We start from the raw sequence: 56,408 nt of genomic DNA on the forward strand, positions 1-56,408 counted from the left end.
CGCGCCGAGGCCATACATGGCGTCGCTGAAGCCAAGGTCCTGCTTCATCTGCAACTGGGCGAAGCCGATGTTGATGCGGTCCAGGAAGGACACCACATAGCAGATGAAAAGAAAGGGAATGATGCGCAGCCAGACCTTGCGATAGATCGCGTCTTCGGCCGCCACGCTCAGCTTGATTGCGGAAGGGGCGGCCAGCGTGCCGGCACCCGGGGATGGGGTCATCATGAAAGTCTCCGTTGAACAGGCACCTGTGGCGGTGCTCTTGTGGATGTCGATGAAAGAGGTGGGTCGCTCAGGCTGCTTCGGCCAGCGCAGCCGATGCTGCCGGGTCCACCCCGGCACGCGCGCGCTGCATGGCTTCGATCAGCACCTCGTGGCCGCCGATGTGATTGGCCAGCAGCAGGATCAGGCGGGCATTGACGTCCTGGCTGGTGGCGTCGTCCAGGCCGCGATGCATCTCGATCAGGGCTTCATAGAAGTCGTCCGGACGCGTCAGGTTGGGGGCGGTATTGAGGCTCATGCTCGTCTCCTTGTTGAAAGTGTTGTCAGGTCATGCAAAGGGATCAGGCCGCGTCCAGCACCGTGGCCGGCTGCGCAGCGGGCACGCGGCCGGTGGCGCGCTGCAGGGCCTGCGCCAGCGCCGCCGCATCGACCGTGCGCCAGCGTGCGCAGACGTGCTGGTCGGGGCGGATCAGGTAGCAGGTATGCGGCTGGCCGTCGTAGCGTTGCGCCACCAGGCCCTCGATGTCCTGTACCTGCACGGCACCGTCTCCCAGTGCCGAGAGCACGGTGTGGTCTTCCGCACTCGCTTGCGCGCCGCTGACGAACAGCAGGCGCAGCGGCAGGCTGCCTTCGGTCAGCCGCACCAGCGCCGGCAGCAGCGCGGCAGAGAGGGAGGCCGGCGGGGCAAAGATCATCGCCACGAACTGGTCGCCCAGATGCGGCAGCAGCCAGCCGGGTATGGTGTCGGTCAGCACCGGCGCATCGGTGCAAGGGGCGCCGGCTTGCATCGCGCCGTGGAAAGGCGCGCTGTCGGCGCTGCTCAGGGGCGAACCGTGCAGCGTGGCCGGCAACGAGAGACGTCCGCTGTTGACCAGCCTGCGCGCGAAGGCATGCTCGCGCGCCAGCGCCAGTACGGCATCGCGGAAGCAGCGGCTGACCGCACTCTTGGGCGTGATGAAGTCAGTGGAGCGGGTGGAGTTGAGCAGGTTTTCGTCGGCGGCGAATTCACGCTCGCTGGCATAGCTGTCCAGCAGGCTGTCGGGGGCCTTGCCCTGCAGGACGAAGGCCAGCTTCCAGGCCAGGTTCTCGGCATCCTGTATGCCGCTGTTGGCACCGCGCGCGCCGAACGGCGAGACGCAATGCGCGGCATCGCCCACGAACAGCACCCGGCCATGGCGGAAGCGGTCCATGCGCACGCAGGAGAAAGTGTAGACGCTCACCCATTCCAGGGTGAACTGAGCGTCCTTGCCCAGCAGCGCCTGCACGCGCGGGATCACGCGTTCGGGCGTTCTCTCCAGCACCGGATCGGCATCCCATCCGAGCTGGAAATCGATGCGCCAGACATCATCGGGCTGGCGATGCAGCAGTACCGACTGGTTGGGATGGAAGGGCGGATCGAACCAGAACCAGCGCTCGGCCGGGAAGGGGGCCGCCATCCTGACGTCGGCGATGAGGAAGCGGTCGCGGAAGGTATGGCCCACGCTCTCCAGCCCCATCATCTTGCGCAGCGGACTGCGCGAGCCATCGGCGGCCACCACGTAGCGCGCCTTGAGCAGATAGCTGCCTTCGGGAGTCTCCACCGTCAGCGCCTCGTGATCGGCATGTTGGGCAATGGCGCTGACCCGGCTCTTCCAGCGCAGCTCGATCAGGCTGTGCTGTCGCGCCTGCTCCAGCAGATAGCCTTCCACGTAGTACTGCTGCAGATTGATGAAGGCCGGGCGCGCATGGCCGCATTCGGGCAAGAGATCGAACTCGTAGATGGCCTCCTCGCGCAGGAAGACCTTGCCCCGGTTCCATCCCACCCCCTTGTCCACCATGCGCTGGCCGCAGCCGATGCGGTCGAAGATGTCCAGCGTACGCTTGGCAAAGCAGATCGCGCGCGAGCCGGTGGAGACGGTGTCGTCATCGTCCACCAGCACCACGCGGATACCTTGGCGGGCCAGGTCGATGGCGGTCACCAGCCCGACCGGACCGGCCCCGATCACCACCACCGGATGCAAGGCCGCATCGGCGGGACGGGTTTGTTCGAGGCAGGGCTGGTACATGAAACGTTGCTGCTGGTAATCGATGGCTGGGGTGGAATGCATGGTGTCTCCTCGCTGTCCTTTCTCTTCTGTGTTCTGGCGCGGGCAAATCGGGTCAGGCCTGCAGTGCGGCCCACATTTCCTTGTCGCGTTCGGCAGTCCAGATGCGCGGATGGCGGATGCCGGACGCCTCGTCATAGGCGCGCGTGACATCGAAGGGCAGGCAGTGCTCATAGATGAAGACTTGCCCGAATTTGGGATCCATCAGCTGGCGCGTGTGGGCCATGGCTTCCTTCAGGCCCATCTTCCCGGCCACCGCTTCGCGCCCGGCACGCAGCAGCGTGGACACGAAATCCTTGGTGTAGGCGATGCCCTGCGCCACCTGTTCGCGCCCTCGCAGCGCCGGTCCGCGTCCCGGCACCAGGGCTTCGGGTTGCAGCGCGGCCAGCGCATCGAGCGTGGCTGGCCAAGGTTCGAGCTGGGCGTCGCCGCAGTAGCAGGCGGCGTCGTATTCCACCAGGTCACCCGAGAACAGCACCTTCTGACCGGGGATCCACACCACCGTGTCGCCCTTGGTGTGGCCCGGCCCGAGATGGGCGATCTTCACTTCGAGGCTGCCCATGAAGATCGTCATTTCCTTCTCGAACACCATGGTCGGCCAGGTCAGGCCCGGCACCGTTTCTACACCCGCGAACAGGCGCGGGAAGCGTTCGATCTCGGACTTCATGTCGGCCTCGCCGCGCTCGACGATCATCTCGTAGGTGCCGCGGCTGGCGATGACCTGCTCGCCGCCCTCCTTGAAGTAGGCCGAGGCGCCCAGCACGCGCACGGCGTGGTAGTGCGTCAGCACCACGTACTTGATGGGCAGCTCGGTGATGCTGCGGATGCGTGCGATCAGATCCTGCGCCATGGCGGGGGTGGCGGTGGTGTCGATGACCATCACGCTGTCGTCGCCGATGATGACGCCGGAGTTGGGATCGCCCTCGGCGGTGTACGCGTAGGCGTTTTCCGAGATGCGTTCAAAGGTGATCTTCTTGGCGTCGAGATCCGCCTGGGATGCAAAAGCCTTGGCCATGTCTGCCTCGTTCAGTGTCGATGGGTTGGAGACGTGGCTGGACATGGCGTGCGCCATCAAGGGAGGTCTCCGTCCAACCCGTCATGGATCAATGCAGGTCAAATCTTGTTGTTGTTGCCTGTGGTGAGCAGGGTGATGGCATCTTAGTCAGCGCCATTTGATTAGTCAATGGCAAATGTGCTTGTTGAAGATTAATTGACGTTTTCTGCACCAAGGCTTGTTTGTGCTGCGCTGCACGTGAGTTGGATTAAAATCCAGGCTCCCGTGCCATGGGGCAGGAAGCGCGCTGGCGTGACCGTTGTGCCACATTGGCCGCATTGCAAATCGTCAACCTGGAAACATCGGATGAGTGCATCCCCCGTCAAGACACAACGTGGCATCCAGAGCGTGGAAGTGGCCGGGCGTCTGCTGCAGGCGCTGGCAGCAGCGCGCCAGCCCTTGCCGCTGGTGGCGCTGGCAGCTGCCGCCGAGCTGTCCTCGGCACAAGCCCATACCTATCTGGTGAGCCTGCTGCGGCTGGGCCTGATCAAGCGCACCCCCGGCGATGGCCACTACGAACCCGGCCCGCTGGCCTTGCGCCTGGGCATGGCGCGGCTGGCGCAGGAGCCGGCCTATCGGCTGGCCTTGCCGCAGGTGCAGCAGCTGAGCCAGGAGACTGGCCTGAGCGTGGCCATCACGCTGCCTACCCCGGCCGGCCCGACCATCGTGCATTACGCCCATGCCGGCAAACCGCTGCATGTGAACCTGCATGTGGGAACCGTCATGGCCCTGTCGGAAACCGCCACCGGACGCACCTATTGCGCCTTCGTTGCGCCCGCGCACTGGCACGCGTTGTGGGAAGTGCAGCATCCGGGCCAGCCGAAGAGCCGCTTCAGGCAATTTCAGGAAGAACTCGATGGCATCCGCAAGCGGGGCATGGAGCGCGCCGTCGACCTGCCCAGTCCGGGCGTGACCAGTCTGTGCATGCCCTTGCTGGATGGACAGCAGCAGTTGCTGCTGCTGGTCACCGTGATCGGTTCCAGCGGCGTGATCGATGCCGGCTGGCGCGGCACGGTGGCGCGCCAGTTGCGGCTCTGCATCGATGCCATCGCGGCCACGCTGGCCGAGGCTTCGGCAGCCGCAGAGGAGGCGGCATGAAGCGCACCCGTTCCGCAGCCGAACCGGAGGACAACGATCAGGACGGCACCCGCAGCCAGCGTGGCATCCAGTCGCTCGACAGCACCGGTGCCTTGCTCGATGCCTTGCTGCAAGCCGCTCGTCCGCTGCCGTTGGGCGATCTGGCCCGCCTGGCCGGGATGCCGGCGGCCAAGGCCTTTCCGCATCTGGTGAGCCTGCAGAAGATCGGCATGCTGGCGCGCGACGCGCAGGGCAATTTCTTTCCCGGTGCGCTGGCGCTCGACCTCGGATTGGCGGCGCTGCAGCGCCTCTCGCCCTTGCGCGAAGCCGAGGCCGAAGTGGCTACCCTGGTGCAGGCCACCGGCCTGTCAGTCGCGCTGGCGGTGTTTGGTCCGCTGGGACCGACGGTGGTGCGGCTGGAGGAATCGTCACGGCCGCAGCATGTGAGCCTGCGCATCGGTACGGTGCTGTCGATGGTGCACACCGCCATCGGGCGCGTGTGCGCGGCGCACTTGCCGCCGGACATGCTGGCCGGTGCGCTGGCGATGGACCCGATCCGCATGGAAGGGGCCCAGCCCGACAGCGTCAGCCATCCAGACGGCAGCCTGCGGCATGACTACGCCGAGCGCCTGCGGCAGATTCGCACACTGTCCCTGGACCAGGCACTGGGCCGCCCGGTGCCGGGCATCCATACGCTGGCCGCGCCGGTTTTCAATCACGCCGGACAACTGGCGCTGGTGATGGCCGTCATGGGCAGCAGCGGCAGTTTCGATACCGCAGCCGACGGCGTGGTGGCACGCCTGCTGCGGGCGGCGGCGCATAACGTATCGTGGCGCTTGGGTGCGTTTGCACAAGCATCGCCGCAGGCGAGCGGTCAGGGCAATGAGAACGATGAGAACGATGAGAATGGTCCGAGCGATCGCAACGATTAATCATTCATAATTATTTATATTGTTTGGTAATTGCTCGGCCTTGGTGCGGCTTTCCAGGATGTCCTGCACCCGCCGTGCCAGCGTGTCCATCTTGAACGGCTTGGTCATCAACTGCATGCCGGCGGGCAGGTGGCCATTGCCGACGGCGGCGTTTTCCGCATAGCCGGTGATGAAGAGCACCTGCAATCCGGGCCGTGCCGCCCGCGCTGCATCGGCCACCTGGCGGCCATTGAGTCCGCCCGGCAGGCCGACATCGGTGATGAGCAGGTCGATGCGCGCCGCCGAGTGCAGGATGCGCAGCGCCGACGGGCCATCCTCCGCCTGCAGGGTGACGTAGCCGGCCTCGTTGAGCACCTCGGCCACCAGCAGGCGGATCGGGGCTTCGTCGTCCACCACCAGCACCACTTCGCCACTGCCGGCGGCCGCCGGGGCCAGGGCCGGTTCGGCTTCCTCGGTGTCCGCATTCTGCTGGTGGCGGGGCAGGTAGATCGAGACCGTGCTGCCTTGTCCGACTTCCGAATAGAGGCGCACCTGGCCACCGGACTGGCGCGCGAAGCCATAGACCATCGACAGGCCCAGGCCGGTGCCTTCACCGATCGGCTTGGTGGTGAAGAAAGGATCGAAGGCGCGCGCCAGCACATCCGGCGGCATGCCGCTGCCGTTATCGGTCACCGAGACGCAGACATACTGGCCCGCCGGCAAATCGCGCTCCTGCGCCCATTTTTCATCCAGCCACTTGTTGGCAGTCTCGATGGTCAGGCGTCCACCGTCGGGCATGGCATCTCGGGCATTGATGCACAGGTTGAGCAGCGCGCTTTCCAGTTGCGGACCATCGACGAAGGTCGGCCACAGGGAAACGGCCGTGACAACCTCCAGCGTGATGGCCGGGCCGATGGTGCGGCGGATCAGTTCTTCCATGCCGCCGATCAGGGCGTTGACGTTGGTGGGACGCGGATCCAGCGTCTGCCGCCGCGCAAAGGCCAGCAGCCGCTGCGTGAGCGAGGCGGCCCGTTGCGCGCTGCGCGCGGCCAGGTCGATGTAGCGGAACAGCTCGTCGCCGCGTCCCTGGACCAGGCGTACGCGCATCAGGTCGAGGCTGCCGGTGATGCCGCCGAGCAGGTTGTTGAAATCATGCGCGAGTCCGCCGGTCAACTGGCCGATGGCTTCGATCTTCTGCGAGTGGCGCAGCGCCTCCTCGGTAGCCATCAATTCTTTGGTACGGGCGCTGACCTCCGCTTCCAGCGACTCGTTGATTTCGCGCAGGCGCGCTTCGCTGGCCGCCAGCGCCTGCTGGTTGCGGATGCGTTCGAAGGCGGCGCGGGTCTGTTCGCTGACTTCGCGCACGATGGCCAGCTCGTTGTCGGTCCAGGTGCGCGGCACGTTGCTGCTGACATGAACGATGCCGACCAGTTTTTCGTGGTCGAGCAGCGGCACGTCCATGTACGACGCCACTCCGCAGGCCAGATGCTCCTGCCGCAGCGCGGCGGTGCGCGCATCAGTGCCGACGTCAGCGACCAGCATCACGCTGCCGCTGCGCACGGTCTGCGCGACGCGTCGCTCGTCATGCAAGGCCAGGGCGGCGACGGCGCTGTCGTCCTGGTGGAAGCTCCATTGGCCCAGTTCCTCGACCTGCTGCGCAGGCCCCAGCGATTTGTAGCTGACCCAGCGTGCGGTCAGCGCATCGCCGATGATCTGGGCGGCGGCGCTGGCGATGTCGCCCAGGGAGCCGGCCGAGCGAATCGCTTCGGCCAGCCGGAACAGGGCGTGCTGACGCGCCTCGCTGTTCTTGCGCTCGGTCACGTCGCGGGTGGTGCCGGCCACGGCCTCGACCTCGCCGTCAGGCCCGAGCACGGGGAAGATGATGTAGTCATAGATGCGGCGGCCGAAGGTCCCGTTGAAGGGGACGTCGCCCCGCACCGGGCGCTTGGTGGCACGCACCTGTTCGATCTCGCGGCTGTGCATCTCGGCGTGCCAGGGCTCGTAGCCGAGCTCCAGGCAGTTCTTGCCGATGGCTTCATCCCAGGTCTTGCCCCACATCTGCAGCAAGACGCGATTGGCGTAGGTGAAACGGTGATTGAGATCCCACGCATAGGCCAGGTCGGGCGTGGTGGAGAGGAAGGATTCATAGAAGCGCCGTCGTCGTTCGGACTCACGCGTGAGGCAGGCCAGTTCGGCGATGGCTTCCTTCTGCACATGGATGTCGGTGGAGGTGCCGTACCAGTGCAGGATACGCCCGCTCCCGGCCTCCAGCTGCGGTTTGCCGCGCGTGAGGAACCAGCGGTATTGCCCGCGGGCATCAGCGATGCGGTGTTCGATGGCGACTTCCAGGCCGGCGCTGCGTGCGTGTTGCCAGGCCGCCATGGTGTCCGCCCGGTCCTCGGGATGGATGTGGCGCGCGATCATGGTGCCGAGGCTGGCCAGCCCTTCGTGCAGCGCCTCTCCGGTGTACTGGTGCCACTGGTCATTGATGAATTCCAGCACGCCTGCGTCATTGGTGATCCAGACGATCTGGGGAATCGCGCCGGTCATGAGGCGGAAGCGCGTCTCGCTCTCGTGCAGCTTGCGGTCGGCGCGTTGCTGGTGGACCTGCAGGGACTCGCGCCGTCCGGCCCGCAGGCTGACCGCCACGCCCTGCGCCTGCGGCGTGCAGATTACCTCATACGATTGCGTCTGCCCGGCGGGGGTGTAGAGGCACTGGCGGCTCTGGCCATCGGCCAGGGTGGCGCGCAGGGCCTCTTCCAGCAGGCTGCCCGCCAGTGCCGGCCAGACCTGCCACAGCACGGCACCCGCCGTCGCTTCGCCCGACCCCGGCGATGAGCCCAGCAGCGCCCGCGCAGCGTCGTCCGCATACACCACGCGCCAGTGCGCATCGAGCGCAAGATAGGCGGCCGGGTAGCGGGCCGGCGGCGTGGCGGGGAGGAGGGCAACGGCTGATCCGGCGGCAGGCGGCAAGGAATCAGCGCGAGAAAAATGCTCGGACATGGCGGACCTTGATTTCTGTGGTCGCCCGATTGTAGATGAGCCTTTGTGAGGATGCTGTAGGACAAGCGGCTGACTTGCAGGCCGCTGGCTCCGAAAATGCGATCACGCTCTTCCTTGGCGCTGACCCATGGGTGCACGCGGAACGCAGCGTTCCGGCATGCGTGACAAAGTCGCCTCATCGGCCGGAAAGCGGGGTTACATCAGGCTTTTCCTGAGTTTGCCGGGTTCCGCTCCCGCCTATAATCGAAGCCCGGTCGACAAATGGTTGCATCGCTGACGCCGACCCTTGCGGCTCCTTTGGCTGCGGCATACAAGTAGAAAAGGCACAGAGCACAGGATGTCTGCTTCTTCATTGATGAGCATGGTGCGCGCCTACTGGCGCGTCGGCTACGATCAGCCCGAGCTGCTGATCGCGCAGTACCGTGCGTTCTCCGGCAAGATGCCGATGATGTACCTGATCCTGCTGATCAACAGCTGGGCACTGGCACAAACCTATTACCCGCTGGCACCGCACTGGCTGAGCCTGTACTTTCCGGCCATGCTGACGGTGTTGTGCGTGACGCGCCTGATCTTCTGGTGGCGCGGACGGCATGTCGACCCGACGCCCGGCATGGCCGCGGCGGCGCTCAAGCGCACCAATTTCCTGGCAACCCCGATTGCGCTCAGTTTCTCGCTGTGGTCGGTGATGCTGTTTCCCTACGGCGACAGTTATGCCCAGGCCCACGTGGCCTTCTACATGGGCATCACCGTCATCTGCTGTATCTTCTGCCTGATGTACCTGCGCTCGGCGGCGCTGTCGGTGGCGCTGATCGTCAACGGCATCTTCACGGTCTTCTTCCTCAATACGCATATCCCGACCTTCGTGGCGGCAGCGATGAACGTGGTGCTGGTGACCATCGGCATGTTGGCCATCGTCAACAGTCACTACAACGACTTCACGCGGCTCATCGAAGCGCAGGTCAAGACGGCGCTGCTGGGCAACGAGAACCTGCGCCTGGCCAACCTCGACTCGCTCACGCAGATTCCCAATCGCCGCAAGTTCTTCGCCCAGCTCAACGAGATCTGTACCCGCGCCACCGGCAATGGACAGCGCTTTGCCGTGGCCATCCTCGACCTCGACGGCTTCAAGGCCGTCAATGATCTGTATGGCCACACCCATGGCGACCAGTTGCTGGTGGAAGTGGGACAGCGATTGACGGCCGTGTGCCTGGACGAGCGTTTCCACCTGGCACGCCTGGGCGGCGACGAGTTCTCCATCATCATCGATGCCGATCTCAGCAATGCGGTCCTCACCGAATTCGGCGACCGTATCTGCGCCGCGCTGCGCCGGCCTTTCGTACTCTACAAGGCGACGGTGCAGATTGCTGCCTCGGTAGGCGTGGCCACCTTCCCCGACATGGCGGTGGATGCCAGCTCGCTCTATGAGCATGCCGACTATGCCTTGTATCAGGGCAAGCGCGAACGGCGCGGTACCGTCACCTTGTTCTCGGAGCAGGACAAGGCGCAGATCCAGCGCAATGCCAACATCGAGCAGGCCCTGCGACTGGCCGACTTCGATCGCGAACTGTCGGTGTTCTTCCAGCCCATCGTGTGCCTGGATGATTGCCAGCCGATCGCCTTTGAAGCCCTGGCGCGCTGGCACAGCGCCGTCAAGGGCAGCGTGGCGCCGATGGAATTCATTCCCGCTGCCGAACGCATGGGCATCATCAACCAGTTGAGCGTGATCCTGCTGAAGAAGGCGCTGCAGGCTGCGGCGAGCTGGCCGCCCTCGCTCCGGCTGTCGTTCAATCTCTCGGCCAACGACATCAACACCAGCGAAGGCATGGCGCAGATCGTACAGGTCATCAGCTCGTCCGGATTCAATCCCGCGCGGCTGGATCTGGAAATCACGGAGACGGCGGTGCTGCAGGATCTGGAAAAATCGCGCCAGCTGGTCACGACCTTGCGTCAGCTGGGCTGTGGCATCACGCTCGATGACTTCGGCACCGGCTATGCCAGCCTGAGCCACCTGCACGCCTTGCCCCTGACGCGCATCAAGATCGACAAGAGTTTCGTCGCCGACATTGAGCACAATGCGGTCAGCCACAAGATCGTGAAGTCACTGCTCGCACTCACGCATGACATGCAACTGGCCTGTGTGGTGGAGGGGGTGGAAACGCCGGCGCATCTGCAGAGCTTGCGCGGCCTGGGGGCGATGTATGGACAGGGCTACCTGTTTGCGGTGCCGCTGGCGGCGGACCAGGTCCAACCCTGGCTGCAGTCGCGGCAAACGGCCATGCTTCAGTCCGGCCTGCCCTTGCGCGGCTGACGCGCGGCATCGAACGCCGTGCTGCTGGCACCATAGACTTCCTGCAGGGCATTGAGCATGTGCGGGTCGCGCGTGCTCACCAGCAGCAGTGCTTCGCAGGACCAGAACACATCTTGCCGGCCCGCTCCCACGTTGGGATCATCGCGGCTGCCCAGCATGTCCATCCAGCTGCTGTCGAAGTGCACATCGGTTTCCTTGTATTCCAGGATGAAGTTGCCGCTGGACGGACCGGCCTCGTCATCCATCACGCGCAATTCCAGTTGCTCCGCTGTCAACCCGCGTTCGCGCAAGGCGTCGTAGGCGCGCTGGGCACTGTCCAGCGTGGGGAAGGGAAAGGCTGCCACGGTCGGTTCCTGCGTCGTCATCGAAATCTCCTCGCAATACTGTCGCAGTTCCGGATGCGGATGGACCGCATCCGACGCACTACACCTTCGCCTTCTGGCCCGGTGTGGCCGAGCGCACGAGGAAGTCGTGCGTGACCGTGGGCAGGTGGTTCAGCATCCAGGTGCTCATGGATTTTTCCTGTTCCAGGATGCCTTCGCAGACACGTTCGGTTTCGCTGTCCTCTGCCTCGCGTGCAGCGGCAATCAGCGAGGTGTAGCAGGCGATCTCCAGGTTCTCGAAGACATAACCGGCAATCGCCCCTTTGACCACTTCGTCGTGCTGGGTCATGCCGCCGGCCGCCTGGGCGAAGGCGGTCATGCGGCCGGCCAGGTCCTTGAAGACGGAGGCACTGCCGTTGAGCCGCTTGATGCAGCCCTCCACCAGCGCCTGCTGGCCCAGCGTTTCCTGCAGGTGCGATTCCAGCCGTGCCTTCAGTTCGGGATAGTGATCGATGCGGCTGGCCTGGGCCTTGAGCATGTGCTCGGCCTGCTGTTCCATCGCATGGGCATCCTTGAGCCAGGCGAGCAGATTTTCGTTGACGTCGGTGGTCATGGCATTCTCCTTGTCAGGTTCGGTGACGAGGTGGTGCCTTGCCGATGACAAGGCACCACCGTGGATACGCCCGGGGTCAGGGCAATCAGGGTGCTCAGGGCTTCTTGGCCTTGAGGTTCATCTCTGGATCGGCCGAGCCAATCTCGGCGCCGGTCAGCGGCTCACCATCCTGAGCCGATGCGGTACGCGCCGCCATCTGGTCCAGCATGGCCTGTTCCTCTGCATTGAGCTCGACCGTGGCCTGGCCATCGCCGCCGTCGACCGGGGTCAGTGCGTCGGCACCGTCCAGGCGTTCCCACTGTTTGCCGTCATTCCACGGTCCGGTCTGTTCACCCAGTCCTTGTGAGAGATTGACGTAGACCTTGGAGAAGCGCGGATCGCCAGGCAGCTTTCCCGGCGGGAAATTGGGGCGGATGGAATAGAGCGCCTTTTCAAACGATTTCTGGTGCGCGATCTCGCGCGTCATCAGGAAGCCCAGCGCTTCCTTCACGCCCGGGTCATCGGTGAGGTTGATGAGCCGTTCGTAGACGATCTTGGCGCGTGCCTCGGCGGCGATGTTGGAACGCAGGTCGGCGGTGGGCTCGCCGATGGTGTCGATATAGGCCGCACTCCACGGGACGCCGGCCGAATTGACCAGCGGTGCGCCAGCCCCGTAGAGCACTTGCGTGATGTGGCTGTCGTTGCCGGCGCCAGTGATTTCCTTGTAGAGGATGCCTTCTTCTTCCACGCCTTCGGCCAGCTTGCCCTTGGCTCCCTTGTTGAGCATGACGACGATGTTGCCGATCACTTCCAGGTGGCTCAGTTCTTCGGTGGCGATGTCGAACAGCATGTCCTTGCGGCCGGGATCGTCCTCGGCAATGGCCTGGGTGAAGTAGCGGCAGGCGGCAGCGAGTTCGCCTTGCGGGCCGCCGAATTGTTCCAGCATCAGATTGGCCAGCCCGGGATTGGGGCCGGCGACGCGTACCGTGTATTGCAGGCGCTTGTTGTGAGCGAACATGTCGGACTCCTTGTTGAGGTCGAGGGATTGAACGGGGAAAGATGCCGGACGCGATTCGCTTCGCCACGTGGCGTTGAAGCGATACGTTCAACAGAGCCTTCATGCTAGGAGGCGAGTGCTCAGCCATACCATCGGCGGGAGCGGAAAACTTCCGGTGCGCGGTAACGATGAAACGTGTCGGAGATCCTTAGCGCGGCAGCAGCCGCCGTCGGACGACCACAGGTCCGACATTCAGTGTTAGTCCGATGGAAGCCGCGGCGGAGCGTCGCTAGACTCGGAGACTTTCATCCTCCTCCGTGACTGTCATCATTCCGCACGGAGGACAGGCTCAAGCACAGCACACAAGCAAGCAAGGACAACATGCTCAAGAAAGTCGAGCCCTCCGTGACCACACTGACGCACCTGGCACCGCTGGAGCCGGCCGCTGCCACCGCCACCTCCTCTGCCTCTTCCACCGAAGTTGCAGGGGCGGCCGAGCAGCCTGCCGCGATCCGCTTGAGCTGGCCGATGGTGGCCGGCGGCGTGCTGCTGCTGGCGGCGCTCATCGGCTGGTGGAGCGCGCAGGATGAACGCATCTGGCGCGCCTATTGCGGCGGCATGGCCGCTGCCGCAGCGACGGCAGCGGGCACCCTGCCGCTGTTCTTCTCGCGTCGCTTCTCGCCGCGCATGGCCGATTGCTGCACCGGATTCGGTGCCGGCGTGATGCTGGCGGCCTCGGTGTTCTCGCTCATCCTGCCCGCCCTGAACAGCCTGCAGGAAGCCGGGACCGGCAAGCAGATGGCCAGTCTCATCGCCGGTGCCAGCGTACTGTGTGGCGCGCTGCTGGTACTGGCCTTGCAGCGCGCCGGACAGGGCCATGATGATCTCGCGCGCCAGGCAGCCTTGCGCCGTGTCTGGCTGTTCGTGCTCACGGTCGGGCTGCACAACCTGCCTGAAGGATTGGCGGTCGGCGTGGCGTATGGCGGCGTGGCACCCGAGCAGGCCTCGGTGCTGACCTTCGGCATCGCGTTGCAGGACATCCCGGAAGGCATGATTGTGGCCACCGCCTTGCGCGGGATCGGTTATTCCCGCGTCGATGCGATCGGCTGCGGCATCCTCTCCGGACTGGTTGAGCCGCTGGCTGCGGTGGCAGGTGCGGGGCTGGTATCGCTCTCGGCAGCGATGCTGCCGTGGGCGCTGGGTGGGGCGGCCGGTGCCATGCTGTTCGTGCTGGCGCATGAGGTGATTCCCGATCCGCACCGGCGACGCGACGCATTGGCGGCGTCCTGCTGCCTCATCATCGGCTTCGTGCTGATGATGGTGATGGACACGGCCTTGTCATGAGGAATGCGATCATGAAGGACCTCACTGTTGCCGAACCGGACTTCGCCCCTGGGTCACTCACCTACGTGGAACTCTGGCGCGGTGCCGAAGTGCTCATCAGGAAAGCGGGCGAAGAGCAGTCCGGTTCGCGCTGGGTCTATCTGTCGGTACTGATGATGCTGTCGTTCTGCCTGGAAGCCTATCTCAACCATGCCGGACCCTTGTTGTTCGGTGCCGGCTGGAACGAAGGCCGGCAGGCGCATGGCACGCAGGACGCCCGGAGCAAGCTGCTGCTGATCTGCGCCGCCTGCGGCGTGGAACTGGAGCCACCCCGCAAGTACCGCACCGTGGCGCTGACCTTGCTGGAACTGCGTCACAGCCTGGGCCAGGCAACACAGGTACGGCTGCCGCCGCCGGGCATATCGACGGCGCGCCGTTCGCTCTCCGCCATGGCAGGCGACCCGGACGAGCTGGCCCTCGACCCGGCATGGAGCCCGTATTGCGAGCGCAGTGTGGTGCTCGATTACCGCGCCCAGTTGCGCAGCCTGCTGGCCAAGCTGCATGCACGGCTGCCGCCCGAGGAGCGCAGCCCCTTGTCCATCTGAAGACGTGCGCAAAGGATGAGCGCAGCCGGATTGCTGTGACCCGCTTCCGCGCGCTGTTCACGCCATATGCACCCCATGTGCACGTCATTCCTCTTCTTTCATCTCACCAGGAGCCCACCATGCTGAACCCCGTTTTCCGACGTACCCTGTTGACCGCCACTTGCGGCAGCCTGCTGATGCTGGCCTTGCAGGCCGCACCCGCCCGAGCGGATGAGCCTACGCTCAGCATCCTCGAACCCAAGACCGGGCAGACCGTGACCAGTCCCTTCCGGGTTCGTCTGGCGGCGCATTCCATGACCACCCGGCCGGCGGGCAAGGTGGTGGAGGGCACCGGGCATCATCACCTGCTCATCAATCACGGTGCCGTGGGGAAGGGCGAAGTCATTCCGCACGACGAGACCCATATCCACCTTGATGACGGGCAGACCGAAACGATGGTGTCGCTTCCTCCCGGCAAGTACAAGCTGACGGCCCAGTTCGCCGACGGCGAGCACCGCTCCTATGGCCACATGATGGCGCACGGGATCAACATCACGGTCAAGTAGTCGTCACGCGAACAACGGGCCGGTCCCTTCAAGAAGGACGGGCCCGTCTCCGCATGGCAAAAAGGGCCCCGCAGGGCCCTCTGTCTGCAGCAACGCACCGCTTAGCGGTTGTTGCCTTGATTGCCACCGCCGTGGCTGTTCTGGCCGCCCTTGCGGCCGGCTTCACGCGCTTCTTCAGAGCTGAACTCGTGCGCGCTGCCCTTTTCGTGGGCGGCCTTGCCGCCCTGGCTGGCGATCTCGCGCTGCTTGTTTTCGTCCATCGAAGCGAAGCCGCGGTTGCTGGTCGAGCCTTGGTTCTGGTTTGCCATGATGTATCTCCTTGTGTCATGAGGGGTGGAAAATTCCGCAGGGCTTTGTCTTCCCTACGAGTCCTCATCTTAGGCAGCCGGCCCTTGACGTGATATCGGTCTCTTTCCCGATCAGGGGGCGGTGCGTGCTGTCAGTCTTGCCAGCATCACTGAAGAAGAGCCTTTGCTCTGGCATTGGCGCGGCGGCTCGCAGCACGGCAGCAGAGAACGCAGAGGTATCGCACCTATCTATCGAAACGATGAATGGATGCCGCCGCATCTCTTGCATCGATCAATCTGCCATCGTGTGCCTGGAGGCGGGGGAGGCGAGCCCCGGAACCAACACGGGGCAAATCACTCAATGGCTTGTTCAATGCATCGCATGTGCATGGCCGGGCTGGAACGTCGCCCGTCGGACGCTCTGCCATACCGGCAAAAAACAGGATTCCATCATGAAGAAGAAACAAGCGCTGATCGAGGGAGTGAACCGTCTCAAGGCCTCGCACGAGCAGGCGGCAGCAATCCTGCAGGGCATCGTGCATGAAGTGGTGCGGGTCAGCAAGAGTGGGGAGGGTGTACCCGAGCGGCGCAACTTCCGCCGCTATCGCCGGGCCATCAAGGAGTTGAAACTGCAGTGCCTGCAGGTGGAGATGGTGCTGGCCGAGTTCGACCGTGAGGATTGATCTCTAGGGCCTGCTCCCATTCAATCTGCGAGTGCGAGAGGTCGCCAAGCGTTGACTGCCTAGGCGCGGCGACGCGCCGTGGTGGTGCCACGGCAAGGAGCTGCAACAACGGCAGGCGACGCTTGGCGGCCTCTCCCGGAGGGTTGCCCCCAGAAGGCGCGCTGGCCGCGTTGCACGTCAGGGCTGGTGGCACCACCACCAGCCCTGACGCGCGCCTTGCCAACACGCCTTCTGGGGGCAACGCATCTCGCAGATTGAATGGGAACAGGCCCTAGTGTCGATCAGATGAGCTTCATTGATCTGTCGGCTGGCTCAATCTCCCTCCCTTGGGGAGAGAGACGGGGCACTTCTTAAAGCTGCGGGCTGTTCTCCCGCATGTCCTGCTCCGAATAATTGTCGCCTTCCGGCTTGTTGCGGGAGGCAGCCTTGTCGCTGTCGCCCGGTGCGGTCTGCTCGCCACGGTCCAGCATGTCGCGCTCATTGGTACCGCTGCGCGGGTTGTTGGCCTGCAGGTCTTGCGGGCCGGAGGTATCGGTGGGGTGGGTATGCTTGTTCAGTGCGTCGGTCATGGCGGTCTCCTTGTGCATGGATGGATGCACTGCGCGCTCGCTCGTCAGGGAGGCGGGTGCAGTACGGAAGGCGTTGAGGATGCTACTGCGGAGAGCGCGCCGTGTATGTCGGCCGGTGCCGCGCGTGCAGGCCACCTTCGCTGACAGCGATGCAGGAGGTGCGGCAGCCGGGACTTCGTTTCTGCCGGCTGCGGGCGCGCTCATCAAGCCGCGCTGACGCGTCCGACAGCCGCTACCCACAAGGCTAGGCGTGGCGCGCTGATGGTCGTGCGGGGCGGGGGTGGTTAGTGTGATCTCTCCGTCGTTTTTCTTTCCACCCAGGAGATCCGCATGGCCATCGAATCCAAACTGCCTTCCCGTGAAAATCCGTCGCCCGCCCAATCCAGTGGCGAGGCCACCAACCGTCCCGCTCGCAGCGATCACGTCGAGGCGCGTGAAACGAGTACCGATAACGCCAACAAGGAAATCGCCAAGCCCGAGTTCGACATCGTGCAGGACGATGCCCGCGCGCCGCGCTGACGCATCCGCGTTGTCGATTACCCGGCGCGTCCCGCGCCGCCCGTGACCAGCTCATCAAGGAAAACCCATGCGCGCACTGCTCTACCATTCCGCCCATGACGTGCGGGTCGAGTCCGTTCCCGATCCCATCATTCAGGAGGCCGACGACATCATCCTGAAAGTCACGGCCACCGCCATCTGCGGCTCCGATCTGCACCTGTATCGTGGCAAGATTCCCGCCACCAAGGCCGGCGACATCCTCGGCCATGAATTCATGGGCGTGGTGGTCGAGACCGGCCCCGGCGTCAAGCGCCTCAAAAAGGGCGACCGCGTGGTGGTGCCCTTCGTCATCGCCTGCGGCCAGTGCTTCTTCTGCGATCAGCACCTGTATGCCGCCTGCGAAACCACCAACCCTGACCGCGGTGCCATCATGAATGGCAAGGGCATCCGTTCAGGCGCAGCCATGTTCGGCTACAGCCACCTGTATGGCGGCATGCCCGGCGGGCAGGCGGAGTATGTACGGGTGCCCAAGGCCGATGTCGGTCCCATCCGCATCGACTCGCCGCTGGCCGATGAGCAGGTACTGTTCCTGAGCGACATTCTCCCGACCGGCTATCAGGCGGTGAAGAACGCCGGTGTGCGTGAGGGCTCCAGCGTGGCCATCTACGGTGCGGGTCCGGTTGGCCAGATGGCGGCTGCCTGTGCGCGCATGCTCGGGGCGGAAAAGATTTTCATCGTCGATCACCACGATTACCGGCTGCGCTTCGCAGCGGAGCAATACAAGGCCATCCCGATCAATTTCGACCACACCGATCCCGGCGAGACCATCATCGCCAACACCGCAGGCCGGGGTGTGGATGCGGTGATCGATGCCGTCGGGTTCGAGGCCAAGGGCAGCGTGCTGGAGACAGCAATGACCAACCTCAAGCTCGAAGGCAGCAGCGGCCAGGCGCTGCGCCATTGCATCGCCTCGGTGCGGCGCGGCGGGACGCTGAGCGTGCCGGGCGTGTATGCCGGGTTCATCCACGGTTTCCTGTTCGGCGATATCTTCGAGAAGGGCTTGACCATCAAGACCGGCCAGACCCACGTGCAGCACTACATGCCCGAACTGCTGGCCAGCATCGAGGATGGCTGGCTCCGTCCGGAGGCGATCATCACGCATCGCCTGCCCTTGGAGGAGGCGGCCGAGGGCTATCGCATCTTCAATGAAAAGCGCGAGGAGTGCCGCAAGGTGGTGCTTACTGCGTGATGGAATCAGCGCGGTGGCATCATCGCGAGCGACCGGGTTGTCCGGTCGCTTTTTTTCGTGGCCGGTTCCTTTAGCTCATTTTTCTCCTCACCTCTCGTGTGCCATCCGGAACGCCCCGTTCCGCCTGCACCGCCTATCCCTTCTCGTCGGGCCAGCGTCTGGCATGCTCTACCCCGCCCCAAACTCGCATTTACACAACAAAATGACTCACGACGTGATGTAAATACGACAATACCGCAATTTTCATTTGCTGGTAAGACCTTTGTGTGCGTAAATACTGCAAAAATTATGAAATATGCGACCGAAAGTTCGGGATGTTTCGTGATTATTTGCATATTTTTTATATTTGCGTCGCAGACGCTAGTCGGGGAAGCAGATGAAGGTTTTGTCAAACATGAAGATCGGCGCAAAGCTGAGCTTGGGGTTCGCCAGTTTGCTGGTGATGATGCTGGTGCTGGTTGGGGTGGCCATGGTCGGCATCAATGGATTGCGCTCCTCCGTCGAGCGCGCCAATGAAGTCCAGAACGATAGCCTGGCGCCGCTCTACGTGGCGCGCGAAGCGCTGGACCAGACCGGCATCGCGGCGCGCAATGCCTATGTCTTTCTCAGCGATGCCGATGCGCAGACCGAACTGAAGATCGTCGATGAACAAAAGGCGCTGTATCTCGCCGAACTGCAGAAGCTGGAAACGCGACTGGCCGGCAACCCGCATTTCGCCCCGGTACGCACAGGGCTGCTGCAGATGGCCGATGAACTCAAGCGTCCGCGCCAGTATCGCGAGAGCGGAGCGATGGAGGCCTATCGCAGTTTCCTGGTCAATGATTGCAGCCCCTTGCGGCGCAAGATCGTGGCCGACATCAACCAGCTCATCGCCGATATCGCTGGCCAGAGCACGGCAGCGGGCGAGCAGTCGGAGCGCTCCGCCACCCATGCCCTGAAGTTCATCGCTACGCTGGCCGTGGTGGCGATCCTGATCGCGGTGGCCGTCGCCGTCCTCATCACGCGCGGTCTGCTGCGCCAGCTCGGTGGCGAGCCGGCCTATGCCATGGAGATCGCGCAGCGCATTGCGCATGGCGACCTGGCGGTGGAAGTGGCCACGCGCCCCAACGATAAGAGCAGCCTGCTGCACGCCTTGCGCATGATGCGCGACAGCCTCGCCGCCATCGTCGGCGAAGTCCGGCAGGGGACCGATGCCATCGAACGCGCGTCCACCGAAATCGTCTCCGGCAATGTGGACCTGTCCGGACGCACTGAACGACAGGCCAGTTCGCTGGAAGAAACCGCCAGCGCCATGGAACAGATCACCTCGGCCGTACGCCAGAGTGCGGCCAATGCGGAGCAGGCCAATACCCTGGCGGCCTCGGCCTCGGAGATTGCGGTCACGGGCGGCAACATGATGGGCGAGGTGGTGGCGACGATGGAAGACATCCGTCAATCCTCGGTCAAGATCGTGGACATCATCAGCGTCATCGATGGCATCGCGTTCCAGACCAACATCCTGGCGCTCAACGCGGCCGTCGAGGCGGCACGTGCCGGTGAAGGCGGACGCGGCTTTGCGGTGGTGGCCTCGGAAGTGCGGACGCTGGCCCAGCGCAGCGCAGCGGCGGCCAAGGAAATCAAGGAACTGATCGGGGCCTCCGTGGCCAAGGTCGAAAGTGGCAGCGGGCGGGTCAAGGGGGCGGGCCAGACCATGGACGAGATCGTCGCCAGCGTGCGCAAGGTGACCGACGTGATCGCCGAGATCAGTCTCTCCAGCCGCGAGCAGAGCGAGGGCATCGAGCAGGTCAACGATGCGATCGGCCACATGGATGAAGCCACCCAGCAGAATTCGGCGCTGGTGGAACAGGCCGCCGCTGCGGCCGAGGCACTCACCTCGCAGGCAGGTGCGCTGGCACGCCTGGTCTCGACCTTCAGGCTGGCACCGGCCGCACGGGTGATGGGCTGATTCGTGTTTTTTGAACCTACCGACTATACGGATTACGCAGTGCGGGCCCGCTTGCCGGACGACGAAAGCACCCGCCTGGCGGCGCTGCAGGGCTATTGCGTGCTCGACACCTTGCCCGACAAATCCTGTGACCAGATCACCGAACTGGCCCGCACGCTCTTCGGCGTGGAGATTGCGCTGGTATCGCTGGTGGATGAAGAGCGGCAATGGTTCAAGTCGCGTGCCGGCCTGCCGGCGCATGAGACGCCGCGCTCGATGTCCTTCTGTGCCCACGCCATCCTGTCCCGCAATGGCCTGGTGGTGCTCGATGCCCGTCGGGATCCGCGCTTTCGCGACAATCCGCTGGTGACGGGTGCGCCGCACATCCGCTTCTATGCGGGTGCGCCGCTGGTGTCGCCGCAGGGGCATGCGCTGGGCACGCTGTGCCTGATCGATCATCGTCCGCGCCAGTATTTCAGTCCGACCGACCAGGACCGGCTGGAGCAGCTCGCGGCCATGGTCATGGAGCGGCTGGAACAGTTGCGCAACCGCGGGTATACCGACCATGTGACGAGTTTGCCCAATCGCGCCCGCTTGATGGAGGTACTGCGCGCACGGGCGCATGCACAGGGCGTTGGCGGCGCCCCCTGTGCGGCGCTGGGAATCGACATCTGTTCGCGTGAATATCTGTTCGATATGGTCAAGGCGCTCGGCTGGGATTATGCCGAGTCCTTCCTGGTGCAGGTCAGCCGTGCGCTGTGCGAGGCGCTGGACGGCCAGCCCGTGTATCGGGTCACGACCACCACCTTCGTCTTTCTTCACGACGGCAGCGCGGCAGAGCGGCAGGAACATATCGCCAACGTGCGTCAGCAGTTCGTGCAGTCACTGGAGATCCACGGCATTCCGCATCAGCTCGACATCGCCATCGGCGTGCTGCCGGCGGTGGACGAGATTGCCGGCAGCGACGTGGTGCGCTCGCTGCTGACGGTGATCGATGTGGGCCGTGAAGAAGGCGTGTGTCCGCGCCAGTTCGAATCGGTGCATGCGGAAAACCAGCGCAATGCCTTCTGGCTGCTCTCGGCCTTGCCGATGGCCTTCACGGCCGCCGATGAACTGAGCCTGCATTACCAGCCCAAGGTGCGCCTGCGCGACGGCAGCTGCGTCGGGGTGGAGGCGCTGATCCGCTGGCAGCACCCGGTGCTGGGGCATATTTCTCCTGCGGTGTTCATCGCGCTGGCGGAGAAGACGGCGCAGATTCGCCAGATCACGGCCTGGGTGGTGCGCCATGCGGTGGCACAGGCGGCGCAATGGCATGCGCGCGGACTGGTGGTGCCGATTGCGATCAATACTTCGGCGCGCGATTTCGAGTCCGACGAGCTCTTGCGCCTGCTGGCGTCGCAACTGAAACAGCATGCGGTGCCGCCGGGCCTGATCGAGATCGAATTCACCGAGAGCGCCATGGCCAGCAATCCCGAGGTGGTGCGCCAGTGCGTGCAGGCCATTCGTGAACTGGGCGTGCAGGTCGCCATCGATGATTTCGGCAGCGGCTTCAGCAACCTGTCCTACCTCAAGAGCATTCCGGCCGACATCATGAAGATCGACCGCTCCTTCATCCGCAGCCTGGCCGAGGATGAGGCCGACCAGGTGATCGTGCCGTCCATCATCCATCTGGCGCACCAGCTGGGGTTCAGCGTGGTGGCCGAAGGCGTGGAGAGCGAGCGCACCGCCCGGATCCTGCATCACCTCGGCTGTGACTTCGCGCAGGGTTACGCGATCGCACGGCCGATGCCGGCGGAGGAACTGGAAGAATGGCTGGGGATGGTGCAATGAGCAGCGCCTGGGGCCGGGACTTGTGTGCTGACGCCCGCGCGCTGCTCGGGGGATTACTGCCGGTTCGCTTCCAGCAGTTGCAGCGACAGGATGTCGGTGGCCAGCGCGGCCAGTTCTTCCAGGGCCTGTCGTTCGTGGGCGCGCAGGATGCGTGGTTCGGTATCGATCACGCACAGCGAGCCAAACGCGCGTCCCTGGTACATCAGGCGGATACCGGCATAGAAGCGGATGTAGGGCGCACCGGTGACCATGGGATTGTTGACGAAGCGCGCGTCCTTGGTGGCGTCGGAGACGGTGAAGATGTCTTCCTGCATCACGGCGTAATTGCAGAAGGCCCACGAGCGCGGCGTGGACGTGATGTTCAGGCCATGTGCCGCCCGGAAGATCTGCAGCTCCGTGGTCAGGAAGGTGACCAGGGCAATGGGTACGTCCAGCAGTTCGCTGGCGAGCCATGTCAGGCGATGAAAGCGGGCCTCGGAATGTGTGTCTTCCATTGTCTGTTCAACAAAGCGCGCACGTTCTGGCTCGTTCGGGCTGACCGGATAAGGAACCTCGATCTGTGGCCCAGCGTGACCGGCAGTGGGCTCGGGTTGTTTCACTTCACGATGGCCGAGCAGGGTCATGACCGAACTCAGCCGGGTACGCCGATGGCCGCCCGGGGTTTTCCAGGAGGCCAGCATGCCGCTTTCCATCCACATCTGGGCGGTCGTGATCGATACCCCCAGCAGACGGGCCGCTTCTCTCGAAGTCATCGCCGGGTCGCCAGGAGGCATCTCCTTGTCATCAGATGGTACTGCTCGACCCATTTGATTGATCCTTGTAAAAGTATAGCTGTGCAGGTGTAGGATTTGTATATTTCACATATTTAATATTTTTTGCGCATGGCAGAAATGCAACGAATCACAGATTCTTTAGTATTTTTCACTTTCTGTGGGATCTGCTATGTGCAAAATATGAAATAAACAGAGATTCATACTGTAGTCAGAGGAGCTTACGTGTTCCTTGTGGTGGCGACATTCTCGCATGGCGGGAACGTGTTGCGCCGCGTCATCTTGGGTGACGTTCATGCCAAGCGGGCATTGTAGTGCCCCTTGCGAAAAGATGTCGGACAAGCGCCAGCCTTCTGTCGGGAAGCTGACCTGCGTCAAGCCTTGGGGGGCTGGCAGGACGGTTGGGAAGGGATGGTAGCAAAGCGTTGGAAAGAGACGGGAAGGATCATGGGCAAGCAAAACGGGATAGTCCCGGCTTCTCATCGGATGAAAATGAATGTGGGCGACCAGACCTACGTGATTGAAAGCCGCACGCTGGGCGGGCTTCACGAGCATCGGCTCTATGCCTATCGGGTGTGGTGCGACGGCGAACTGGTGAAGGATTGGACCGAAGGCAACATGGCCGACTTTTTCGGCCAGTCGCCCACGGCTGGCAAGTCATAGAACGCAACTGCTCCGGCACGCCTTCGGTGCCGGAACGCTGTCCCGCCTTCTCATCCCCCCGAGAAGGTGTTAGCCCTGCTCCGCAAGGAGCGGGGCTTTTTTTTGCCTGTGCGCGCCGCAGCGAAGAATGGTCTATGAGTGAATCTCATTGATCGATGAGATCAAATCATTTTTATTCATGGATGCGGCGACATAGAATCCACCCTGAACATTGACCGCATCGAGTCTGCTGCGCACCCCGCCTTCTACATGGGCGCGCGCCTTGCAGATTCGATTTCCGCAAAGGGGCGCAGACACATCATGAGCAACGACTTCTCATTTGCCATCAAGAGCATCTGTTTCGACGAGGACTATCGTCCCGGCGACAACACGCGCATTACGACCAACTTCGCCAACCTGGCGCGGGGCGCGCAGCGCCGGGAGAACCTGCGCAATACCTTCCGCATGATCAACAACCGCTTCAATGCGCTGGCGCACTGGGACAATCCCAAGGCCGACCGCTACGCAGTGGAGCTGGACATCATCTCCGTGGAAATGGGGATGGCGGGACAGGACACTGCACAGGCGCTGCCGCTGATCGAGGTGCTCAAGACCAACATCGTGGATCACCACACGGGTGAGCGCATTGAGGGCATCGTCGGCAACAATTTTTCTTCCTATGTGCGCGATTATGATTTCAGCGTGGTGCTGCTGGAGCACACGAAGCAGCAGTCCGCCTTCAGCGTCCCCGAGCATTTCGGCGAACTGCATGGCAACCTGTTCAAGCGCTTCGTCGCTTCTCCCGCCTACCGCCAGCACTTCAGCAAGCCACCGGTGATCTGCCTCAGCGTGGCCAGCAGCAAGACCTATGAGCGCACGGAGAACCTGCATCCGGTGCTGGGTGTGGAGTACCTGCAAAACGAAAGCTCGCTGACCGACGCCTACTTCGCCAAGATGGGCCTGACGGTGCGCTACTTCATGCCCCCCGACAGCGCCGCGCCGCTGGCCTTCTACTTCAGCGGCGACCTGCTGCGTGACTACACGAACCTGGAACTGATCGGCACCATCAGCACGATGGAGACCTTCCAGAAGATCTATCGCCCCGAGATCTACAACGCCAATTCCGCGGCCGGCAAGACTTACCGGCCCAGCCTGCAGCATGAGGACTATTCCGTCACACGCATCGTCTATGACCGCGAGGAGCGCAGCCGTCTGGCGGTCCAGCAGGGCCGCTTCGCCGAAGAACATTTCATCAAGCCGTATCGCGCCGTACTCGAACAATGGTCGCGTGCCGGCGCTCATTGAACTCTCCACTTGCAAGGTTCTCCACCGTGAAAAAATTATTGCCCACCTCCACCGCCGGCAGCCTGCCGAAACCCGTCTGGCTGGCCGAGCCCGAGAAACTCTGGTCGCCCTGGAAACTGCAGGGCGATGAACTGCAGGAAGCCAAGCGCGATGCGCTGCGCCTGTCGCTGCAGGAGCAGCAGCATGCCGGCATCGACATCGTCAGTGATGGCGAGCAGACGCGCCAGCATTTCGTGACCACCTTCATCGAGCATCTCGATGGCGTGGATTTTGCAAAGCGCGAGACGGTACGCATCCGCAATCGCTATGACGCCAGCGTGCCCACGGTGGTGGGTGCGGTGTCGCGCCAGAAGCCGGTGTTCGTGGAGGATGCGCGCTTCCTGCGCAGCCAGACCGAGCAGCCGATCAAGTGGGCGCTGCCCGGCCCCATGACGATGATCGACACGCTCTACGACAATCACTACAAGAGCCGCGAAAAACTGGCGTGGGAATTCGCCACGATCCTCAACCAGGAAGCGCGTGAGCTGGAGGCGGCGGGGGTGGACATCATCCAGTTCGATGAGCCGGCCTTCAATGTCTTCTTCGACGAGGTCAACGACTGGGGCGTAGCTGCGCTGGAGCGCGCCATCGAAGGACTCAAGTGCGAGACTGCCGTGCACATCTGCTATGGCTACGGGATCAAGGCCAATACCGACTGGAAGAAGACGCTGGGGTCGGAGTGGCGGCAGTATGAGGAAACGTTCCCCAAGCTGCAGGCATCGAACATCGACATCGTCTCGCTGGAATGCCACAACGCGCGCGTGCCGATGGACCTGATCGAACTGATACGCGGCAAGAAGGTGATGGTCGGTGCCATCGATGTGGCCAATCACGTGATCGAGACGCCGGAGGAAGTGGCGGCGACCTTGCGCCGGGCTTTGCAGTTCGTGGCGGCGGACAAACTGTATCCGAGTACCAATTGCGGGATGGCACCCTTGCCGCGTGAAGTGGCGCGCGGCAAGCTCAGTGCGTTGAGGGCGGGGGCGGAGATGGTGCGCAGGGAGTTGGGGGTCTGATGCCGTTCAAACCAGGTCGCGAAGTGCGGCCCATGGCTGAGGCCGCTTGCTGTTTCCGTACCTCCCGTCCGTTTCAGTCTCTCGGATCGACAGGTGCAAGCATGGCGCGCATCGCTGGCGTGGCCAGCAATTTTTTGTAGGTCGCCGGCGACATCGCATTGATCATCAGCCGACCGCTGACATCGGCTTTGATGTATTCCACGGCCAGCAGCGCGATGACCGGATTGGTAGTCAGGGTCGCCTGATCCGCGGTGGAGTCACCCAGCTCCGCCACCACGGCCGCTGCATCATCGGCCACCACCACGGCCAGGCGGCGGCCGGATAGCCGCAGCCTGGCACTCGCACCGCATTCGGCCAGGTCGTAGGTGTGAGGGCCGTCCAGCGTGCGGTCGCCATAAATCGCGACATGGGTCTCGATACCGCGCGCACTGGCTTCTTCCAGCAGCGGTCCGAGCTCGTCGAGCTCTTCATCCCAGATCCCCGCAAACAGAGTGTGTTGCGCGCCTGAAATCGCGCGTGCAAAGGCCTGCACGATCACTTTCCTTCCGCTCAGCGACCAGACCAGTCCGGCTTCTTCTTCCACCGGTAGTTGATCCAGCGCCGATGCCGCCGCTTCCAGGTCAGCCTCGAAGCGGGTGCGCAGCTCTTCCAGCAACGCCGCATGCGGCACGGCACTGTAACGCACAGGTTCGGATCGATTCACCAGTACCGCGCCCCTTGTTTCGAGGCGGGCCAGCGTTTCGTAAACCTTGGAGGGCGGCATCGACGCCCGTCGGCTCACCTCGGCTCCGGTGAGCGCGGCCTGACCCACCAATGCGGTATAAGCCTGGGCCTCGTACTGGGTGAACCCCAGCCGGGTCATGGAAGCGATCAATTCATTTTCTGTAGTCATGCGCGACTCATTTTTCTCTTTTCCGGGATTGACTAACTACCGTAGTAGTATACGATTCGTATAACTACTACTCAAGTAGTTAAAAATCACATGAAAGGAAAGTCCACATGCGTCAACTTGTCAGCACCGGTTCTCCCTGGGAGTCCAAGGTCGGCTACTCCCGGGCGGTGATCGTGAACGATACGATCTTCATTTCAGGCACGGCCGGACAAGGCCCGGATGCCTACACGCAGACGAAGGAGGCGCTCGCCACCATCGAGAAGGTGCTCACTGAGCACGGCTTTGCGCTGTCGGATGTGGCGCAGAGCCGGCTGGTGGTTGCAGACTTTGCGCACTGGCAAGACGCAGCCCGTGCCCATGGCGAGGTCTACGGGGATATCCGGCCGGCGTTCTCCCTGGTGCATGCATTGCCGTTCGTCGACGATGCGATTCTGGTGGAGGTGGAGGCCATCGCCGTCAGGGCGGCCAAGTGACGACGTGCGCCGGACAGGATCGCCGTCTTGCGGGGCGCGCGCTCTTCATGCTCGCGGTCGCAGCGGGCAGCGCCATTGCGAGCAATTACGCGATGCAACCGGCGCTGCCTGAGATTGCCGCTGATTTCGGCGTGGAGGTAGCGTCGCTGACCACGGTGATATCCGGCGCCATTGCCGGCTATCTGATTGGCCTGGTGCTGCTGGTGCCATTGGTGGACAGGGTGAGTCCGCGCGTCCTGATCCCCGGGCAGTTCCTCGCGCTGGCACTGTCTCTGGCGCTTGCTGCGTGGGCAGCGAGCCCGGATGCCCTGGTTGGATGTTTTGTTCTGATCGGTGCCACCACCACGGTGGCAGCGCAAAGCAGCGCCATTGTCGGCAAGCTGGCCGATGCATCTCGCCGCGCACTGAGCATGGCGGCGATTTCCGCTGGCATCTCCGCAGGGATATTGCTGAGCCGATTCATCGGCGGCTTGCTCGTGCAGTGGCTTGGCTGGCGCAGTGCGCTGCTGGTATTGGCGGCCTTGACGGCCGTGTGCGGTCTTTGCGTTTTCCCGCTGCTGCCGGCACAGCGGCCAGTTGGTCACATCGGATACTTTTCGACGTTGCGTGCGTTGCCATCCCTGCTGCGGCAATCGAGGGAACTGCGGCTGCGCATCTGCGCCGGGATGCTATGGTTTTTTGCTTTCAATCTGATCTGGGTGGGCCTGGTCGTGCGTCTGGCCGCGCCGCCCTATCATCTGAATGCCGCGAGCATCGGACTCTACAGTCTCGCCGGACTGACGGGCCTTGCCATGACGCGGATTGCCGGCGGGCTGGCAGACCGGTTCGGGAATTGCCGCGTGATGGTCTGCGGTCTGCTTTGTGCATCACTTGCGGCGAGCGCCTTGGGCGTCGTTCTTGATCATGTGCCGGCCACGCTGGTGGCGCTGGCCATTTTCGACGCGGGATGTTTTGCCGCGCAAGTGGCCAATCAGGCTGGCGTCGTTGCCATTGATCCCTTGCGCTCTGGCGTTCTGAATTCTGTATATCTGTTCTTCTATTACGGCGCTGGCGCGGCGGGCACGGCCATCGCGGGGAGCATCGCACTGCGCGGCGGATGGGAGACCACCGCTTTGTTGGCCGCGTGTGCGGTAGCTGCAGCCGCAGTGGTCAGTGCGTGTTTGCGTGCGTTCTCTCGCGCCGATGGATCTGATTGAACTCATCTCCGGCAAGCTCAGTGCGTTGAGGGCGGGGACGGAGATGGCGCGCAGGGAGTTGGGGGCCTGAAATTTGCGCGAGCAGATCAATGTATTGGTGATGCTGCCAATTCTTCGGTCACGCGTTTATTCAAGGCACCGCCAGCCTGGTAGTTTTCGGTAATCAACTTGACGTGAGTTTTGAGTTCGGGAACATACCAGAATGCGTCGTACATTCTGCCGCTGGCCGACTGTTGCGTGCTGGCGTTTCGGCTGGCGGAAATGGCCACTGAACCTGCCTGAGTGCTGGTGACGGTGGAAGTGGCGACGGCGGCAGTCGGATTGAATTCCTTGCTCCATTCGCCTTCCATTTCCACTTTGATTGCATGGTAGGTACCAGCCGGTACTTTGATATCGACCCAGCCCAAGACCGTGTAATTTTTGGTGATGTGCTGCACCTTCGTGCGTGCATCAGGGTTGGCGGTATCGTATTCCACTTTCCAGGTCTTGCCCGGTTTGAGCGGGAAATCATAGGGACGATTGGTAACGGTATTCTTGCCATTGATGTTTTGCACCACGGCCCAGTCGGCATTGCGCAACAATTCCTTGGGTGGCAGATTGGAGTCTTCCGCCTTGGCGGAAATGACCATGGTCTTGCTGCCGGAGCGGACAATGGCGACGTCCCATTTCCTGGTGGTAGAGCCGAGTATGCCTGCCGTGTTTTGTTCTTCGGTGGCTTGATAGACCCAGGCATCACCCTCCTGCAACGATGGCGCATCGGCAGTTTGGGCGTAACTGGCGCCAGCGCACAGCAAGGATGCGCTGGCAGCAAGATAGCCGATGATGGGACGGGTTTTTATCATCGAGTGTCCTCGTGAAGTCGTTGTTGTTGTGTAATTGGCGTCGCGCAGATGTATGCGGTCAATGCATTGATAGTGCTGTGATGGCAAAACAGCTGCAGCGATCATACGGCCTCTGGCTTTCAAATCACTGACTGATCATTCTCATTCGGATCGGTGCACTGACCACTCCTTGAGAGGGGGCAGATGGGGCCTGGCTACAATCGATTTTCCATATGAAAAGGCCACCGAATGGTGGCCTTTTCAAAAGCGTCGACGCTTTGGTGATTGCAGTTTTATTTCAGTTCCGAGGAGTCCGATCGATTCGAATGGGCTCGCCAGATTTCATTGGTGCTAATCACAGGCTCACCAGCTGGTCTCCCTCTCCGCCGTAGAAGAAATCTTGTGAATGGCCAGATCGGCCCCTTCAAATTCCTGCTCCGGATCCAGCCGTATCCCCACTGCCTTCTTCAGCAAGCCGTAGACGATCCATCCGCCCGCTGCCGCAATGGCGATTCCCATGATGCTGCCGATGAGCTGCGACATGAACGACACGCCACCGCGTCCGCCCAGCGCCTGCAAGCCGAAGATACCCGCCGCAAGACCGCCCCACAGTCCGCACAAGCCATGCAGCGGCCACACGCCCAGCACATCGTCGATCTTCCACTTGTTCTGGGTGCGGGTGAACATCCACACGAAAATCGCCCCCGCAATGCCGCCGGTAACCAGTGCACCCAGCGGATGCATCAGGTCCGAGCCGGCGCACACCGCCACCAGGCCGGCCAGCGGGCCGTTGTAGGCGAAGCCGGGATCGTTGCGGCCCATCAGCAGCGCCACCAGCGTGCCGCCGGCCATGGCCATGAGCGAATTCATGGCGACCAGGCCATTCATCTTGTCCAAGGTCTGCGCGCTCATCACGTTGAAGCCGAACCAGCCCACCGTCAGAATCCACGCACCCAAGGCCAGGAAAGGAATGTTGGAGGGCGGATGCGCCGCCACCGCGCCTTCCTTGCTGTAGCGGCCACGGCGTGCGCCCAGCAGCAGGACCGCAGGCAGCGCGATCCAGCCACCCACCGCGTGGACCACGATGGACCCGGCGAAGTCATGGAACTCGGCACCGAAGGTGGCCGCCAGCCAGGCTTGCACGCCCAGGTGCTGGTTCCACGCGATACCTTCGAAGAAGGGATAGACCAGTCCCACCAGCACCGCCGTGGCGATCAGCTGCGGATTGAATTTGGAACGCTCGGCAATGCCGCCCGAGATGATCGCCGGGATGGCCGCCGCGAAGGTCAGCAGGAAGAAGAATTTCACCAGCTCGAAACCGCTGCGCTCGGCCAGTGTTTCGGCACCGGCAAAGAAGCTCACGCCGTAAGCCACGTAATAGCCGATGAAGAAATAGACGATGGTCGACACCGCGAAGTCGGCCAGGATTTTCACCAGGGCATTGACCTGGTTCTTCTTGCGCACCGTCCCCAGTTCCAGAAAGGCAAAGCCGGCATGCATGGCCAGGATCATGATCGCCCCCAGCAAAATGAAGAGGGCGTCTGCGCCGTTTTTGTGATCGTCCACCAGAAAATCTCCCAAAAAGTGTGCAAGAAAATGCTTGAAAGCCACGACTAAAGCAATTTCCGTTCCATTTTGGTGAAAAATTCACAGTGCCTTGATTCGAAAAGATTTTTTCGGTGCGCCTGTACGATGTCAGGCACCGATATGCACGAACTCCGTGCATATCGGTGCCGGGTAGCGAGGGTGGGCTGCATTTTGGTGCGTTGGCTGCCAGGCCCTGTCTACCTATCGCTGCTTATGTCCGCTTCGGTTTGGTCAGCGCGTCAATGAAGCCTGCGATCTGCTGCGCCACCGCCTCCGGGTCTTCCAATGGTGACAAGTGGCCCACGCCGGGCAAGATGTGCAGTGCCGCCTGCGGAATGCGCGGCAAAAGCTCTGCCTGCAGCGTCGCGATCCGGTCCACCTGGTCGTGCTCGCCCGAGATGACGAGCGTGGGCACGTCGATGAGGGCCACCTCCGCGGTGATGTCCTCCGCCATCGCCACGTTGGGCCAGGCGTGCTTGGCCTGCGGCGCAGCCTGCAAGCTATCCTCGATGACCTGTGCACGGCGGGCCGCCGTCAGCGGTTGTGCCGTCAGCACATGATCGATCACGAACTCCACCGATTCGCGCGTCTGGTAGGCACCCACCAGCATGGCGCGCTGTTCAGCGGAGAGCAGCATGGGCGAAGGCGGGGACGGTGCCACCAGGATCAGCCCTTCGATCCCGTGCGGCCGGCGCGAGGCCATCAGCTGCGCCACCTTGCCACCCATGGAGTGGCCGACCAGGACATAGCGCTGCAGTCCCAGCGCGGCAATGACACCCTCGGCATCGGCGGCCAGGTCGGCAATCCGGTAGCCCTCGGCCGGCGCATCAGAGCGGCCCCAGCCGCGATGGTCGGTGGCAACGATGCGGCCGCGGTGCGCAAGTCGCGCGGCTACCGCATCCCAGGTCCGCGACGAGCCGCCGTAGTAATGCAGGAACACCAGCGCCAGTTCGCCGCTGCCCTGCAGGGCAACATGGATGCGCGTTCCGTTGGTTTCGATATGCATGTGTCTGCTCCTTTGTGATGGGGGGAGAGTCAATGGTAGATTCCATGCGAAAAATTTATAATTGGCAGATTATTAGTCACAGTCGATACTCAGATGATCGAATAGGGAGCTGCATGGACAAACTGATGAGCCTCAATGTCTTCGTGGCCGCAGTGGAGGAGGGCAGTTTTGCCGGGGCCGCGCGTCGCTTCGCGCTGTCGCCGGCGATGGCGGGCAAGCACGTCAGCCAGATCGAGGCGGAGCTGGGGGCGCGTCTGTTTCAGCGCACTACGCGCCGCCTGAGCCTCACCGATGTGGGCCGGACGTATTTCGAGCGTTGCCGCCAGATCCTCGCGGCATTCGATGAGGCGAACCGCGAAGCGACTGCCGTGCAATGTAGCGCACGCGGCCTGCTGCGGGTGGCGGTGCCGGTGACTTTCGGCGCGATGCACCTGGGCCCGGTCGTTGCGCGCTATCTGGCGGATCACCCGGAGGTCAACGTCGAGGTCGTGCTCGGCGACCGCTATGTCGATCTGATCGATGCGGGCGTGGATGTGGCCATCCGCATCGGAAAGCTCGACGATCCTGCGCTGGTCACGCGCCGGTTGGCACCCTGCAGCATGATTGCCTGCGCCTCCCCCGGCCTGATCGCGCAGCATGGCCTGCCTGCCACGCCGGAAGCCTTGTCGCGCCTGCCGCGTCTGGCCTTCAGTGACGCGGTGTCTGCCGGAGACTGGACATTCATCGATGCGGCGGGACAGGCACATCGCCTCGACGGACCCTGCCGTGTGACAGCCAACAACATGCAGATGCTTCTGGCTTGCGTGCTGGCGGGCGCGGGTGTGGCTTACGGGCCGGCCTTCGTTTTCGGTGAGCACATCAGGCAGGGACGGTTGATTGCATTGCTCCCGGATTACCGCGCCACTGCACTGGCCATCCAGGCCGTCTATCCGAGCGCGCGAGGAATCCCGCTCAAGGTCCGCCGTTTCGTCGACTATCTTGCGGAGGACTTCGGCGATCATCCGCCGTGGGAAATCCAGGACGCTGCGCCCCCTGGCGGTCATGTACCTCGCAGACCCGGTTTGAACAGGCGCTAGTGCGATGACACGAACAGCGCCGACGGTTCCGGATCGGGCAGCGCATACGCATCCTTCATTCGCGCCACCTCTTGCGTCGGCGGCAGGGCGAACAGGCGTTTGAATTCGCGGCTGAACTGGGATGCACTCTCGTAGCCGACGCGTGCGCTGGCTTCGGCCACCGTCAGGCCATTGCGCAGCATCAGCAGACGCGCCTGATGCAGGCGCGTCGATTTCAGGTATTGCATCGGCGAGGTGGCGGTGACCGCCTTGAAATGCGCATGGAAGGAAGGCGGACTCATTCCGGCCTCGTGCGCGAGCTGCTCCACATCCAGTTTGTCCGCGTAGGCGGCATGGATCTTCCTGATGGCCTTGGCCACTTTTCCAACCTGCCCGTCGGTGCGCAGTGCGGCGCGCATGGAGGCACCTTGCCGGCCCGTGAGTACCCGCAGGTAGATTTCCTTCACCAGTGAACGGCCCAGGATCCTGGCTTCCATCGGCACCCGCATCGCTTCCAGAAAACGCAACACGGAGGCGGACATGCTGGCATCCATCCGGGTCGCGAACATGGTCTGCGGATGGGCGGAGAGGTCGGCATCGTCCATCTGCACCAGCACTTCAGCCAGCAGTTGAAAATCCAGCCGGAAATAGATCGCCAGCAAAGGTGTCTTCTCTGTGGCGTCGGTTTCCATCGTGAACGGGACGGGTACCGAAACAGCCAGGTAGTGCCGGGCATCATAGAGATAGGTTTGCCCGCCGAGGAATCCACGCTTGCGTCCCTGCACGACCACGACGATGCCCGGCTCATAGAGGACCGGCGTTTCACTCAATGCACGGTTGGACCTGAGGAAGCGCACATCCGGCAGCAGCGACAGGTTGTAGCCCTCGTCAGGGGCGAGCTCGGTGAGCAGCTGCACCATGCGCTGATGCGCATTCGATTTTTTCTGCGCGGATTTCTTCGTGCTTCCCGACATGAGCAATCTCATAGTTTTAGGCAAACACCACATGCTAACCGACATGGTGGATTTGTGGAGTCCTGCCTATGATGGCACCCATCGTCCTCTGCATCGGGAAGCTGCTTCGGCCTTCCGGAGAGGCCACCATCAAGGAGTTACAAGGATTCCCATGAAAAATTCGAAGACATTGCATTTCCTGATTACGGGCGTGAGCTCGGGCTTTGGCAGGGCATTGGCGGATGCGGCTCTTAAGGCTGGTCATTCAGTAACAGGCACAGTGCGCAGCCAGACCGCCAAAGAGCAATTCGAGCAGCTTGATCCCGCACGGGCGACGGCCATCGTTCTCGATGTGACCGATTTCCCCGCCATTGCTGCGGCGGCCGAGCACCTGGCTCCGGTGGATGTGCTGATCAACAACGCCGGCTATGGACATGAGGGCGCGCTCGAAGAATCCTCGCTTGAAGAGATGCGGCACCAGTTCGATGTCAACGTGTTTGGTGCCGTGGCCATGATGAAGGCCGTGCTGCCCACCATGCGTGCAAGACGCAGCGGCCACATCATCAACATCACCTCCATGGGCGGATTCATCACCATGCCGGGTATCGCCTATTACTGCGGCAGCAAGTTCGCCCTGGAAGGCATTTCCGAGACCCTGGCCAAGGAAGTGGCGGCGTTCGGCATCAAGGTCACCGCCGTGGCGCCCGGTTCCTTCCGTACCGACTGGGCAGGGCGCTCCATGGTGCGCTCGCCCCGGAGCATTGCGGATTACGATGCCGTGATCGATCCGATCCGTGCGGCACGCCAGGCCAAGAGCGGACACCAGCTCGGCGACCCGGCCAAGGCGGCGCAGGTGATCCTCGACATGGCCGGCGATGCCAACGCGCCGGTCCATCTCCTGCTGGGCAGCGATGCCGTCAAGCTGGTGCGCGAAAAGCTGGCGCGGATGGGCGAGGAAATCGACGCATGGGAAACGATCTCGGCATCAACGGATTTCGGGTGAACGATCTTGCGTGAGAGTCCGCTGTCGTTGAGATAGTGTGATGCAGGGATCGAACCCGACACTATCCATCGGGAAGAGGCGAGATCATGCGGCCCGAGGGCCGCATTTTTTACGAGAAGAGCGCTGCATGTTTCTGCGGTCAGGACTGGTCAGCAGGGTTTCATCGGACGGTCATATTCGGTTGCTAGATTGCAAGCCCCCGTGTCTTCGTCACTCTTTCCCTCACCCTCACAGGAGTCGCCATGCCAGACCGCAACCCGCCAGCCGACCACAGCCGCCGCCGCTTCCTGCGCGACAGCGCAGTCACGACGATTGCCGCCACTACCACCTTGGCCGCACCGGCCGCCTTTTCCGCTACCCCCGCCATCGTCACCTCCGAGCGCCTGCGCCCGCAATTCCCCGGCGGCATCATGAGCGGCGATGTCACCCGCGACAGCGCCATGATCTGGGCGCGCACCGACCGCAATGCGCGCATGCTGGTCGAGTATTCCACCCGCGAGGATTTCAGCAACCCGGTGCGCATCGCCGGTCCCACCGCACTGGCACGCGAGGACTACACTGCCCGCATCGACCTGCGCGGCCTGCCTGGCGGCCAGCGTGTCTACTACCGCGTGCGCTTCCAGGATCTGGTGCATGAGTCCGCACTGAGCGAACCGCTGACCGGCAGCCTCATGCTGCCCGCCACCACGCCTGCCCAGGCGCGCGACATCACCTTCGCCTTCTCGGGCGACGAAGCGGGCCAGGGCTGGGGTATCAACGAACAGTGGGGCGGTTATCGCGTATATGAAAGCATGCGCCGCTTCCGTCCGGATTTCTTCATCCACTCGGGCGACCAGATCTATGCCGATGGTCCCATCCAGGCCGAAGTGAAGCTGGAGGACGGAACGCTGTGGCGCAACGTGGTGACCGAAGCCAAATCCAAGGTCGCGCAGACCCTGGACGACTATCGCGGCAACTTCGCCTACAACATGCTGGACGCCAACAAGCGCCGCTTCGCCGCCGAGGTGCCCTTCCTGGTGCAGTGGGATGACCACGAGGTGCGCAACAACTGGTATCCCGGCCAGGTGATCGGTGCCGCCGAAAAGCGCTACGACGAACGCAACATCGACGTGCTCGCCGCCCGCGCGCGCCAGGCCATGTTCGAACACAATCCCTTCCGCATCGACAGCGCCGATCCCTTCCGCATCTACCGTGCCTTCAACCACGGCCCGCTGCTGGACGTGTTCATGCTGGACGAGCGCAGCTATCGTGGCCGCAATTCTCCCAATCGCCAGAAGGGCGGCCATGATGCCGACTTCCTCGGCCCCGAACAGATGCGCTGGATCAAGCAGGCGCTGCTGCGTTCGCGCTCGACCTGGAAGCTCATCGCCAGCGACATGCCGCTCTCCATCGTGGTGCCGGACCTGAACCCGGATGTGCCCCAGGGAACCTTTGAGGCCTGGGCCAATGCTGACAACGGCAAGCCCTCCGGGCGCGAACTGGAAGTGGCCGAACTGCTGCGCTTCATCAAGCAGCACGACATCAAGAACGTGGTGTGGGTGACCGCCGATGTGCACTACGCATCAGCCACGCACTACGCGCCCGAGCGTGCGCAGTTCACCGACTTCAAGCCCTTCTGGGAATTCGTCGGCGGCCCCATCAATGCGGGGACCTTCGGACCGGGCGAGATCGATCGCACCTTTGGTCCGGATGTGCGTTTCGTCAGCATCCCGGCGGACATGAAGCAGAACCGTTCGCCAGCCGAGCTGCTGCAGTTCTTCGGCATCGGCAAGATCGACGCCAGGAGCAAGACCCTCACCGTCACGCTGCACAACACCGACGGCAAGGAAATCTACAAGGTGGAATTGCCGCCCGAGGCCTGATCGCCTGCAGGGAGTACGGGCAGAATCGGACCGGACTCAGCCCGGTCCGGCAAGCTTGCGCGAGATGTTCGCGCAGGCTTGCAGCAGCGGTGTCACATACGCCTGCTGCGCATCGGGCAGGCGGCGATAGAGCGGAATGCTCACGCTCACGCAGGCTACCGGCACGCCATCGGCACCGACGATGGCGGCACCGTAACAAAAAATCTGCGCTTCGTTTTCTTCACGATCTTCGGCGTAGCCGCGCGTGTGGGTCTCTTCGACATCGGCGCGCAGCGCCTCCAGCGTGGTGTGTGTGTTGGATGTGAAGGCTTCCAGGTGCAGCGTGCGCATCAGGCGTTCGCGCTGCGCCTGCGCCAGCCCGGCCAGATAGGCTTTTCCCACTGAACTCGAATACAAGGTCACGCGCGTGCCGATGCGCGAATCCATGCGCACGGCTTGGGGACTCTCCAGTTTCTCGATGTAGACCATGCTGTGATCGCTGGGCACGGCCAGGTGCACCGTCTCGCGCGTGATGTCGCGCAGCTGGCGCAGCGATTCGATGGCGGTGGTGCGGATGTCGCTGCGGTCCCAGGCACGGCTGGCCAGATGGATGAGGCGCGGGCCGACTTCATACTGCTTGCTGCGCGGGTTTTCCACTACCATGCCCTCGGCCATCAGCGCGCCCAGGATGCGATACACCGTCGGACGCGGATAGCCCGACAGCGCCGCCAGTTGCGCAATGGAGAGCGGCGCCTCCTGATCGGCGATCAGCTGCAGCACCGCCATGAACTTGGAGAAGGCGGCAGTGCCCGCGATCTTGTTGTCGTCAGCTTGTTTGTCGTGGTCGGGCATGAGCGCGGGATCGTGGGGCAGGAGTGGATCAAGGACAGGGGCAGGATTGCGTACAAGATTCAGTACGGAAATCCGTACAGAATTCTGTACCGAATTCGCGCCAGATTATAGCCGAGCCCATGTGCAAAAAATCCCGCGCCGTCTGGAGCCGGCGCGGGCAAATGGCATTGCACGTGAAAGCATTGCGGCGGCGCTTCAGGCCACCAGATAGCCACCATCGACCGGCACGATGGCACCGGTCATGAAGGAGGCCGCCGGCGAACACAGGAAGGCCACGACATTGCCGATGTCTTCCGGCTTGCCCCAGCGGCCCAGCGGCGTACGCGCGAGGATGGGGCCGGCACGCACCGGGTCATCCTGCAGGGCCTGGGTCAGCGGCGTGGCGATCCAGCCGGGGGCTACCGCATTGACGCGAATGCCGTCAGCCGCATAGGCGATGGCCAGCGACTTGGTCAGCTGCGCTACGCCGCCCTTGCTGGCGCTGTAGCCTGGCACCAGTCCGCCGCCGAAGAAGCTGAGCATGGACGCGGTATTGACGATGCAGCCTCCGGATTGCTTGAGCAATGCGCGGCTGGCAGCGCAGACGCGCATGGTGCCGGTGAGGTTTACGGCGATGACCTGCTCGAAGACATCCGTTTCCAGTTCCTCGCCGCGCCTGATGATGCCGGCGCAGTTGACCACGATATCGAGTTGCGTGAGACCGCTCAGCACATTGCGTACGCTGTCTTCGCTGGCCACATTCATCTCCGCCAGGGTGATGCCGCTGCCCTCGAATGGCGCATGCGCAAAGGGCGGCAGGCCGGCAGCGATGACGCGTGCGCCCAGTGCGGCGAGCTGGCGTGCAACGGCTGCGCCGATGCCTTGGGTGCCGCCGGTAACGAGGGCGGTCTTGCCCTGAAGCAGGTCGGGAATGAAGCTCATGAAAATTCCTTCTGGTGAGTGGCAGGAGACTGGCTGGATGCCGCTACCCGTCGGGCGGCGGCATCGGGTCAGGCTACTGGGGCATGAAGCATTGCGTCATGCGGCGTGCGCCTCGATCGGCTTGTCCACCACGAACATGTAGACCAGCGCAGCGGCAAAGGCTACGGCGGCGCTGATCAGCAGGGCATTGACGAAGGAGTGCGTCTGGTCCACCACCACGCCCGTGATGACCGGGGCCAGCGAGCCACCGAGATAGCCGCCGAAGTTCTGCATGCTGCCCAGCGAGGCCACCAGGCGGCGCGGAATGGCCACCGACACCAGCGCCCAGGCACCGCCGGACGCCATGTTCACGAAGGCCATGGCCAGCGAGATGTAGACGATGGCCATGGTGGTGCTGGGTGTGTAGGCGGCCGGAATGGTGAAGGCACCGGCACCGATGAGGCCCGCGCAGATCGGCCACTTGCGGCTGCGGATGGCGGGCATGCCGCGCTTCATCAGGCCATCGGCGATATAGCCGGAGGAGAGCATGCCCAGCGTGCCGAAGATGTAGGGGATCACCACCACCCAGCCGGTGCGGGCGATGGAGAGATGGCGTTCATGTTCGAGATAGGCCGGCAGCCAGGTGAGGTACAGCCACACCATGTAGATCACGCCCATGAAGCCGAACAGCATGCCCCAGGTGGTGCGGTAGGTGAACAGACTCTTCCATTCGGCCCAGCTCAGCTTGGCATTGGCGTTGGGATCCTGGTCGTGGTCATCGGCGAGATAGAGCACTTCGGAAGGCGTGAGCTGGACTTCGTTGCGATTCCGGTAAAACAGGTACCAGCCCACCGAGACGGCGATGCCGAGCAGGCCCATGATGATGAACATCATGCGCCAGCCGAAGGACAGCATCAGGATCGTGAGGATGGGCGGGGCCAGTGCCGGGCCGATGGTGGAGGAGGCCACGAAGATGCCGGTCGGCCCGCCGCGCTCGCGCATGGCGAACCATTCGGACACCACCTTGGCTCCCGCCGGGAACTGCGGCGCTTCGCCCAGGCCGAGGAACACGCGCGCCACCAGGAATTGCTGCAGCGTATGGACGAAGCCGCCCGCCAGTTGCGCCAGCGACCAGACGAACATGCCCGCGCCCAGCATCACGCGTGCGCCGAACTTGTCGAGCATGGCGCCGATGGGCAGTTGCGAGAAGGCATAGGCCAGCGAGAAGGCCGACAGCAACAGGCCCATCTGCGAGGCCGAGAGGTTGAGCTCCTGGCTCACCGAATGATTGGCAATGGACAGCGTGCTGCGGTCCAGGTAGTTGACGATGCCGGCCAGCATCAGGAAGCTCAGTGCCACGAGCTGTATGCGTTTGAGCCGGGGGCTCTTTTCCTTTTGGACTTCCATGGTGTGCGTCTCCAGTGTGAATGATGTGCTGCCATTGGCGTGCTTCGTAACGGCTGCGTCTGTCGCGCAGCTCGCTGTCGAGGACAGGTTCGAAGCGTCATGCAAGGATGCAGTCGCAAGGACGGTGTGGAGTCCGTCCCTGCGTGTTGCTTGTCCGGCGCTGCCCGGGCGGCGGCTGCCTGCCCCGGCATGCGATCCTTGCTTGCCCGGATGATTCTGGTGGCTGAGCGGCAAGCCGCTCAGTAAGTTGCGCGTCCGCCCGAAAGATCGAACACCGCGCCGGTGTTGAAGCTGCAGGAACCGGAGCACAGCCATGCGCACATGTCGGCGACCTCATCGACGCTGCCCAGGCGATGCATGGGGCTCTTGGCGATCATGGTCTGCACATGGGCCGGCGACATCTGCTCCAGCAGTGCGGTCTTCACGGCGGCCGGTGCAATGGCGTTGACCAGCACGCCGGTCTCGGCCAGCTCCTTGCCCAAGGACTTGGTCAGCGCCAGTACGCCCGCCTTGGCGGCGCTGTAGGCCGAGGCATTGGGCGTGCCTTCCTTGCCGGCCAGCGAGGCGATGTTGACGATGCGTCCGCGTCCGGCCGCGCGCATGGCCGGCGTCACGCTGCGGCAGGCATGGAAGACGCCCAGCAGGTTGACCTGCACGATGCGATGCCACTCACCCACGTCATACTCGTCCAGCGGCACGGTCGGACCGGCGTAACCGGCGTTGTTGATGAGGAAATCGATGCGCCCGGTGTCGGCCAGCAATCGCTGTGCGGCCTGCATGACCGCAGCGGCGTCGGTGATGTCGAGGCTTTCTTGCCGATAGGGCGAGGCCGCGTCATGCTGCTGGTCCCAGACGACCACCTGCGCGCCGCCAGCGGCCAGGCGTGCGCTGATGGCTGTGCCGATGCCGCCATGGCCGCCGGTGACCACGGCCACGCAGCCGCCAAAGTCATGGGATGCGCGGGAATAAGTCATGTCATGCATCCTCAGCGCACGAAGCGATCGACGTAGTCGCTGCCCAGGCCGACCGCTTCATAGTGCTTGCGGCACATGTCGAGCTTGGTGAAGACATCCTCGTAGCCTTCGAACTTGCCCCAGGGGTCGCAATAGAACATGACGCCGGTGATGTGGAAGTAGGTGATCATCTCTTCCACGTCCTCGGGCACGTAGAGGGTGTGGGTCTCGCCCGGCGGTTCAAAGACGTAGCTGCCCTGTTCGGCGATCCAGTCATGTTCGAGATAGCGCCAGCGGCCTTTGAGCACCATGCCGTGCACCGGTGCCGGATGGCGGTGGCGCGACAGCACGCCGGACTTGCGCACGCGCAGCAGGTTGGTCCAGTAGCCCTGCGAGACATTCAGGCAGAGCGGACGGAACCAGACATTCTCGGCTTGCGGCACCCACACGCGTTCGTCCTCCGGGACCGCCGGATTGACCACGATCTCCAGTGGCGCTTCCTTGGGGTTGGGGAACTGGTAGGGCTTCATGTTCAGATCGGCGGGCATGGGGGTGCCGGTGGCTGTCATGTGGGGTCTCCTGATGTTCTTCTGTTGAATCCGGACTTTGTTCAATATATGGACAAAGCGTTCGCCATATGGTCAATGTCGACGATAGAAGACGGTGTGTCAATGGCGCTTCAGCCCGGACAGGCCCGCCAGAAAGCGAGCCAGAATCGCATGCGCCGGTCTGCTCCACTGCAATTGCGCGCGCGTGCAGCGTCCGCAAGACGAGCCTGCAAGCTTGTGTGAGGATGCATGAAAATTATGCATGGCTGCCGTTCAAGCCACCCTGCGGGAGAGCATGGGCGCGCTGCGAGAACGTCTGCGTTGCTGCCGCCGTGGGATCAGGCGATCAGGCCTCGGCCGGTCCGGACCAGTGCACCTGCGCGAAGGCTTCGGACAGAAAGTCCAGCATCGCCCTGACCTTGGCCGGCAGATGCGCGCGGCTGGGGTAGACCGCGTAGATGCCGAGGTCCGGCACGGTGTAGTCGGTGAGCAGCGGGACCAGCTGTCCGCTGCGCAGGTACTGGTCGATCATGAAGGTCGGCTGGCGCGTGATGCCGATGCCGCCCAGCGCTGCCTGCACGCAGCTGTCGCCATTGTTGACGTGCATGCGCGCATTGACGCGCACGCTCACCGGACCTTCCGGCCCGCTGAACTGCCACTCGTCCTTGCCGTGGTTGTAGCTGTAGCTGATGATCTGGTGCTGCGCCAGCTCGTGCGGGTGGCGCGGCGTGCCATGCGCTTCCAGATAGGCGGGCGAGGCGCAGATGGGCAGGCTGGTGCTGGTGAGCTTGCGGTGGATCAGCGTGGAATCGGCCAGCCGGGCGATGCGGATCGCCAGGTCATAGCCTTCGTCGATGATGTCGACGATGCGGTCCGAGAGGGTGATGTCCAGTTCCACTTCCGGATGGCGTTCCAGGAAGATCGGCCACAGCGGTGCCAGGTGCAGGATGCCGAAGGTCACGGGAGCATTGATGCGCAGCAGGCCGGCGGGCTTGGCGCTGCCGGCCAGCAGCAGGTCATCGGCTTCTTCCAGCGCTGCAACTATCTGCTTGCAGCGTTCCAGGTAGAGGCTGCCGGCTTCGGTCAGCGAGAGCCGCCGGGTGGTCCGCTGCATCAGGCGCGAACCCAGGCGCGCTTCCAGTTCCAGTACCGTGCGTGAGACGGCGGCCTTGGAGATGCCCAGCGCGTCGGCCGCCTTGACGAAGCTGCCGAGGTCGGCCACGGCGATGAAGCATTCGATTTCACGCAGTTTGTTCAAATCGTGTTTTCCCCGAGAGGGCGCTGCGCTGGCACCCCCCGGAACAGACGGCGGCTCAGGCAGCTGCCGGAAGTTGTGCCAGCAGGCGGGCACCGGTGCCGAAGGCGAAGGCGTCCATGCGCAGGCTATGATACGTCGAACCGCTGTCGAGGTGTACCAGCTGTGTCCAGTCGTCGGCCGCGCCCATGGCGAAGAACAGGCTCAGCAGGTGTTCGTCGCTGGGATGCGTGCGCACCGCATGCGGGGCCGTGGTCCGGTAGCCGAACAGGGCCTGCAGGTCGCCGGCCTGCATGCGGTCCAGGAACCAGCGCAGGAATTCCAGCGTATGCGGCGCATCGCCTCCCTCGATCTCGTTGCGGCGCAGTTCGCGCAGGTTGTGCGTGAAGCTGCCCGAGCCGACCAGCAGGATACCTTCCTTGGCCAGTGGTGCCAGCAAACGGCCAACCTGATAGTGGTATTGAGGCGGCTGCTGCGATTGCAGCGAAAGCTGGATCACCGGCACATCGGCTTGTGGATAGAGATAGCGCAGCGGCACCCAGGCGCCGTGATCGAGACCCCAGCCGCCATCGGTATTGGCCGGCAGGCCGCCGTCACGCAGGCGTTGCGCCACATGCTCGGCCAGCGCCGGTGCGCCGGGGGCGGGATAGTCCAGTTCATAGAGTTCCTGCGGGAAACCACCGAAGTCATGGATCACGCGCGGCTTGGGCTGGTTGCCCACGCGCGGCGTGAACGTCTCCCAGTGCGGCGACACCATCACGATGCCACGCGGACGCGGCAGCGTCGCACCGATGCTGGCCAGCAGCGGACCGGTGCGGCCCGGTTCGACGGCCAGCATGGGCGAGCCGTGCGAGACGAACAGCGAGGGCAGGGGAAGGCTATCGACGGTGCTGGAGAGAGTGGACACGGTGGACATGATGGTTTCCTTGTGAATCGCTATAAACGATATAAAACATTTAAAACGTTTGGAACATTGACTGCTTTGATGCGGTTTGAAACTTTGTCGCCGGATGGCGTGCGCCGGGCACGGGCCCGGCGCTGTTCCTGCGAGAGATTGTTGGCTGATGATGCCATCAATGCGCCATCAGCGCTGCGCTTCACGCTTCAGGGCAAATGCGCCATCACCCAGCAGGAACACGGCAAGCAGGCCGACGATCCAGAGCGCCAGGTATTCCCAGCCGCCCTTGGGATTGGTGAAGAAGAAGCCGGCCTTGCCATGCACCAGCACGATCGCGCCCAGCAGGTCCGCTGCCAGCGGCAGGGCCAGCCAGCGACCGTAGAAGCCCAGTACCAGCGCGATGCCGCCCACCACTTCCAGTGCCATGACCGGATAGGCGAACCAGCCCGGCACGCCCAGCGAGGCGAAGAAGCCGACGGTCCCGGCGGGTGTGAAGACGAACAGTTTCAGGCCGGCGTGGACCAGGAAGAAAATGCCCATGGTGACGCGCAGCAGGAAGGCGGCGTAGTCGGCGCGGGTGTTGACGGTAACGGTGGTCATGGTGATCCCGGAAAAGTGTGGAGTGGATGAAGGATGGCGAGCGTTGCGCTTTTGCTTTTTCTTGCATGCGCAACGGCAGTCGCCAAGTCCACACTGTAGGGAAGAAGGCAGGCCGGATAAACCGGTGGCGGCGGGATGGATTGTCTTGGAGAAGTTGACAATCCATCCGCGCCGGAGAGGATCAGTCTTCGCTGTCGCGCGAGACCGGCTTGGCTTCCTCGCGGCGGTTGTAGCCGGCCACCATGTCGAAGCGGAACAGGCGGCATTCCAGGGCGCCGTTGAAGAACGGGGTCTTGCGGGCTTCCTTGAGGCGCATCAGCTTGGGCAGGCCGAGGTCGGCCGAGAACAGGAATACGCTCCACCCCGCAAAGCGCTGCTTGAGCGTGCTGGAGAAGGCGCTGAAGAACTGCGTGAACAATTCCTCGGTCGGCAAGGCACGGTCGCCGCGCACGCCGATACGTTCACCGTAGGGCGGATTGGAGAGGATGATGCCGACCAGCGGCTTGCCCTCGGCATCGACCGGCGGCTTGATTTCCTGCGCTTCGATCTGCTTGAGCGGCACTTCGAAATGCACGCCGGCGCGTACCAGGTTCTTGCGGGTCAGTTCCACCATGTCGCCGGAGATGTCGCTGCCGAACAGCGTGGGCGTGGTCGGAATCGGATTGGGTTTGAAATCGCCCTTGATGGCGAACCAGGCATCGGCATCGAAGTTGCTGAACTTCTCGAAGGCGAAGCGGCGGCGCGCGCCCGGCGGTACGCCGGCGATGATCTGCGCCGCCTCGGCCAGGATGGTGCCGGAACCGCACATGGGGTCGAACAGCGGTACGCCCGGCTTCCAGCCGGCGGTGCGCAGCAGGCCTGCAGCGAGGTTCTCGCGCAGCGGCGCATCACCGGTTTCTTCGCGCCAGCCGCGCTTGAAGAGCGCCTCGCCCGAGGTATCGAGATAGACCGTGAAATTGTGGGCATCGACGAAACCGGCGATGCGCATGTCAGGCGTGCGGGTGTTCACCGATGGGCGCAGCTTGAACTGGTCGAGGAAGCGGTCGCAGATCGCATCCTTGATCTTGAGGGTGCTGAACTCCAGGCTGCGCAGGGGCGACTTCACGGCGGTCAGGTCCACGCGGATGGTGTGCGAGACCTTGAACCAGTCTTCCCAGGCTTGCGCCAGGGTGAGGTCGTAGATGTCGTTCTCGTTCTTGTAGGAACCATGGCCCATGCGCAGCAGCACGCGGCTGGCGATGCGCGAGTGCAGGTTCATCTGGTAGGCCGCCAGCAGGGTGCCGGAGCAGTGCACGCCACCGGGCACCTGGTTGTGCACCTTGAGGTTGGCGGCGGGGCCGGCGTGCTGGGCGATCTCGTTGAGTTCTTCCGCCAGGGCCGTTTCCAGGCCGCGCGGGCAGGGACAGAAGTAAGAGTAATTGGTGTCGGGAGCTTGCATGGGAGTACCTTTTATCCGTTGGAAAACAAAGTAACAAAAATGAAAAAAGCCGGACTGCGCGGCTCGCTGCGCAGTCCGGCGTCATTGTACGCTGGCCGCTCAGCCTTTCGCGAAGGCACGCTCGATGAAGTCCAGGCGATCCTGGCCCCAGTAGCCTTCACCGTCGTAGACGTACCACGGCGCACCGAAGATGCTGGCGGCATTGGCCTCGTCGGTGAAGCGGTCGAATTCGGCCTGCACGCTGGCCGTTTCGGCCGACTTCAGCAGGGCCGCGCCATCGTGGCCATTGGCATTGGCGATGGCGACCAGGGTGTCGTGGTCGGCGATGTTGCGTTGTTCTTCCCACACCGCGCGCATGATGGCGCCGGTCAGGCGCAGTGCGGCGGCGGTGCCGTGGGCCAGCTGGGTGGCGATGATCAGGCGCGCCGCATTGTCGCTGTTGACCGGGAAATAGGTCGGCTGCAGCACCATGGGCTTGCCCAGGAATTCGCTCCAGCGTGCCAGTTCCTTGAGGCGATAGGCCTGGCGCTGTGGTGCGCGCTTGGCCAGCGGCAGGCCTCCGGAGACTCCGAAGATCTTGGACAGATCGAAGGGCTTGGGCAGGATCTGCACCTGGTATTTTTCGGCGAGGGCGACGAAACGATCGTGGCCCAGGTAGGCGAAGGGTGAATGCGGCGCGAAGAAGTACTCACAGACTTTGCTCATGACCGGCTCCGGAAGGATGAGTGTGGAATGTAGCGGACGAAGACTGCTGGGATAGTTGCAGAATGATCAGAACGGCTTGACCACCACCAGGATCACGATGGCCAGCATCAGCAGCACCGGCACTTCGTTGAACCAGCGATACCAGACGTGGCTGCGCACGTTCTTGCCGTGTTCGAATTTCTTGAGCAGCGAGCCGCAGGCGTGCTGGTAGCCGATCACCAGCACCACCAGGAACAGCTTGGCATGCAGCCAGCCATTGCCGGGACCCTTCCAGAACGACCAGGTGATGGCCAGCAGCCACACGCCCAGCACCAGCGCCACCAGCGAGATCATGCCGGTGAAGCGGTACAGGCGGCGCGCCATGCCCAGCAGGCGTTCGCGCGCGACCAGGTCGGTCTCCTGCGCCAGGTTCACGAAGATGCGCGGCAGGTAGAACAGGCCGGCGAACCAGGAGGCGATGAAGACGATGTGCAGGGCTTTGATCCAGAGCATGGCTATCCTTGTCGTGCGTGATGGCTTGGGGGGGCGTGCGTGTGTCTTACTGGCGGACCTGTCCCTGGCCCAGCACCACGTATTTCAGCGAGGTCAGTCCTTCCAGTCCCACCGGGCCGCGTGCATGCAGCTTGTCGTTGGAGATGCCGATCTCCGCACCCAGGCCGTATTCGAAGCCATCGGCAAAGCGGGTCGAGGCATTGACCATGACCGAGGCCGAATCCACTTCGCGCAGGAAACGCATGGCGCGCGTGTAATCCTCAGTGATGATGCTCTCGGTGTGCTGCGAAGAATGGCGATTGATGTGCTCGATGGCCTCATCCATGTCGGCCACCACTTTCACGGCCAGGATGGGGGCCAGGTATTCGGTGTCCCAATCCTCTTCGGTGGCCGCCTTGAGCAGCGGGTAGCCGGCCAGGATCTCGGCGGCTTCCGGATCGCAGCGCAGTTCCACTTCCTTGACGCGATACAGTTCGGACAGCGGCGGCAGGATGGCGGCGGCGATGTTGCGCGACACCAGCAGGGTTTCCATGGTGTTGCAGGTGCCGTAGCGATGGCACTTGGCATTGAAGGCCACATCGAGTGCCTTGCGGGTGTCGGCCTTGTCGTCGATGTAGACGTGGCAGATGCCGTCGAGGTGCTTGATCATCGGCACCTTGGCTTCCTTCATGAGGCGCTCGATCAGGCCCTTGCCGCCGCGCGGGACGATCACGTCCACGTATTCCTGCATGGTGATGAGCGCACCCACGGCAGCACGGTCGGTGGTCTCGACCACCTGCACTGCCTGTTCCGGCAGACCGGCACCGGCCAGTCCTTCCTTGACCAGCTTGGCCAGCGCCTGATTGCAATGGATGGCTTCAGAGCCGCCGCGCAGGATGGTGGCGTTGCCGCTCTTGATGCACAGGCCGGCGGCATCGACCGTCACGTTCGGACGGGCTTCGTAGATGATCCCGATCACGCCCAGCGGCACGCGCATCTGGCCGACCTGGATGCCGGTAGGGCGGTACTTCATGTTGCTGATCTCGCCGATGGGATCGGGCAGGGAGGCGATCTGCTCCAGGCCTTCGGCCATGGTGGCGATGGCCTTGTCGGACAAGGTCAGGCGGTCCAGCATGGCTTCGGCCAGACCGTTGGCGCGGGCAGCGTCCAGGTCCAGCGCATTGGCCGCACGCAGGGCGTCAGCGTCGCGGCGGATGGCGGCCGCGATCAGCAGCAGTGCCTGGTTCTTGGCAGCGGTATCGGCACGCGCCATGGCGCGCGAGGCAGCACGGGCCTGCTGGCCGATGCGGTTCATGTAGAGGTCGATGTTTTCCATGCTGTTTTCTCCGGGGCGCGATGCGCGCGTCGGGTTCGATGTTCGGTATTCGATATGCCGGGTGTACGGCCGGATCAGCGTCCGCGTGCCAGCTTCAGGCCCAGTTGCAGCAAGGCATCCCACGGATCGCCGGCAAAGCTGCGGGCACGCAGGCCCTTGACCATGCGGTCGACCAGGGCCGCTTCCTGCAGCGCCTGTTCCAGCGCGGCCAGGCTGATGCGGCGCAGGGCCGGCTCCATCAGGCGTTCGCGCGGGCCCCAGATGCGGTATTCCTTCAGCAGCGCGCCCACGGGTTTGCCTTGGGCCATGCCGGATTTGAGCTTGAGCAGGGTGCGGATCTCTTCGGTGACCGCCCACAGCACCAGCGGCAGCGCCTCGCCTTCGCCCTTCAAGCCGTCCATCATGCGCGTCAGGCGCGCGATGTCGCCCGAGAGCATGGCTTCGTTGAGCTTGAAGACGTCATAACGCGCCACGTTCAGCACCGCGTCCTGCACCTGTTCGAAACTGAGCTTTCCGGGCGGATGCAGCAAGGCCAGCTTCTGGATCTCCTGGTGCGCAGCCAGCAGGTTGCCTTCCACGCGATCCGCGATGAAATCCAGGCAGGCCCGGTCGGCGCTCTGCTGCTGGGCCGCCAGGCGGTTGCCGATCCAGGCCGGCAGCTGCGCGCGTTCCACCAGCGGAATGTCGATGTAGACCGCCGCCTGCTGCAGGGCACCGACCCAGGCCGCTTTCTGCGTGGCCCAGTCCAGCTTGGGCAGGCTGATGATGGTCAGATTGTCGGGCGAGAGATTGGCGGCGTAATCCTGCAGCGCCTGGCCGCCATCCTTGCCGGGCTTGCCGGTGGGGATGCGCAGCTCGATCAGTTTCTTGTCGCCGAACAACGATTGCGACTGGTTGGCCGCCAGCAGCTCACCCCACTTGAAGCTGCGCTCCACCACCAGTACCTCGCGCTCGGTATAGCCGTTGGCGCGGGCACTGCGGCGGATCTTGTCCGCCGCTTCCAGCGCCAGCAGGTGCTCGTCGCTGGCGATCACGTAAAGCGGGGCCAGCGATTTGCCGAGATGGGCGTCCAGGGAGTCGTGGCGCAGTTGCATGCTGATTCCGCGTGCCGCTCAGGAGTCCGAGTCGGCCGCGGCCTTCTCGTTCTTGATGGCGGTCTTGGAGGCCGACAGGCGACGCAGGATCTGCTGCACCAGGTCGGACTGCATGTCGCGGTAGAGCAGCACTTCCTCGGCCTGCTTGGCCAGTTCCTGGTTCTCGTCATAGGTGATGACGCGGCGCAGGGTGATGGCCGTCGGCGGGATCAGGATCACGCCCTTGGCATCGGTGACGGAGAAGGTGAAGCGCTGGAACAGCGCGTATTCACGCACGCGGCCGTTGGTGTTCAGGGTCAGCACCTGGCGGTCGCGGGAATCGGCCAGCACCTTCAGGTTGGCTTCGGCCTCCTTGGGTTCGGACAGCACCTTGGCACCGCTGGCCTCGATGTTGCGCTTGAGTTCCACCCCGACCGCCGAGTTGGGCGCGAAGCCCAGGTAGATGGTCTTGAAGGGCAGGTCAGCCGCGCCGCGCATATGGAAGCCGCAGGCCGTGAGCATCACGGCCGCCGCCACCAGCAGCAGCCATTGCGAGAAACGCTTGATTTGGACTTGAGCGTGCATGGAGTTCCGTCGTTAAGGTTGGGCCGGATCAGGCAACGATGTTGACCAGCTTGCCCGGCACCACGATCACCTTCTTCGGTGCGCCGGTCAGGAATTTCTTGACGTCTTCGTTGGCCAGCGCGGCGGCTTCGATGGCGGCCTTGTCGGCATCCTTCGGCACGGTGACTTCGCCGCGCAGCTTGCCGTTGACCTGCACCACCAGCTTCAGCTCGCTCTGTTCCAGCGCGGCCGCATCGACTTGCGGCCAGGCCGCGTCGAGGATGTCGCCCTGCGCCTGGGCATAGCCCAGCTGCTGCCACAGCACATGGGTGATGTGCGGGGCCACCGGGTTCAGCACGCGCAGGAAGATCGAGAAGCACTCGGCGATCACCGCGTCACCCGCCGCACCGGCTGCAGGCTTGGCCGCTTCCAGCGTGTTGAGCATCTTCATGCAGGCCGAGACCACGGTGTTGTACTGGATGCGCTTGAAGTCGTTGTCGGCTTGCTGCAGGACCTTGTGCACTTCGCGGCGCAGGGTCTTCAGGCCATCATCGAGCTGGGCGGCATCGAGTGCACCGGCGGCGGTAATGCGCGCGGCGTTGTTGTAGCCGAAGGCCCAGACGCGGCGCAGGAAGCGGTTGGCACCTTCTACGCCGGCACCGGACCATTCCAGGGTCTGCTCCGGCGGCGAGGCGAACATGGTGAACAGGCGGGCCGTATCGGCACCGTACTGGTCGATCTGCGCTTGCGGGTCGATGCCGTTGTTCTTGGACTTGGACATCTTCTCGGTGCCGCCGATCATCACCGGCTGGCCGTCTTCCTTCAACACGGCCGAGACCGGACGGCCCTTGTCGTCGAAGGACAGGTCCACGTCAGCCGGGTTGTACCAGGTCTTCTTGCCGGCGGCGTCTTCGCGATAGTAGGTCTCGTTGAGGACCATGCCTTGCGTCAACAGGTTGGTGAAGGGCTCGTCGAACTTGACCAGGCCGAAGTCACGCATGACCTTGGTCCAGAAGCGCGCGTACAGCAGGTGCAGCACGGCGTGTTCGATGCCGCCGATGTACTGGTCCATGGGCATCCAGTAATCGTTGCGGGAGTCGACCATCGCCTCGTTGCTGCCCGGCGAGGTATAGCGCATGTAGTACCAGGACGAATCCACGAAGGTGTCCATGGTGTCGGTTTCGCGGCGGGCCGGCTTGCCACAGCAGGGGCAGTCCACCTTGAGGAATTGCTCATGCTTGTTCAACGGGTTGCCGCTGCCGTCCGGCACGCAGTCTTCCGGCAGCACGACCGGCAGGTCCTTCTCGGGCACCGGCACGTCGCCGCAATCCGGGCAATGGATGATGGGGATGGGGGTGCCCCAATAACGCTGGCGCGAGATACCCCAGTCGCGCAGGCGGAAGGTCACCTTCTTCTCGCCCAGGCCCTGTGCGGCCAGGTCGGCGGCGACCGCGTCGACCGCGGCCTGATAGCCCAGGCCATCGTACTTGCCGGACGCGATGGTCTTGCCGGCTTCCTTGTCGCCGTACCATTCTTCCCAGGCTTCGGTGGAGTAGGTCTTGCCTTCCACGGCGATGACCTGCTTGATCGGCAGATTGTATTTGCGGGCGAAGGCGAAGTCGCGCTCGTCATGCGCCGGCACGCCCATCACGGCACCGTCGCCGTAGGTGATGAGCACATAGTTGCCAACCCAGACTTCGACCTGCTCGCCGGTCAGCGGATGGGTGACGAACAGGCCGGTCGGCATGCCCTTCTTTTCCATGGTCGCCATGTCGGCTTCGATCACGCTGCCTTGCTTGCATTCGGCGATGAAGGCTTGCAGGGCCGGATTGTTTTCTGCGGCGAGGGTGGCCAGCGGGTGTTCCGGGGCCACGGCGCAGAAGGTCACGCCCATGATGGTGTCGGCGCGGGTGGTGAAGACGAACAGCTTGCCGTCGTTGATCAGCTGGCCGTCCGCGCCCTTGATCTGGTGCGGGAAGGCGAAGCGCACGCCGGTGGACTTGCCGATCCAGTTGGCCTGCATCAGGCGCACGCGCTCGGGCCAGCCGGGCAGCTTGGTCTCGACGTGTTCCAGCAGTTCGTCGGCGTAGTCGGTGATCTTGGCGTAGTACATCGGGATCTCTCGCTTTTCGATCACGGCACCCGAGCGCCAGCCACGGCCGTCGATGACCTGCTCGTTGGCCAGCACGGTCTGGTCGATCGGATCCCAGTTCACGGTCCCGGTCTTCTTGTAGATGATGCCCTTCTCCAGCATCTTCAGGAACATCCACTGGTTCCACTTGTAGTACTCGGGACGGCAGGCCGTCATCTCGCGCGACCAGTCGATGGCCAGGCCCATCGACTGCATCTGCGACTTCATATATTCAATATTGGAATAAGTCCACTGCGCCGGCGGCACGCCATTGGCCATGGCGGCGTTTTCGGCGGGCATGCCGAAGGCATCCCAGCCCATGGGCATCAGGACGTTGTAGCCGTTCATGCGCAGGTAGCGATACATCACATCGTTGATGGTGTAGTTGCGCACGTGGCCCATGTGCAGCTTGCCGGAGGGGTAGGGCAGCATCGAGCAGGCGTAGAACTTCTTCTTGTCGCGGCCTTCCTTGTCGCGGGCGTTTTCGACGGTCTTGTAGGCGTCGATGGCGTTCCAATGCTGCTGTGCGGACTGTTCAACTTCGGCTGGGCTGTATTTATCTTGCATGACGGGCTGATACGGATGGAATTCGGTTGGGAGGGGACTGCAATTCGAAACCCTGCATTATACCGGCTCACCGCCCCGGCGCGGCATTCCGGCCCGCCCTTGCGCGGCCCCCGCGCCGCCCCGCCCGAAAAAAAGCCCGCCTCGGTGAAGAGGCGGGCCAAGACCCCTGTGCCTGAGCAGGGCGGCAGCAGGGATAGCAGCTACACGGTTCCCGCCTGCGAGGGGGCGACGGACTGGGATGGTGCGCTGACCAGCATGAAGGCTGGCGTGACGTATGAAACCATCGGCAACGGCGGTGTGGCGTGTTCTCGAAATACTTCTTGTTAATTCTCGAAAAATTGTGAAAAAGCAATTTTTTATTGAGGTTGGCTTGAATTTGGCTGCTTCGTTTGACGGGAGATGGAAAGTCGCTGTGAGCCAGCATTTGTGAGGTTTTCGTTCACATTCCACACGGTTTGATGGTCATGAGGGCGTAACAATCGGGCGGCATCATGAAATCGTTTTCATTTGCCCCGGAAACCCCGTGCGTCCGTCCATCAAACAAGTTGCCCATCTGGCTGGCGTCTCCATTGCCACCGTGTCCCGCCTGCTCAACAAGCCGGGTTCGGTCAGTGCGGAAACCGCCGAGAAGATCCACCGCAGCATCGCCGAACTGGGGTTCCGTCCCAATTTCACCGGCCGCAACTTGCGCGCCGGCAATTCGCGCACGGTCGGGGTGGTGGTGCCGACCCTGTCCAACACGGTGTTCGCCCAGTGCCTGCAAGGCATCGAGCTGGCCGCGCGCGCGCTGGACTACTCGGTCATGTTCACCACCACCGAATACCTGCCCGAAGATGAGTCGGCGGCGGTGGAGTTGCTGCTGGGCCATCGCGTCGATGGCGTGATCCTGACGGTGGCCGATGCCGGTGCCAATGCCACGCTGGACCTGCTGGAGCGAGAGCGCATTCCCTTCGTGCTGGCCTACAACCAGCTGGCCGATGCCGCAGCCGATGCCGCAGCCGATGCGGATGCCGAGGCTGCCACGCATCGTGCTTCGGTCTCGGTGGACAACCGCGCTGCCGCCTGCGATGCCGTCAGCCACCTGATCGGGCTGGGGCATCGCCGCATCCAGATGCTGTCGGGCCGCTTCAATGCATCCGACCGCGCCATGCAGCGCTACTGCGGTTATCTCGATGCCATGCAGGCCGCCGGACTGGCGCCGCTGCCGGCCATCGAGGTCGAGCGCCACACGCTCACCGCCGCCACCGATTACCAGCAGATGATGGCCGACCCCTTGCATCGCCCGACGGCGCTGTTCTGTTCCAACGACCTGCTGGCCCTGAGCGCCATGCGCGATCTGCGCGCGCTGGGCTTGCAGGTGCCGGAGGACATCTCGGTGATGGGCTTCGACGGTATCCCCGTCGGAGCGCTCATGCAGCCGGTGCTGGCCAGCGTGGTGCAGCCCTCCGAGCAGATCGGCGACGTCGCCCTGCGTACGCTGGTCGATGCCATCGAGCGTGCGCTGCCGGCGGCTGCCGCCGCTGCGGCGGTCGAGGAGGCGCCGGTGCCGGTCATCGCCGGAGTGCGCCATATCCTTCCGCATACGCTGCGCGAAGGGGGCTCGGTAGCACCGCCTGCACCGGCCTCTTGCTGATGCTGATGCTGATGTCGTCAAGAATTTGTTGTGCCCTCGTTGTTCAACCCTTAGGAAAGGATCTGACATGTTCCTGAAACGTGTTATTCAAACTGCTGCCGGCGCGCTGTTGCTGTCGGCTTCCCTGGCCGCTTCGGCCCAGACCGCGATCTGCTACAACTGTCCGCCCGAGTGGGCGGACTGGGCTGCGCAGATCAAGGCCATCAAGGACAAGACCGGCATCACCGTGCCGCCCGACAACAAGAACAGCGGCCAGGCCCTGGCCCAGCTGACGGCCGAGAAGGCCAGCCCGGTGGCTGATTTCACCTACCTGGGCGTGTCCTTCGGCATCGAAGCGAAGAACAAGGACCTGGTGGCCGCCTACAAGCCGGCCCACTGGAACGATATCCCCAACGGACTGAAGGATCCTGACGGTTACTGGGTCACCATCCACTCCGGCACCATGGGCATCATGGTCAACGTCGATGCCTTGAAGGGCAAGCCTGTACCCAAGTCCTGGGCCGACCTGCAGAAGCCCGAGTACAAGGGCCTGATCGGCTATCTCGACCCGGCCTCGGCCTTCGTCGGCTATGTCGGCGCGGTGGCGATCAACCAGGCCATGGGCGGCACGCTGGACGATTTCTCGCCGGCCATCACCTTCTTCAAGAACCTGCAGAAGAACCAGCCCATCGTGCCCAAGCAGACTTCCTATGCACGCCTGATCTCGGGTGAAATTCCCATCCTGCTGGGCTATGACTTCGACGCCTACCGCGCCAAGTACAAGGATCACGCCAACGTGGCGTTCGTGATTCCCGCGGAAGGCACCGTCACCGTGCCCTACGTGGTCTCGCTGGTGAAGAACGGACCGCACCAGGCTGAAGCGAAGAAGGTGCTGGACTTCCTGCTGTCCGACCAGGGCCAGGCGATCTGGGCCAATGCCTACCTGCGCCCGGTGCGTGCGGCGGCGATGTCGAAGGAAGCCGAAGCGCGCTTCCTGCCGGCCTCGGAATACGCCCGTGCCAAGGCGGTGGACTACGGCAAGATGGCCGAAGCCCAGCGCAAGTTCGGCGAGCGCTACCTGGCCGAAGTACGCTGAATGCAGACCGCAGGAGCAAGCATGAAGAGCATGATTTCCCCGGCGTCCGGCGCGCCGGCCCCGCTGGCCGGCCAGCCGCCGGCGGCGCGTCCGCGCGCAGCCGGCAACGGTGTCTGGCTGTGGTTCGCTGTCCCCGGCCTGACCCTGTTCTGCGCCTTCTGGCTGCTGCCCATGGTGCGGCTGGTCGGCGTGGGGGCCTCGGGACCGGATGGCGCGATGGCCTATCTGTCGGTGCTGACCAACCGCCATTACTTCACCAGCCTGATGTCCACGCTGGCGCTGTCGGCAGTGGTCACGGTCGCCACGCTGGCGATCTCGGTGTTCGTCGGCTTGTTCCTGCAACGCAATCGTTTTCCTGGCCAGTCGGTGTTGCTGGCCATGCTGACCTTCCCGCTGGCGTTTCCCGGCGTGGTGGTCGGCTTCATGGTCATCATGCTGGCCGGACGCCAGGGGCTCATCGGTACCTTCACCAACTGGCTCTTTGGCGAATCGCTGGTGTTCGCGTATTCGCTGGCGGGGCTGTTCTTGGGTTACCTGTATTTCTCGATTCCGCGCGTGATCCTCACTGTCGTGGCTGCCGCTGAAAAACTCGATCCCTCGCTGGAAGAAGCGGCACGCTCGCTCGGTGCCAAGCCGTGGCAGGTGCTGCTGCACGTGGTGCTGCCCGCACTGCTGCCGGCGCTCATTTCATCGGGGGCGATCTGCTTTGCCACCAGCGTCGGTGCCTTCGGGACCGCCTTCACGCTGGCGGCCAATATCGATGTGCTGCCCATGACCATCTACAACGAATTTACCGGCTACGCCAACTTCGCCACGGCCGCCTCGCTGTCCATCGTGCTGGGCCTGATCACCTGGGCGGTGCTGGCACTGGCGCGTTCGCTCACCGGCAGCGGCGTGGCCGCTGCGGCATAAGGAAGGGCCATGCAAAATCGTTTCCGTTTTTATGTGCAGCTGGGATTCACGCTGCTGGTGTGCGCCTTCCTGGTGGTGCCGGTGGTGCTGTCGATGCTGGCCGGCGTGACCGAGAATTTCTTCGTCGGCTTGTCCAGCGGACTGACGCTGCGCTGGGTGGCCCAGGTGTGGGAGATGTACCAGCCCACCATCTGGCGCTCGCTCATCATCGCGCTGGCCTGCCTGGCGGTGACGCTGGTGGCCGGCGTGCCGCTGGCCTACATGCTGGCGCGCTATCGCGGCGGCCACAGCCGCCTGGCGCGCGTGATCGAAGAGTTGCTCATGATGCCGGTGGCCGTGCCGGGCCTGGCCACCGCACTGGCGCTGATCATGGCTTATGGCCAGTTGCGCGGGTTCCGCGCCAGCAT

At 63.4% G+C, this 56,408-nt stretch carries 54 protein-coding genes (2 of these 54 cut by a window edge); 23 read left to right on the forward strand and 31 right to left on the reverse strand.

The features are described 5' to 3' along the window. The 4 genes from J2X56_RS20490 to J2X56_RS20505 form a co-directional block, all read right to left on the reverse strand. Positions 1-225: the 5' end (the start) of an MFS transporter gene (locus J2X56_RS20490; protein ID WP_204726102.1), read on the reverse strand. 1,125 nt of this gene lie to the left of the window's left edge; 225 of the gene's 1,350 nt are visible here — the first part of the coding sequence; it begins with the start codon at positions 223-225; the stop codon falls past the left edge of the window. A gap of 67 nt (positions 226-292) precedes the next feature. Continuing rightward, positions 293-520 (reverse strand): DUF2783 domain-containing protein, encoded by a 228-nt coding sequence (locus J2X56_RS20495; RefSeq protein WP_121042872.1) that lies wholly within the window; start codon positions 518-520, stop codon positions 293-295. A gap of 43 nt (positions 521-563) precedes the next feature. Next, positions 564-2,309, reverse strand: coding sequence for an FAD-dependent oxidoreductase (locus J2X56_RS20500; RefSeq protein WP_310162173.1), 1,746 nt, complete (start codon positions 2,307-2,309; stop codon positions 564-566). 52 nt (positions 2,310-2,361) lie between these two features. Beyond that, positions 2,362-3,321 (reverse strand): MBL fold metallo-hydrolase, encoded by a 960-nt coding sequence (locus J2X56_RS20505; RefSeq protein ID WP_134135777.1) that lies wholly within the window; start codon positions 3,319-3,321, stop codon positions 2,362-2,364. Between the two features lie 345 nt (positions 3,322-3,666). Here J2X56_RS20505 and J2X56_RS20510 point away from each other — a divergent pair, with 345 nt between their 5' ends. Together J2X56_RS20510 and J2X56_RS20515 are read left to right on the forward strand one after the other, a co-directional pair. Further along, the gene (locus J2X56_RS20510) at positions 3,667-4,458 is read left to right on the forward strand and encodes an IclR family transcriptional regulator (RefSeq protein WP_134135559.1); all 792 of its coding nucleotides are present in this window, start codon (positions 3,667-3,669) and stop codon (positions 4,456-4,458) included. Continuing rightward, positions 4,455-5,369, forward strand: a complete 915-nt coding sequence (locus J2X56_RS20515) for an IclR family transcriptional regulator (protein ID WP_204726101.1) — start codon at positions 4,455-4,457, stop codon at positions 5,367-5,369. Before J2X56_RS20510 ends, J2X56_RS20515 begins: the two co-directional genes overlap by 4 nt. On the opposite strand, the gene J2X56_RS20520 is transcribed toward J2X56_RS20515, so the two are convergent. Further along, positions 5,370-8,351, reverse strand: a complete 2,982-nt coding sequence (locus J2X56_RS20520; RefSeq protein ID WP_310162183.1) for a PAS domain-containing protein — start codon at positions 8,349-8,351, stop codon at positions 5,370-5,372. Between the two features lie 337 nt (positions 8,352-8,688). Between J2X56_RS20520 and J2X56_RS20525 the strand changes: the two genes are divergently transcribed. Continuing rightward, a complete protein-coding gene (locus J2X56_RS20525; protein WP_310162186.1) occupies positions 8,689-10,659 on the forward strand; it encodes an EAL domain-containing protein in 1,971 nt (656 codons plus the stop codon). On the opposite strand, the gene J2X56_RS20530 is transcribed toward J2X56_RS20525, so the two are convergent. From J2X56_RS20530 to J2X56_RS20540, 3 genes are all read right to left on the reverse strand, one after another. Further along, positions 10,632-11,024, reverse strand: coding sequence for a hypothetical protein (locus J2X56_RS20530; RefSeq protein ID WP_121042883.1), 393 nt, complete (start codon positions 11,022-11,024; stop codon positions 10,632-10,634). The two genes, J2X56_RS20525 and J2X56_RS20530, sit on opposite strands and share 28 nt — an antisense overlap. Before the next feature lie 58 nt (positions 11,025-11,082). Continuing rightward, on the reverse strand, positions 11,083-11,595 hold the full coding sequence (locus J2X56_RS20535; protein WP_121042885.1) for a ferritin-like domain-containing protein: 513 nt from the start codon (positions 11,593-11,595) through the stop codon (positions 11,083-11,085). Positions 11,596-11,689: 94 nt separating this feature from the next. Beyond that, a complete protein-coding gene (locus J2X56_RS20540; RefSeq protein ID WP_034337736.1) occupies positions 11,690-12,592 on the reverse strand; it encodes a manganese catalase family protein in 903 nt (300 codons plus the stop codon). Positions 12,593-12,952: 360 nt separating this feature from the next. On the opposite strand from J2X56_RS20540, the gene J2X56_RS20545 reads away from it, so the two are divergent. From J2X56_RS20545 to J2X56_RS20555, 3 genes are all read left to right on the forward strand, one after another. Next, complete coding sequence (locus J2X56_RS20545; RefSeq protein WP_121042887.1) at positions 12,953-13,915, forward strand: ZIP family metal transporter; 963 nt, start codon at positions 12,953-12,955, stop codon at positions 13,913-13,915. Between the two features lie 11 nt (positions 13,916-13,926). Beyond that, positions 13,927-14,499 carry a hypothetical protein gene (locus J2X56_RS20550; RefSeq protein WP_121042889.1) on the forward strand — a complete coding sequence of 191 codons (573 nt, stop codon included), beginning with the start codon at positions 13,927-13,929 and terminating at the stop codon, positions 14,497-14,499. 119 nt (positions 14,500-14,618) lie between these two features. Then, positions 14,619-15,044: a DUF4399 domain-containing protein gene (locus tag J2X56_RS20555; protein ID WP_121042891.1), complete on the forward strand. Its 426-nt coding sequence runs from the start codon at positions 14,619-14,621 to the stop codon at positions 15,042-15,044. A 101-nt stretch (positions 15,045-15,145) separates the two neighbouring features. Here the strand turns inward: J2X56_RS20555 and J2X56_RS20560 are convergent, their stop codons facing one another. Further along, positions 15,146-15,352 (reverse strand): KGG domain-containing protein, encoded by a 207-nt coding sequence (locus tag J2X56_RS20560; RefSeq protein ID WP_088756453.1) that lies wholly within the window; start codon positions 15,350-15,352, stop codon positions 15,146-15,148. Between the two features lie 431 nt (positions 15,353-15,783). Between J2X56_RS20560 and J2X56_RS20565 the strand changes: the two genes are divergently transcribed. Then, positions 15,784-16,014 (forward strand): hypothetical protein, encoded by a 231-nt coding sequence (locus J2X56_RS20565; RefSeq protein ID WP_121042893.1) that lies wholly within the window; start codon positions 15,784-15,786, stop codon positions 16,012-16,014. A gap of 350 nt (positions 16,015-16,364) precedes the next feature. Here J2X56_RS20565 and J2X56_RS20570 read toward each other — a convergent pair whose 3' ends face one another. Next, complete coding sequence (locus J2X56_RS20570) at positions 16,365-16,583, reverse strand: hypothetical protein (RefSeq protein ID WP_209568091.1); 219 nt, start codon at positions 16,581-16,583, stop codon at positions 16,365-16,367. 330 nt (positions 16,584-16,913) lie between these two features. On the opposite strand from J2X56_RS20570, the gene J2X56_RS20575 reads away from it, so the two are divergent. From J2X56_RS20575 to J2X56_RS20590, 4 genes are all read left to right on the forward strand, one after another. Next, positions 16,914-17,102 (forward strand): hypothetical protein, encoded by a 189-nt coding sequence (locus J2X56_RS20575; protein ID WP_121042897.1) that lies wholly within the window; start codon positions 16,914-16,916, stop codon positions 17,100-17,102. A 67-nt stretch (positions 17,103-17,169) separates the two neighbouring features. Further along, on the forward strand, positions 17,170-18,330 hold the full coding sequence (locus tag J2X56_RS20580) for a zinc-dependent alcohol dehydrogenase (RefSeq protein WP_121042899.1): 1,161 nt from the start codon (positions 17,170-17,172) through the stop codon (positions 18,328-18,330). A gap of 376 nt (positions 18,331-18,706) precedes the next feature. Then, positions 18,707-20,275, forward strand: a complete 1,569-nt coding sequence (locus J2X56_RS20585) for a methyl-accepting chemotaxis protein (RefSeq protein ID WP_310162199.1) — start codon at positions 18,707-18,709, stop codon at positions 20,273-20,275. A gap of 3 nt (positions 20,276-20,278) precedes the next feature. Next, positions 20,279-22,084 carry a GGDEF and EAL domain-containing protein gene (locus tag J2X56_RS20590; protein WP_310162200.1) on the forward strand — a complete coding sequence of 602 codons (1,806 nt, stop codon included), beginning with the start codon at positions 20,279-20,281 and terminating at the stop codon, positions 22,082-22,084. A 53-nt stretch (positions 22,085-22,137) separates the two neighbouring features. Here J2X56_RS20590 and J2X56_RS20595 read toward each other — a convergent pair whose 3' ends face one another. Beyond that, entirely contained in the window at positions 22,138-22,836 is a 699-nt protein-coding gene (locus tag J2X56_RS20595) for a GAF domain-containing protein (RefSeq protein ID WP_409025222.1), read from the reverse strand. A gap of 465 nt (positions 22,837-23,301) precedes the next feature. Between J2X56_RS20595 and J2X56_RS20600 the strand changes: the two genes are divergently transcribed. The 3 genes from J2X56_RS20600 to J2X56_RS20610 all read left to right on the forward strand — a co-directional run bounded on the left by J2X56_RS20600 (position 23,302) and on the right by J2X56_RS20610 (position 25,856). Then, positions 23,302-23,517, forward strand: coding sequence for a hypothetical protein (locus J2X56_RS20600; RefSeq protein ID WP_310162201.1), 216 nt, complete (start codon positions 23,302-23,304; stop codon positions 23,515-23,517). A gap of 300 nt (positions 23,518-23,817) precedes the next feature. Further along, positions 23,818-24,801, forward strand: coding sequence for a DUF1852 domain-containing protein (locus J2X56_RS20605; RefSeq protein ID WP_121042905.1), 984 nt, complete (start codon positions 23,818-23,820; stop codon positions 24,799-24,801). Positions 24,802-24,827: 26 nt separating this feature from the next. Beyond that, positions 24,828-25,856: a methionine synthase gene (locus J2X56_RS20610; RefSeq protein ID WP_310162202.1), complete on the forward strand. Its 1,029-nt coding sequence runs from the start codon at positions 24,828-24,830 to the stop codon at positions 25,854-25,856. Between the two features lie 73 nt (positions 25,857-25,929). Here the strand turns inward: J2X56_RS20610 and J2X56_RS20615 are convergent, their stop codons facing one another. Beyond that, positions 25,930-26,748 carry a TrmB family transcriptional regulator gene (locus tag J2X56_RS20615; RefSeq protein ID WP_121042909.1) on the reverse strand — a complete coding sequence of 273 codons (819 nt, stop codon included), beginning with the start codon at positions 26,746-26,748 and terminating at the stop codon, positions 25,930-25,932. 107 nt (positions 26,749-26,855) lie between these two features. On the opposite strand from J2X56_RS20615, the gene J2X56_RS20620 reads away from it, so the two are divergent. Then, complete coding sequence (locus tag J2X56_RS20620; protein WP_121042911.1) at positions 26,856-27,221, forward strand: RidA family protein; 366 nt, start codon at positions 26,856-26,858, stop codon at positions 27,219-27,221. 47 nt (positions 27,222-27,268) lie between these two features. Further along, the gene (locus tag J2X56_RS20625) at positions 27,269-28,417 is read left to right on the forward strand and encodes an MFS transporter (protein WP_121043096.1); all 1,149 of its coding nucleotides are present in this window, start codon (positions 27,269-27,271) and stop codon (positions 28,415-28,417) included. An 86-nt stretch (positions 28,418-28,503) separates the two neighbouring features. Here the strand turns inward: J2X56_RS20625 and J2X56_RS20630 are convergent, their stop codons facing one another. The 3 genes from J2X56_RS20630 to J2X56_RS20640 form a co-directional block, all read right to left on the reverse strand. Then, entirely contained in the window at positions 28,504-29,364 is an 861-nt protein-coding gene (locus J2X56_RS20630; protein WP_134040271.1) for a hypothetical protein, read from the reverse strand. 237 nt (positions 29,365-29,601) lie between these two features. Next, complete coding sequence (locus J2X56_RS20635) at positions 29,602-30,804, reverse strand: ammonium transporter (protein WP_039789938.1); 1,203 nt, start codon at positions 30,802-30,804, stop codon at positions 29,602-29,604. A gap of 232 nt (positions 30,805-31,036) precedes the next feature. Next, the gene (locus tag J2X56_RS20640) at positions 31,037-31,831 is read right to left on the reverse strand and encodes an alpha/beta fold hydrolase (RefSeq protein WP_121042916.1); all 795 of its coding nucleotides are present in this window, start codon (positions 31,829-31,831) and stop codon (positions 31,037-31,039) included. Between the two features lie 113 nt (positions 31,832-31,944). Here J2X56_RS20640 and J2X56_RS20645 point away from each other — a divergent pair, with 113 nt between their 5' ends. Continuing rightward, positions 31,945-32,907, forward strand: a complete 963-nt coding sequence (locus J2X56_RS20645) for a LysR family transcriptional regulator (protein ID WP_121042918.1) — start codon at positions 31,945-31,947, stop codon at positions 32,905-32,907. On the opposite strand, the gene J2X56_RS20650 is transcribed toward J2X56_RS20645, so the two are convergent. Then, entirely contained in the window at positions 32,904-33,806 is a 903-nt protein-coding gene (locus J2X56_RS20650; protein WP_199725092.1) for an AraC family transcriptional regulator, read from the reverse strand. The two genes, J2X56_RS20645 and J2X56_RS20650, sit on opposite strands and share 4 nt — an antisense overlap. Before the next feature lie 205 nt (positions 33,807-34,011). Between J2X56_RS20650 and J2X56_RS20655 the strand changes: the two genes are divergently transcribed. After that, positions 34,012-34,842: an oxidoreductase gene (locus J2X56_RS20655; protein WP_121042922.1), complete on the forward strand. Its 831-nt coding sequence runs from the start codon at positions 34,012-34,014 to the stop codon at positions 34,840-34,842. A gap of 242 nt (positions 34,843-35,084) precedes the next feature. Beyond that, positions 35,085-36,704 carry an alkaline phosphatase gene (locus J2X56_RS20660; RefSeq protein WP_121042924.1) on the forward strand — a complete coding sequence of 540 codons (1,620 nt, stop codon included), beginning with the start codon at positions 35,085-35,087 and terminating at the stop codon, positions 36,702-36,704. A 36-nt stretch (positions 36,705-36,740) separates the two neighbouring features. Here J2X56_RS20660 and J2X56_RS20665 read toward each other — a convergent pair whose 3' ends face one another. From J2X56_RS20665 to leuS, 15 genes are all read right to left on the reverse strand, one after another. Further along, positions 36,741-37,535, reverse strand: a complete 795-nt coding sequence (locus J2X56_RS20665) for an IclR family transcriptional regulator (RefSeq protein WP_034340063.1) — start codon at positions 37,533-37,535, stop codon at positions 36,741-36,743. A gap of 195 nt (positions 37,536-37,730) precedes the next feature. Then, positions 37,731-38,456 carry an SDR family NAD(P)-dependent oxidoreductase gene (locus tag J2X56_RS20670; RefSeq protein WP_134135531.1) on the reverse strand — a complete coding sequence of 242 codons (726 nt, stop codon included), beginning with the start codon at positions 38,454-38,456 and terminating at the stop codon, positions 37,731-37,733. A gap of 96 nt (positions 38,457-38,552) precedes the next feature. Beyond that, a complete protein-coding gene (locus J2X56_RS20675; RefSeq protein ID WP_121042928.1) occupies positions 38,553-39,842 on the reverse strand; it encodes an MFS transporter in 1,290 nt (429 codons plus the stop codon). Between the two features lie 239 nt (positions 39,843-40,081). Further along, on the reverse strand, positions 40,082-40,816 hold the full coding sequence (locus J2X56_RS20680; protein ID WP_039789935.1) for an SDR family NAD(P)-dependent oxidoreductase: 735 nt from the start codon (positions 40,814-40,816) through the stop codon (positions 40,082-40,084). 11 nt (positions 40,817-40,827) lie between these two features. Beyond that, positions 40,828-41,364 (reverse strand): 2,4'-dihydroxyacetophenone dioxygenase family protein, encoded by a 537-nt coding sequence (locus tag J2X56_RS20685; protein ID WP_310162223.1) that lies wholly within the window; start codon positions 41,362-41,364, stop codon positions 40,828-40,830. 325 nt (positions 41,365-41,689) lie between these two features. Further along, positions 41,690-42,601 (reverse strand): LysR family transcriptional regulator, encoded by a 912-nt coding sequence (locus tag J2X56_RS20690; RefSeq protein ID WP_121042932.1) that lies wholly within the window; start codon positions 42,599-42,601, stop codon positions 41,690-41,692. 55 nt (positions 42,602-42,656) lie between these two features. Beyond that, on the reverse strand, positions 42,657-43,514 hold the full coding sequence (locus J2X56_RS20695; protein WP_310162226.1) for a class III extradiol ring-cleavage dioxygenase: 858 nt from the start codon (positions 43,512-43,514) through the stop codon (positions 42,657-42,659). A gap of 168 nt (positions 43,515-43,682) precedes the next feature. Then, a complete protein-coding gene (locus J2X56_RS20700; RefSeq protein ID WP_310162228.1) occupies positions 43,683-44,096 on the reverse strand; it encodes a DoxX family protein in 414 nt (137 codons plus the stop codon). 181 nt (positions 44,097-44,277) lie between these two features. Next, a complete protein-coding gene (locus tag J2X56_RS20705) occupies positions 44,278-45,534 on the reverse strand; it encodes a class I SAM-dependent RNA methyltransferase (protein WP_121042938.1) in 1,257 nt (418 codons plus the stop codon). A gap of 99 nt (positions 45,535-45,633) precedes the next feature. Then, a complete protein-coding gene (locus tag J2X56_RS20710) occupies positions 45,634-46,239 on the reverse strand; it encodes a 2-hydroxychromene-2-carboxylate isomerase (protein ID WP_310162232.1) in 606 nt (201 codons plus the stop codon). Between the two features lie 66 nt (positions 46,240-46,305). Next, on the reverse strand, positions 46,306-46,731 hold the full coding sequence (locus tag J2X56_RS20715; protein ID WP_008325441.1) for a CopD family protein: 426 nt from the start codon (positions 46,729-46,731) through the stop codon (positions 46,306-46,308). 46 nt (positions 46,732-46,777) lie between these two features. Continuing rightward, positions 46,778-48,046, reverse strand: a complete 1,269-nt coding sequence (locus J2X56_RS20720; RefSeq protein WP_134135522.1) for a glutamate-5-semialdehyde dehydrogenase — start codon at positions 48,044-48,046, stop codon at positions 46,778-46,780. 74 nt (positions 48,047-48,120) lie between these two features. Then, positions 48,121-49,140 carry a DNA polymerase III subunit delta gene (holA, locus tag J2X56_RS20725; protein WP_121042941.1) on the reverse strand — a complete coding sequence of 340 codons (1,020 nt, stop codon included), beginning with the start codon at positions 49,138-49,140 and terminating at the stop codon, positions 48,121-48,123. Positions 49,141-49,158: 18 nt separating this feature from the next. Further along, positions 49,159-49,704 carry an LPS assembly lipoprotein LptE gene (gene lptE / locus J2X56_RS20730; RefSeq protein WP_051057643.1) on the reverse strand — a complete coding sequence of 182 codons (546 nt, stop codon included), beginning with the start codon at positions 49,702-49,704 and terminating at the stop codon, positions 49,159-49,161. Between the two features lie 28 nt (positions 49,705-49,732). Continuing rightward, positions 49,733-52,381, reverse strand: a complete 2,649-nt coding sequence (gene leuS, locus J2X56_RS20735) for a leucine--tRNA ligase (RefSeq protein ID WP_039789529.1) — start codon at positions 52,379-52,381, stop codon at positions 49,733-49,735. A 523-nt stretch (positions 52,382-52,904) separates the two neighbouring features. On the opposite strand from leuS, the gene J2X56_RS20740 reads away from it, so the two are divergent. The 4 genes from J2X56_RS20740 to J2X56_RS20755 all read left to right on the forward strand — a co-directional run. Beyond that, on the forward strand, positions 52,905-54,014 hold the full coding sequence (locus tag J2X56_RS20740) for a LacI family DNA-binding transcriptional regulator (RefSeq protein WP_134135518.1): 1,110 nt from the start codon (positions 52,905-52,907) through the stop codon (positions 54,012-54,014). 67 nt (positions 54,015-54,081) lie between these two features. After that, positions 54,082-55,089, forward strand: a complete 1,008-nt coding sequence (locus tag J2X56_RS20745) for an ABC transporter substrate-binding protein (protein WP_310162239.1) — start codon at positions 54,082-54,084, stop codon at positions 55,087-55,089. 21 nt (positions 55,090-55,110) lie between these two features. Beyond that, complete coding sequence (locus J2X56_RS20750) at positions 55,111-56,001, forward strand: ABC transporter permease (protein ID WP_204726076.1); 891 nt, start codon at positions 55,111-55,113, stop codon at positions 55,999-56,001. A gap of 9 nt (positions 56,002-56,010) precedes the next feature. Then, a protein-coding gene (locus tag J2X56_RS20755; RefSeq protein WP_121042949.1) for an ABC transporter permease crosses the window boundary here: on the forward strand, positions 56,011-56,408 show its 5' portion. Its footprint extends 406 nt past the window's final position; 398 of the gene's 804 nt are visible here — the first part of the coding sequence; its start codon is at positions 56,011-56,013; its stop codon lies beyond the right edge, outside the window.

The sequence above is a fragment of the Herbaspirillum sp. 1173 genome, assembly GCF_031455335.1.
Classification (GTDB): Bacteria; Pseudomonadota; Gammaproteobacteria; order Burkholderiales; family Burkholderiaceae_D; genus Herbaspirillum; species Herbaspirillum huttiense.

Excerpts from the sequence above, each read along its gene's own strand:
- J2X56_RS20495 (WP_121042872.1), bottom strand. The coding sequence starts at position 520 with ATGAGCCTCAATACCGCCCCCAACCTGACGCGTCCGGACGACTTCTAT.
- J2X56_RS20695 (WP_310162226.1), bottom strand. The coding sequence starts at position 43,514 with ATGTCCACCGTGTCCACTCTCTCCAGCACCGTCGATAGCCTTCCCCTG.
- holA (WP_121042941.1), bottom strand. The coding sequence starts at position 49,140 with ATGCAACTGCGCCACGACTCCCTGGACGCCCATCTCGGCAAATCGCTG.
- J2X56_RS20660 (WP_121042924.1), top strand. The coding sequence starts at position 35,085 with ATGCCAGACCGCAACCCGCCAGCCGACCACAGCCGCCGCCGCTTCCTG.
- J2X56_RS20540 (WP_034337736.1), bottom strand. The coding sequence starts at position 12,592 with ATGTTCGCTCACAACAAGCGCCTGCAATACACGGTACGCGTCGCCGGC.
- J2X56_RS20505 (WP_134135777.1), bottom strand. The coding sequence starts at position 3,321 with ATGGCCAAGGCTTTTGCATCCCAGGCGGATCTCGACGCCAAGAAGATC.
- J2X56_RS20530 (WP_121042883.1), bottom strand. The coding sequence starts at position 11,024 with ATGACGACGCAGGAACCGACCGTGGCAGCCTTTCCCTTCCCCACGCTG.
- J2X56_RS20520 (WP_310162183.1), bottom strand. The coding sequence starts at position 8,351 with ATGTCCGAGCATTTTTCTCGCGCTGATTCCTTGCCGCCTGCCGCCGGA.
- J2X56_RS20600 (WP_310162201.1), top strand. The coding sequence starts at position 23,302 with ATGGGCAAGCAAAACGGGATAGTCCCGGCTTCTCATCGGATGAAAATG.
- J2X56_RS20640 (WP_121042916.1), bottom strand. The coding sequence starts at position 31,831 with ATGCATATCGAAACCAACGGAACGCGCATCCATGTTGCCCTGCAGGGC.
- J2X56_RS20570 (WP_209568091.1), bottom strand. The coding sequence starts at position 16,583 with ATGACCGACGCACTGAACAAGCATACCCACCCCACCGATACCTCCGGC.
- J2X56_RS20680 (WP_039789935.1), bottom strand. The coding sequence starts at position 40,816 with ATGACTTATTCCCGCGCATCCCATGACTTTGGCGGCTGCGTGGCCGTG.
- J2X56_RS20535 (WP_121042885.1), bottom strand. The coding sequence starts at position 11,595 with ATGACCACCGACGTCAACGAAAATCTGCTCGCCTGGCTCAAGGATGCC.
- J2X56_RS20565 (WP_121042893.1), top strand. The coding sequence starts at position 15,784 with ATGAAGAAGAAACAAGCGCTGATCGAGGGAGTGAACCGTCTCAAGGCC.
- J2X56_RS20550 (WP_121042889.1), top strand. The coding sequence starts at position 13,927 with ATGAAGGACCTCACTGTTGCCGAACCGGACTTCGCCCCTGGGTCACTC.
- J2X56_RS20665 (WP_034340063.1), bottom strand. The coding sequence starts at position 37,535 with ATGCCCGACCACGACAAACAAGCTGACGACAACAAGATCGCGGGCACT.
- J2X56_RS20650 (WP_199725092.1), bottom strand. The coding sequence starts at position 33,806 with ATGGTGCAGCTGCTCACCGAGCTCGCCCCTGACGAGGGCTACAACCTG.
- J2X56_RS20630 (WP_134040271.1), bottom strand. The coding sequence starts at position 29,364 with ATGATCGCTGCAGCTGTTTTGCCATCACAGCACTATCAATGCATTGAC.
- J2X56_RS20560 (WP_088756453.1), bottom strand. The coding sequence starts at position 15,352 with ATGGCAAACCAGAACCAAGGCTCGACCAGCAACCGCGGCTTCGCTTCG.
- lptE (WP_051057643.1), bottom strand. The coding sequence starts at position 49,704 with ATGCACGCTCAAGTCCAAATCAAGCGTTTCTCGCAATGGCTGCTGCTG.
- J2X56_RS20705 (WP_121042938.1), bottom strand. The coding sequence starts at position 45,534 with ATGCAAGCTCCCGACACCAATTACTCTTACTTCTGTCCCTGCCCGCGC.
- J2X56_RS20575 (WP_121042897.1), top strand. The coding sequence starts at position 16,914 with ATGGCCATCGAATCCAAACTGCCTTCCCGTGAAAATCCGTCGCCCGCC.
- J2X56_RS20585 (WP_310162199.1), top strand. The coding sequence starts at position 18,707 with ATGAAGGTTTTGTCAAACATGAAGATCGGCGCAAAGCTGAGCTTGGGG.
- J2X56_RS20745 (WP_310162239.1), top strand. The coding sequence starts at position 54,082 with ATGTTCCTGAAACGTGTTATTCAAACTGCTGCCGGCGCGCTGTTGCTG.
- leuS (WP_039789529.1), bottom strand. The coding sequence starts at position 52,381 with ATGCAAGATAAATACAGCCCAGCCGAAGTTGAACAGTCCGCACAGCAG.
- J2X56_RS20555 (WP_121042891.1), top strand. The coding sequence starts at position 14,619 with ATGCTGAACCCCGTTTTCCGACGTACCCTGTTGACCGCCACTTGCGGC.
- J2X56_RS20515 (WP_204726101.1), top strand. The coding sequence starts at position 4,455 with ATGAAGCGCACCCGTTCCGCAGCCGAACCGGAGGACAACGATCAGGAC.
- J2X56_RS20685 (WP_310162223.1), bottom strand. The coding sequence starts at position 41,364 with ATGACAGCCACCGGCACCCCCATGCCCGCCGATCTGAACATGAAGCCC.
- J2X56_RS20510 (WP_134135559.1), top strand. The coding sequence starts at position 3,667 with ATGAGTGCATCCCCCGTCAAGACACAACGTGGCATCCAGAGCGTGGAA.
- J2X56_RS20615 (WP_121042909.1), bottom strand. The coding sequence starts at position 26,748 with ATGACTACAGAAAATGAATTGATCGCTTCCATGACCCGGCTGGGGTTC.
- J2X56_RS20670 (WP_134135531.1), bottom strand. The coding sequence starts at position 38,456 with ATGAGCTTCATTCCCGACCTGCTTCAGGGCAAGACCGCCCTCGTTACC.
- J2X56_RS20605 (WP_121042905.1), top strand. The coding sequence starts at position 23,818 with ATGAGCAACGACTTCTCATTTGCCATCAAGAGCATCTGTTTCGACGAG.
- J2X56_RS20655 (WP_121042922.1), top strand. The coding sequence starts at position 34,012 with ATGAAAAATTCGAAGACATTGCATTTCCTGATTACGGGCGTGAGCTCG.
- J2X56_RS20625 (WP_121043096.1), top strand. The coding sequence starts at position 27,269 with ATGCTCGCGGTCGCAGCGGGCAGCGCCATTGCGAGCAATTACGCGATG.
- J2X56_RS20545 (WP_121042887.1), top strand. The coding sequence starts at position 12,953 with ATGCTCAAGAAAGTCGAGCCCTCCGTGACCACACTGACGCACCTGGCA.
- J2X56_RS20710 (WP_310162232.1), bottom strand. The coding sequence starts at position 46,239 with ATGAGCAAAGTCTGTGAGTACTTCTTCGCGCCGCATTCACCCTTCGCC.
- J2X56_RS20715 (WP_008325441.1), bottom strand. The coding sequence starts at position 46,731 with ATGCTCTGGATCAAAGCCCTGCACATCGTCTTCATCGCCTCCTGGTTC.
- J2X56_RS20700 (WP_310162228.1), bottom strand. The coding sequence starts at position 44,096 with ATGACCACCGTTACCGTCAACACCCGCGCCGACTACGCCGCCTTCCTG.
- J2X56_RS20525 (WP_310162186.1), top strand. The coding sequence starts at position 8,689 with ATGTCTGCTTCTTCATTGATGAGCATGGTGCGCGCCTACTGGCGCGTC.
- J2X56_RS20500 (WP_310162173.1), bottom strand. The coding sequence starts at position 2,309 with ATGCATTCCACCCCAGCCATCGATTACCAGCAGCAACGTTTCATGTAC.
- J2X56_RS20675 (WP_121042928.1), bottom strand. The coding sequence starts at position 39,842 with ATGGAAGTCCAAAAGGAAAAGAGCCCCCGGCTCAAACGCATACAGCTC.
- J2X56_RS20595 (WP_409025222.1), bottom strand. The coding sequence starts at position 22,836 with ATGACTTCGAGAGAAGCGGCCCGTCTGCTGGGGGTATCGATCACGACC.
- J2X56_RS20580 (WP_121042899.1), top strand. The coding sequence starts at position 17,170 with ATGCGCGCACTGCTCTACCATTCCGCCCATGACGTGCGGGTCGAGTCC.
- J2X56_RS20720 (WP_134135522.1), bottom strand. The coding sequence starts at position 48,046 with ATGGAAAACATCGACCTCTACATGAACCGCATCGGCCAGCAGGCCCGT.
- J2X56_RS20645 (WP_121042918.1), top strand. The coding sequence starts at position 31,945 with ATGGACAAACTGATGAGCCTCAATGTCTTCGTGGCCGCAGTGGAGGAG.
- J2X56_RS20750 (WP_204726076.1), top strand. The coding sequence starts at position 55,111 with ATGAAGAGCATGATTTCCCCGGCGTCCGGCGCGCCGGCCCCGCTGGCC.
- J2X56_RS20620 (WP_121042911.1), top strand. The coding sequence starts at position 26,856 with ATGCGTCAACTTGTCAGCACCGGTTCTCCCTGGGAGTCCAAGGTCGGC.